This is a genomic window from Pantoea sp. alder81 (assembly GCF_020179835.1).
Taxonomy (GTDB): Bacteria; Pseudomonadota; Gammaproteobacteria; order Enterobacterales; family Enterobacteriaceae; genus Pantoea.
In genome coordinates, this window is record NZ_JAIUDA010000007.1 from 1 (window position 1) to 57671 (window position 57671).

The window sequence follows — 57671 nt, forward strand, 5'->3', positions numbered from 1 at the left end:
TCCTGCGAGTGCCCACACAGATTGTCTGATAAATTGTTAAAGAGCGGTGCAATCAGCGCCTTGGGCTGCTGTTGCGAGGGGCGTATATTACGCTTTCCTCCTTCAGAGTCAAACACTTTTTTCAGCGTTTTATCTGGCGGGATGAATCACTTCACTCCCTGCTGAGCCGCCTGCGTTGCCGCTTTGCCGTCTCAGTGGATGCGCATTATAGGGAGTTGATTCTGGCTGACAAGGGTTTATTGCAAAAAAATGATTGTTCGGCCTAAATTTAGCCACAACGCTCTATTTCACAACGATTTGCCTGGTAACTGCACAAAATCCTGGGCAAAAACGGCCACTTTATTCCAATCAGTGTATTCAACTTCTTTAGACGTATCGGTTTCGCCGCCGGTCATGCGCATAATGAGTTGAATCATGACACGGTCAAACCAGCGATAGCGGGGATAACGCAACGCGCCGGCAAACACCGCACAGCAATCGGGCTGCCAGGGTGACTGCTCCAGAAACTTGTGCGTATAGGCGTTGGTTGCTGGCGTGCATTTATCTGCTTTGCGCGCCGTGAGGTTAACACTGAAGAAGCCAGTAACGCGCTGTTGCAGCTCTACCTTATATTGAGTGACAAACTTCAACAGCACCGGATGGAAATGTCCGTAACGGATTGAAGCGCCAATCAGCACGCGATCATACTGTGACCACTCAACCTTCTGTACTTCCAGTAAATCAATCACGTCACACAGCTGCTGCGGCGCTAACGTCTGTGCAATGCGCGCCGCGATCTCACGGGTTTGCCCATCGCGGCTGGAATAAAGAATCAATGCTTTCATTAGATAATCCTGTTTCTCTTATTCACGCCAGAAGGTCGGGGTGAACAGTACCAGCAGGGTGAACACCTCAAGGCGCCCAAACAGCATGGTCAAAATCAAAATCCACTTAGCGACGTCATTCATAGACGTGAAGTTATCCGCTACGACACCTAAGCCTGGGCCGAGGTTATTCAGCGTCGCGGCAACCGCAGCGAAAGCCGAGAAGTCATCAACGCCCGTCGCGATAATCGCCAGCATGCTGAGTAGGAACACCAGCGCATAAGCAGAGAAGAATCCCCATACCGCTTCAAGGATACGCTCCGGCAGTGCGCGATTGCCCAACTTGATGGTGTAGACCGCATTGGGATGCACCAAACGCTTTAGCTCACGCGAGCCCTGCTTGAACAGCAATAAGATACGAATCACTTTCAGGCCACCGCCGGTCGAACCGGCCATGCCACCAATAAAAGCAGAACAGAGCAGCAGCACCGGCAAGAACAGCGGCCAACGTGCGATGCTATCGGTGGTAAAGCCTGCGGTGGTCGCCATCGACACCACCTGGAAAAAAGCCTGGTTCAATGTTTGCCAACCGCTGGCATAGACGTTGTGGAACCACAGTACTACCGTACAGATCAGCACTAACGTGAGCTGCACGCCAATAAACATGCGAAATTCGGGATCGCGCCAGTAAACTTTGAGGCTTCGACCGCTTAATAAAGAGAAATGCAGGCCATAATTACAGCCCGAAATCAGCAGGAATACCGCCACGATGGTATTGATGGTAGGACTGTTGAAGTAGCCGATACTCGCATCATGTGTAGAAAAGCCACCAATCGCGATGGTGGAGAAACTGTGGCCAATGGCATCAAACACCGGCATGCCCGCCAACCACAACGCCACCGCACACGCCACGGTGAGCAACACGTAGATCAACCACAGCGTTTTAGCCGTTTCGGCAATACGCGGGCGCATTTTGTTGTCCTTCAGCGGCCCCGGCATTTCAGCGCGATAAAGCTGCATGCCTCCGACGCCAAGGATAGGCAAGATCGCCACCGCTAATACGATGATCCCCATACCGCCCAGCCACTGCAGCATCTGGCGATAAAACAGAATCGCTTTCGGTAGCGTATCAAGGCCAACGAGTGTAGTCGCACCGGTGGTCGTCAACCCAGAAAAGGATTCAAAGAAGGCATCGGTAACCGAAAGGTGCGGCTGTTCGGCAAAAATGAAGGGCATCGCACCCACACTGCCCAGCACCGTCCAGAACAGCACCACAATCAAAAACCCTTCGCGCGGTTTAAGCTCGGTTTTCTTCTTGCGATTCGGCCACCACAACAGCGAGCCAATCACAATCGCCATCATAAATGTCTGGCTAAACGCACGTCCGGCGCCATCGCGATAAATTAAAGCCACCAGCCCTGGTAGGATCATGGTTACCGAGAATAAAATCACCAACAGGCCCACGATGCGGGTAATGGCGCGAAAATGCATTCAGCCGTTCCTTTAAACAGATGCTTTTAGTTGTCCAGCGGGATGAGCGTCAGCGCGCCCCGGCTGTAATCAGAAAGGTTTTGCCGAAAGCCATCGATCTGCGGATGCGGCAACGCCAGACGTAGCGCAATACGATCCTGATAATGGCTCTCTTCGATGATGCCGTCAAAACGTTGCAACAGGCGCTCGATATCACTTAACTGGGCATAATCACATTGCAGGGTAAAAGATTGCATCGGCACTTTACGCCCGCGCGTCAGTTGCTTCAGCCCCTGCTGCACGCCGCCGCCATACGCTTTCACTAACCCGCCGGTACCCAGCATGATGCCGCCATAGTAGCGCACCACCACAGCGGTAATTTCTCCCACGCCACTGCCCATCAGCTGTGCCAGCATCGGTTTGCCTGCCGTACCGGAAGGCTCGCCATCATCGGAAAACCCCAGCTGCTGCGAATCATCCGGCGCACCGGCAACCCACGCCCAACAATGATGACGAGCTGCTGGATGCTCCTGCTTGATCTGCTGCACAAAGGCGCGTGCAGCATCAACGCCATCGGTATGCGCCAGATAAGTAATAAAGCGACTTTTCTTGATGGTTTCCTCGCTGAGGCTAACGGCCTCAGCGGGAATATCATAAGCATCCATCAGGCCAGATGCAGATCGCGCGTCATGTTTTCAACGCGATTAGCGTGGATCACCACATTATCTTCGATACGAATACCACCGTACGGTTTCAATGCGTCGATCGCCTGCCAGTCAAAGTACTGGCTGTACTTACCACCGCGCAGTTTCGCCAGCAGTGAATCGATAATGTAGAAACCTGGCTCGATGGTCAGCACCATGCCCGGTTCCAGCACGCGAGTACAACGCAGGTAAGGATATTGCGACGGTGCCGCCAGGTGCGTGCCGTTATCATCCTGCATAAAGCCTGCGACGTCATGCACCTGCAAGCCCAGCGGATGTCCCAAACCGTGCGGCATAAACGGACCGGTCAGGTCTTCCGCCACCAGCGTCTCTTCGGTCAGGCCTTTAACCAGATCGAACTTCAACAATAGACGTGCAATACGCTGATGCATTTGCAGATGGTAATCGGTGTAGCGCACGCCCGCTTTCAGCGTAGCAATCAGAGACAGCTCTTCTTTATTCATCGCCTCAACCATCTCGGCATAGCGCGATTTGCTTTGAGCTGCATAGCTGCGCGTCAGGTCTGCGGCATAACCAAGGTATTCCGCACCCGCATCAATCAGGAAACTGTGGCGCTTTGCCGGTGGCTGATGGTCGAGTTTGGTGTAGTGCAGCACCGCAGCATGTTCGTTGAGCGCGATGATATTGCCGTAGGGCACATCTGTATCACGATGGCCAGTCGCAGTCAGATACGCCTGGTTGATATCGAACTCGCTCATTCCCGAGAAGAACGCCTCTTTCGCCGCACGATGCCCCGCTACCGCCAGCTTCTGCGCTTCACGCATACAAGTCAGCTCATAATCAGTTTTAATGCTGCGATGGTAATGAAGGAAGTCGATCACGCCTTTTGGATTCACACGGTCGCTATTAATACCCAACTGCGTAGCGCGGGATGGCACAGGTCCGATATACGCCACATTGTCGCGCTGAGCAGGCAACAGTTGCGCAATCTCATCGGCATCTTTCAGCCCCACCACCTCAACATCCTGAGTCCAGAAGCTGTTGGGCAATGGCTCGACGTTGTGCCAGTAATCCACTGGAGAGTAGAACCACAGTTTTGGCTTGTTAACGCCATCGATCCATAACCAGCAGTTTGGCACCTGCGTCACTGGCACCCAGGCCTTGAATTGCGGATTCACCTTAAACGGGTAGTCGTGATCGTCGAGGAAAACGGTCAACAGCTCGCCAGAGTGAATCAACATCGCATCAAGTTTAAAGCGTGCCAGCACCTGTTGCGCTCGCTGTTGCAGCGTATTGATATGCGCGTGATACAGGGTTTTCAGTGAATCCATGGACTTGTCTCCGATATCGCGAAATTGGCCGCAGTGTAGCACAGCCTCAAGTCTGTTGCCGTGCTGCACTCGCTGTGATCGGCGTATCAAATAAGCAAAGACTCGTTTGCAAAAAATTAACATGCCGCCCACACTCCAACTCATCTGGTATGACCAGATCACCTTTCGCGGTTTCAGGAGACGGACATGCTCTACCAAGGCGATACCCTTTCAGTTCACTGGCTTGACGCTGGCATTGCCGAGCTAATTTTCGATGCCCCCGGCTCAGTGAACAAACTCGATACCAAAACAGTTGCCTCTTTGGGCGAAGCGCTCAGCGTGCTGGAGCAACAGCCCGAATTGCGCGGCTTACTGCTCACCTCGGCTAAACCGGCATTTATTGTTGGTGCCGATATCACTGAATTCCTGTCGCTGTTTGATGCGCCAGAAGAGAAGCTGAGCCAGTGGCTGGCGTTTGCCAACAGCATCTTCAATCGCCTGGAAGATTTGCCAGTGCCGACCATCGCTGCCATTGACGGCTACGCGCTGGGCGGCGGCTGCGAATGTGTGCTGGCGACGGATTTCCGTGTTGCTACACCGGCCGCCCGCATTGGCTTGCCGGAAACCAAACTGGGCATCATGCCGGGCTTCGGCGGCAGCGTGCGCTTGCCGCGTTTACTCGGTGCCGATAGCGCACTGGAGATCATCGCCGCCGGCAAAGATGTTGATGGCACCAGCGCTCTGCAACTCGGTTTGGTCGATGCCGTGGTGAGCAGCGACAAACTGCGCGCGGCAGCGATCACCATGTTGCTGGATGCGATGGCACAAGGCAGTTGGCAGGCGCGCCGCGCACCTAAGCTAGCACCTCTTAAGCTCAGCCCGATTGAAGCAGCAATGAGCTTCACCATTGCCAAAAGTATGGTGATGCAAACGGCTGGCAAGCATTATCCTGCGCCTATCACTGCGGTGAAAACCATTGAGGCCGCAGCAAGCCTGGGTCGCGACGATGCCTTGAAACTGGAAACCGCTGCCTTCGTGCCGCTGGCGCAAAGCGATGTGGCGCGGGCGCTGGTCGGCATCTTCCTGAACGATCAGTATGTCAAAGGCCTGGCGAAGAAACACAGCAGCGCAGCCGGTGCACCGCAGCAAGCCGCCGTGTTGGGTGCTGGCATCATGGGTGGTGGCATTGCCTATCAGTCGGCATGGAAAGGTGTGCCGGTGAAAATGAAAGACATTAATCCGCAGGCACTGACGCTGGGCATGACAGAAGCCAGTAACTTACTCAATAAGCAGCTGGAACGCGGCAAGATTAACGGCGCCAAACTGGCGAGCGTACTCACGACGATTCAACCCACGCTGGATTACGCCGGTTTCGAACGCGCTGATGTCGTGGTCGAGGCGGTGGTTGAGAATCCGCACATCAAGGCCAAAGTGCTGGCAGAAACCGAGCAACATCTGCGCGACGATGCCGTGCTCGCTTCCAACACGTCGACCATCCCGATTAGCCAACTGGCGCAATCACTGCAGCGTCCAGAAAACTTCTGCGGCATGCACTTCTTTAATCCCGTGCCACGCATGCCGCTGGTTGAGGTAATCCGTGGCGAGCAGACCTCAGACGCCACCATCAGTAAAGTAGTGGCCTGGGCCAGCAAGATGGGCAAAACGCCGATCGTGGTGAATGACTGCCCCGGCTTCTTTGTGAACCGTGTGCTGTTCCCCTACTTCGCCGCTTTCAGTCTGCTGCTACGCGATGGCGCCGATTTCCGTCAGATTGATAAGGTGATGGAGAAACAGTTCGGCTGGCCAATGGGCCCGGCCTGGTTACTGGATGTGGTGGGTATCGATACCGCCCATCACGCGCAGCAGGTGATGGCGCAAGGCTTCCCTTCGCGCATGCAGAAGGATTACCGCGACGCCATTGATGTGCTGTTTGAAGCCAAACGCTACGGTCAGAAAAACGGTTTGGGCTTTTATCTTTGGGAGCAGGACAAAAAAGGCAAAGCCCAGAAAAAAGCCGATCCGGCTGTGGATGCGTTGCTGGAACCGATTTGCGAGCCCAAGCGCGTGTTCAGCGACGAGGACATTGCTAACCGCATGATGCTGCCAATGCTCAATGAAGTGGTGCGCTGCCTCGAAGAGAAGATTATCGCCTCACCGGCTGAAGCCGATATGGCGCTGGTGTACGGTCTCGGTTTCCCGCCGTTCCGTGGCGGTGCCTGCCGTTATATGGATACGCTCGGCAACAGCAATCTGGTTGATCAAGCCAAACGATATCTCGCCCTTGGCCCACTGTACGCGTTACCCGAACTGTTAGTGCACAAAGCGCATCAACATCAAAGCTGGTATCCCGCAGCTCAACCAATTGACGAAGCGACACTGCAAAGTGCCTGAGGTAAATAAAATGGAAAAGGTAGTCATCGTTGATGCAGTGCGCACACCAATGGGCCGCTCAAAAGGCGGCGCGTTTCGTCAGGTACGCGCGGAGGATCTCTCAGCACATCTGATGCGCGAGTTGCTGAGCCGCAACCCTGGCGTTGATCCGGCCTCTCTGGATGACATCATCTGGGGCTGTGTGCAGCAGACGCTGGAACAGGGTTTTAACATCGCACGTAACGCGGCACTGCTGGCAGAAATTCCTCATCGCGTCCCCGCCAGCACGGTGAATCGCCTGTGCGGATCATCAATGCAGGCACTGCACGATGCCGCGCGCGCCATTATGGTGGGCGATGCACACAGCTGTTTGATTGGCGGCGTCGAACATATGGGCCATGTGCCAATGAGCCACGGCGTTGATTTCCATCCAGGCCTTGGTCGCACCGTGGCCAAAGCGGCCGGTATGATGGGGTTAACCGCCGAGATGCTCGCCCGCATGCATCACATCACGCGTGAACAGCAGGATGCTTTTGCGCTGCGTTCACATCAGCGCGCCTGGGCCGCGACCCAACGTGGCGATTTCAAACGTGAAATCGTGCCGACCTATGGTCACGATGCCGACGGCGTGTTGAAACGCTATGAAACGGATGAAGTGATTCGCGAAGATACTACGCTGGAAGGGTTGGCTGCGCTGCGTCCCGCGTTTGATCCGGTGAATGGCACCGTCACCGCAGGCACATCTTCAGCGCTCTCCGACGGCGCAGCAGCCATGCTGATCATGAGTGAAAGCCGGGCACGCGAGCTCGGACTGACCCCGCGTGCACGCATCCGCAGCATGGCGGTGGTCGGCTGTGATCCTTCCATAATGGGTTACGGTCCGGTGCCGGCCAGCAAACTGGCGCTGAAACGCGCCGGATTAAGCGTACAGGATATCGATCTGTTCGAGCTTAACGAAGCCTTTGCTGCGCAGACGCTGCCGTGCATTAAGGATTTGGGATTGCTGGACCTGCTTGATGAGAAAGTGAATTTGAATGGCGGCGCAATTGCGCTGGGGCATCCGTTGGGATGTTCTGGAGCACGTATCAGTACGACGTTGCTCAATCTGATGGAACGTCGTGATGCGCAATTTGGTCTCGCGACCATGTGCATTGGCTTAGGCCAGGGCATTGCGACGGTGTTCGAACGCGTTTAATACGTTGATGCACGTGTTCCCGCCCTTTCGGGCGGGCTTTTTACTCAGATGAAGGCAAACGCATCGCCAAACATCTGCGCTTCAACCGCACCACGCTCCGCACAGAAACGCTCGCGCGCAATCTTCGCCATCTCGAAACGACCCGCAATGTAGATATCGTGTTCGCTGAGCGTTTCATAGTCCTGCATCACGGCGGTTAGTACGGTACCGCTGCGTCCTTCCCAACCCTCTGCGGGTTGTTCCACCACCGGAATCACCTTGAGATTAGGATGCTTCACAGCCAATGCATTCAGCTCATCCAGATCGTACAAATGCATCAGTTCACGACCGCCCCAGTAGATGGCGATATCGCGGTCGGGCTGCTGTGCCAGTGCCGTCAGCAGAATTGAGCGTGCATAGGAGAAACCGGTGCCGCCGGCGATCAGAATGATCGGACGATCGCTATCCTCACGCAGCCAGGCATCGCCATGTGGCATATCCACGGTGATTTGACGATCGTTTTTGATACGATCCATCACCGCCATGGCATAGAGGTTAAGATCCGATGCGCCGATGTGCAGTTCAATAATGTCCTTTTCCATCGGCGTTGAGGCCAGTGAAAACGGACGCTTATCGCGCTCATCCATCACCACCATCAGATATTGTCCCGCGCGGAAGTTAAAATCCGCTGCCGGAATCAAACGAACGCGGTAAACCGTGTCCGTGATTGCTTCAACCGAAGTGACTTTGCAGCTTAACGTCGTCATACGTGCCCTTTTTTATGATTCTGCCGCCGTTAACGCTGCGGCGGCTCGGCAAAGATAGCTAACTCATCCCAAATTGCGTCAATGCGCGCGGTCACAGCCGGATCTTTAACAATCGGCGTGCCCCACTCACGGGTGGTTTCACCTGGCCACTTGTTGGTGGCATCGAGTCCCATCTTCGATCCCAAACCGGAAACCGGTGAGGCAAAATCAAGATAGTCGATAGGCGTGTTCTCCACCATCACTGTGTCGCGCGCCGGATCCATGCGCGTGGTAATCGCCCAAATGACATCGTTCCAGTCGCGTGCATTGACATCGTCATCACACACAATCACAAACTTGGTGTACATAAACTGGCGCAGGAAAGACCAGACGCCAAACATCACGCGCTTGGCATGCCCGGCATACTGCTTCTTGATCGTCACTACCGCGAGGCGATACGAGCAACCTTCCGGCGGCAAATAGAAATCGACAATCTCCGGGAACTGCTTGATCAGAATCGGCACCAGCACTTCATTCAGCGCCACACCCAATACTGCAGGTTCATCCGGCGGACGACCGGTATAGGTTGAATGATAAATCGGGTTACGGCGTTGCGTTACGTGCGTCACGGTAAATACCGGGAAGCTATCTACTTCATTGTAGTAGCCGGTGTGATCGCCGTAAGGACCCTCTGGTGCCATATCGCCCGGTTCGATATAACCTTCCAGCACGATTTCCGCGCTGGCAGGCACTTCAAGTTCGTTCGACAGGCACTTCACCACTTCGGTTTTGTTGCCACGCAGCAAACCGGCAAACGCATACTCTGAAAGCGTATCCGGCACCGGCGTTACGGCACCGAGAATCGTGGCCGGATCGGCGCCCAGCGCCACGGATACCGGAAAGCGTTCGCCCGGATGGGCTTTGCACCACTCCTGGAAATCCAGTGCGCCGCCGCGATGCGACAACCAGCGCATGATGAGGCGGTTTTTGCCGATCACCTGCTGGCGATAGATGCCGAGATTCTGGCGCTCTTTGTGCGGCCCACGGGTAACGGTTAAACCCCAGGTAATCAATGGCGCGGCATCGCCAGGCCAGCACTTCATCACCGGAATGCGCGACAGATCGACATCATCACCGCTGAAAACTTCTTCCTGACACGGTGCATTGCGCAGGCGCTTGGTCGGCATATTCAGCACTTGTTTAAACTGCGGCATCTTATCGAACAGATCGCGGAAGCCTTTTGGCGGCTCAGGCTCTTTCAAAAAGGCCAATAGCTTGCCCACTTCGCGCAGGGCACTGACCTCTTCCTGCCCCATGCCCATTGCCACACGCTTGGGTGTGCCGAACAGGTTGCACAGCACGGGCATGTCGTACCCTTTCGGGTTCTCAAACAGCAGCGCCGGACCGCCGGCACGCAGGGTGCGATCGGCAATTTCGGTCATCTCCAGCTCAGGATCGATCTCCTGAGTGATGCGCTTTAACTCGCCGCGCTGCTCCAGCAACGCGAGGAAGTCTCGTAAATCCTGATATTTCATGCGGCGTTAGCTTCCGGCCAGAGTGAATCGGCCATTATAGGTCTGATTCACGCTGGCGTGTTGTGGTTTGTGTATCAAGCTGGCTGGCAGGAGAATGGCACCAGCGACTGGATAGCCAGCACGTCGTGATGTGCAGCAATGGGTTCACCGTGACGGAACACTTTAAAATCTTCGCCACGGGCGCTGTAGTAACGCAGACGATTTTCACTGACGTGCAGGAAACTCGCTTCACGCAGTGCAATGACTGACTCGTGCGGGTTGACCGCACAGAATTCGGCCAGGCGTTCATCACGGGTTTCTCCCATGTGACCACTCACGTGCGCATCCAGATAGTGAGGATTGATCTGTACAGGGAAAAGGCCGAGCGCAGGCAGAACGACACTGCTGCGTACCGGCATATCGTTGGTGGTACGGATTGATGGCGTAGCCACATTGCAACCCGCGCTCCAGCCCACGTATGGCACATCACGTTCGCGCACGGCACGCTGGATCGCCACAATCAGTCCGTGCTCATGCAGCATCTGATTGAGGAACCAGGTGTTGCCGCCACTCACCAGAATCATCTCTGCTTGTTCAATGGCGGCGACCGGCGAGGCGAACTCGTGCACGGTTTTCACTTCAATGCCAAGTGAGTCAGACAGATCCTGGGCACGCTGCGCATGATCGCCACGAATGATGGCATAGGGCACCAGCACGGCCGATGTGATGCCACGCTGCGCAATCATCGCGTGCAGTTGGGGGTGAGCGTAGCTCAGCAGTGGCGCATCATCGGCCACTTTGCCGTTGCTTAATAAGAACAGTTCCATCAGCCAGTCCTTTTTCGAATTCATGCGAAAGATGGGGAACGAGTCTGATACAGATAGTCATCAGCCGTCAATTTTCTTGCAAGAAAGCGTTAATAAGCCGCACCAATCGGAAAAATCGTAGTGATTTTTATTTCACAGCCGCGTTTCCGCTGGCCGATGCGCTATAACTCTGACAACAGGTTTGTTATTCTTAGCGTCCAATATTTGGGAGCAGTTATGGAATCCTGGTACTTACTCTATTGCAAACGTGGGCAGCTGTTGCGCGCGAAAGAGCATCTTGAGCGGCAAGAGGTGAATTGCCTCAGCCCAATGATCGCTCTGGAAAAGATTGTGCGTGGCAAACGCACCACGGTGAGTGAGCCATTGTTCCCCAACTATCTGTTTATCGAGTTCGATCCGGAAGCGATTCACACCACCACTATCAGTAGCACGCGCGGCGTCAGCCACTTCGTCCGCTTTGGCACTCAACCCGCCACCGTTTCCAGTGACGTGATTGAAGCGCTGCAAACCGATGTGCCGCAAATAATGCTGGATCCCGAGACGCCACAAAGCGGTGATGAAGTGATCATCACCGAAGGGACCTTTGAAGGGCTGCGTGCGATCTTTGCCGAGCCGGATGGCGAAACCCGCTCTGTGTTACTGCTCAACCTGCTCAACAAGCAAGTGATGCGCAGTGTCGACAACAAACAGTTCCGGAAGCTTTAGGCCAGTTTAAACAGCTGACGCGCATTATGATTGAGCTGCGCACCCAGCGTTTCCGCCTCTTCCCCACGCCATTTCGCCACCTGCTGCACGATATGCGGCAGGAAACACGGCTCGTTACGGCGTGAAGGCGGACGCGGATGCATGTCACGCGGCAGCAGATAAGGCGCGTCCGTTTCCAGCAACAGACGTTCGGTTGGGATCAGCGGCAGCATCTCGCGTAGTTCCAGACCACGGCGTTCATCGCACACCCAGCCCGTAATCCCCACCGATAAGCCCAGCGCCAGGCATGACTCCAGTTCGTCACGTGTGCCGGTAAAACAGTGCACCACCGCGCCCGTTAATTTCGGCAGCCAGGGCTCTAACACCGCAACAAAACGGTCATGCGCTTCACGGCAGTGAAGAAATACCGGCAACTGCAACTCTGCCGCAAGCGCCAGTTGCGCTTCAAAAGCGTACTCCTGCTGATCGTGCGCAGAGAGGTTGCGGTTAAAATCGAGTCCGCATTCGCCAATCGCCACCACTTGCTCATGCTCGGCCAAACGGCGCAGCGTATTGGCTGTGTCCGCTGACCATTCACTGGCATGATGCGGGTGCACCCCGGCCGTTGACCAGCAGTAGCCCACGTGTTGTGCCGCGAGCTGTCGCGCCTGCTGACTTTCCAACGCATTGGTGCCCGTAATGAGCAGGCCGGTGACGCCTGCTTCGCGCGCACGTTTCACAACCTGCTCGCGATCTTTTGCGAATTGCGTGCTGGTCAGGTTTACACCGATATCAAACATAGTTCTTCCCAAATAAAAACCGCCCAATTTCGGGCGGCTTAGATTCATCATCATCCCGCTCGCTTGCGGGATGCCCTGCTTAAAGGACATCAGGATTCGGTGTTCTGTTCCTCATCCTCTGATGCTTTGCGCCCTTTACCCACATAATAGCGAGAGAAGAATACGCCGACTTCAAACAGGCAGTACATCGGAATAGCGAGCAAAGTTTGCGAGAAAACGTCCGGCGGTGTGAGCAACATCCCAACAACGAATGCGCCAACCAGCATGTAAGGACGTTTCTTACGCAAATCATCTGGCGACGTAATCCCGGTCCAGCACAGCAGCACAATCGCAATCGGCACCTCAAACGCGACACCAAACGCCATGAAAATGGTCATGACGAAGTCGAGGTAGTTGGTGATATCGGTGGCGATGGTCACGCCCTGCGGGGCGGTTTTGGCGAAGAAGCCAAACGCCAGCGGGAATACGATGAAGTACGCGAAGGCCACGCCAACGTAGAACAGCAAGGTACTGGAGAACAGTAAAGGCATCACCAGCTTACGCTCATGGCGATACAGCGCCGGTGCCACAAACGCCCACACCTGGTACAAAATCACTGGCACGGCAAGAAACACCGAAACGATGATAGTGAGCTTAATTGGGGTGAAGAACGGTGAAGCAACATCGGTGGCAATCATGCTGGCGCCGGCCGGCATCTGGCTAATCAGTGGCGAGGCCACCAAGTGATAGATGTCGTTGGCGAAATAAACCAGGCACAAAAAGATAGCAAACACCGCAATAATGCAGTTCAGCAGACGCTTACGCAGCTCAATCAGGTGGCTGATGAGCGGTTGGGTATCTTCAACGGCCATGTTTATCTTTCATCTTTTACGGTGGGAGTGGGCGTCGCATTCTGCGCGGTATTAACAGGTGCCGCAGCCTCTGCTGTTACCGGTTGAGGAGCCTGAGCCGGTGCGCTAGCCTGATGCTGTGCCGCCACTGGCTGAGGTGCCTGAGCCGGTGCGCTAGCCTGATGCTGTGCCGCCGCTGGCTGAGATGCCTGAGCCTGTGAGCTTGACTGATGGTCTGCTGCCACTGGCTGAGGGGCCTGAGTCGGTGAGCTGGCCTGATGCTCTGCCGCCGCTGTCGTCACCGGAGGCTGGCTTACCGGCGCAGAAGGAGTCTCGGCAGGCTGCGATTGATGAATCGTGTTCGCTTCATCTTCCGCCTTCTCGATATCGATGCTCTGCTGCACAGAACGCTTCATCGAATCGGCGGTTTTACGCAACTCTTCCATCGACTCTTTCAGTTCCGGTGACAGTGAGCCACGGCCCGCTTCTTCGACTTTTTTCAGGCTGTCCTGCAACTCCTGCAGTTTCAGCTCCTGCGCCAGTTCGTTCTGCACATTCGCGGCCAGCGAGCGAATCGCCCGAATCCAGCCCACGACGGTTTTCACCGCAACCGGTAATCGTTGCGGGCCAAGAACAATCAGCCCGATAACGAACACCAATACCAGTTCACTAAAACCAATATCGAACACAGTTAACCCTTACTTGTCCCGGGCGTCGTCTTTGCTTGCCGAGGTTTGCTGTTTGTCTGCCAGAGTCTTGGCGTTGAAGTCAGCATCCTGCTCTTTCGGTTGATCCTTTTTGTCGTCTTCATCGCCCATGGCTTTTTTGAAGCCACGAATGGAAGAACCCAAATCCGAACCCAGGTTGCGAAGTTTATTGGTACCGAACAGAAGTACAACAATGACGGCAATGATTAACAATTGCCAAATACTGATACCGCCCATGAGATATGCCTCTAATATTCTGTGAAAAACTCTGAATTGAAACGCACAGAAAGCCCGTATGAATTCGGGCTTTAGCCTGCGACATTACGCGATTTGCACCAGGCAAACAATCAGTTTGTCTTGCGCCAGCCTATCAGCCAGGTGACGATGCCAGCGGCCATTAATAGCGCCGGGAAGAAATCCCAGTCGGGTCGACTTAACAGCACCGCGGTGCCACTTAATAACAGTGTAGCCCCTACGCCAAACAGATAACGAGCCTTGTGATGGCGCGTGCGTTGGGCATTCATATCGCTGACAAGTTTATCGACGCTGTGCTGCAATAATTTATGCTGTCGCATGCTGTCGTAGAACAGCTCCGGCAGTTCTGGCAGCTTCTCGGCCCAGAACGGCGCCTTCTCTTTCACTGCACGCAGAATCGCTGGAATACCGATTTGATCTTTGATCCACTCTTCCAGGAACGGCTTCGCGGTTTTCCACAGGTCGAGCTGCGGATAGAGCTGACGGCCAATGCCTTCGATGTAGAGCAGCGTTTTCTGTAACAGCACCAGCTGCGGCTGCACTTCCATATTGAAGCGGCGCGCGGTGTTGAACAGGTTTAGCAGCACGTGACCAAAAGAGATCTCAGCCAGCGGCTTTTCAAAAATCGGCTCGCAAACGGTACGAATGGCGAACTCAAAATCTTCTACATTGGTATCCGGTGGAACCCAGCCCGAATCCACGTGCAGTTCCGCCACTTTGCGGTAGTCACGGTTAAAGAAGGCGATGAAGTTTTCCGCCAGATAGCGCTTATCTTCTTTATTCAGCGAGCCGACAATACCGCAGTCAATCGCGATGTATTGCGGATCTTCTGGATGGTCATAACTGACGAAGATGTTGCCGGGATGCATGTCAGCATGGAAGAAGCTATCGCGGAACACCTGGGTGAAGAACACCTGCACGCCACGCTCTGCCAGCAGCTTCATGTTGACGCCATGCTTCTCCAGCGTCGCCACATCAGAAATCGGAATGCCGTAAATGCGCTCCATCACCATCATCGATTCGCTGCAGTAATCCGAGAACACTTCCGGCACATACAGCATCGGGCTCTGATCAAAGTTACGACGCAGCTGAATGGCATTCGCCGATTCGCGCAGCAGATTGAGTTCATCAATCAGGGTCTTTTCGTAATCGCGCACCACTTCAACCGGGCGCAGACGACGGCCATCCGGCATTAGGCGAGGAACCCAATGCGCCATACGGTAAATTAACTTCATGTCGGCTTTGATGACCGGCAGGATGTCCGGGCGAATCACTTTGATCACCACGTCACGGCCGTTAGACTTCAGCGTGGCAGTATGGACCTGCGCAATCGAAGCAGATGCCAGCGGCTTGATATCAAAATCGTCAAACCAGGTATCAACCGGGCCGCCAATCGCTTGTTCAATCTGCTGTTGAGCTTTCAGACCATCAAAAGGCGCGACACGGTCCTGCAATACCGCCAGTTCATCGGCAATGGCCGGCGGGAAGAGATCGCGGCGCGTCGACAGCATTTGGCCAAACTTGATCCAGACCGGGCCAAGCTGCTCCATCGCCAGACGAATACGCACGCCCGTCGATTCATTTTTATGCTTGTTGGGGATCCAGAAAATACAACGTCGCCAGATACGAAGCGGCAACGTGATGCGCATGTGGGGGATCAGTTCATCAAGTCCATAGGTGAGGAAGATCTTGATGATGAAGTATAAGCGCCGAATTTCTCCCAGCGTCATTTCGCCTCCAGCTGTGCTAAACGCGTTTCAAACGCATTGAGCGAACGTTCCATCGCTTCGACCTCTTCACAGAACCACGCCAGTTCCAGTGCACCGGGCGCAACCCGCCACTCTTCGGTCAGCACCTGTCCAACATAATCCTGCCGACGCGTGACCTGCTTCTGCACGAATTTCAGGGCATTTTGCGCGGCCTGACTGACGCCCTGCGCGGCAATGTCGCCAATCCACGGTGCCAGATACTCAGCCGGGTCGAGTTCGGCGAGATCCATCAGCGCGGAGAATTGCTGAACCACTTGCAGATCGCCTTCCACATCCAGCTCACCGCTCCGGATCAAGCTGGTCAGCTGCTGGCGATCGCGCAGTTTTGGCAGGGTGCTGAGGCGCAGGCTGACACTGCAATCGCTGCTGTCCTGCCAGTCACTCAGCACGTCCAGCTGTGATTCGCTAAACACCAGCACCAGCGGGAAGTCCAGCTCCTGCAGACGCAGCAGCAACACCTTACCCACCAGACGCTGACGCGCGGATTTCAGGCTGCGATCACGATAGAGAACACGATTAAGGGCGGTTTCAAGACCGCCCGTGATAAGCGGGGTAAAAGTCATGATCAATCAGAACTTAAAGCCGCGATGCAGCGCCACAATACCGCCAGTCATGTTGAAATAGGTGGTATTTTCGAAGCCGGCATCATTCATCATCGCTTTCAGGGTTTCCTGATCGGGATGCATACGAATCGATTCTGCCAGATAGCGATAGCTTTCCGCATCCTGCGCCACCAGTTGCCCAATACGCGGCAGGATATGGAAGGAGTAGGTATCGTAGGCTTTGCTCAGCGGTTCCAGCAGCGGTTTGGAAAACTCCAGCACCAGTAAACGCCCGCCTGGCTTCAGCACACGGAACATCGAGGCCAACGCCTTCTCTTTTTCGGTGACATTACGCAAACCGAAGGAGATGGTGATGCAATCGAAATAGTTATCCGGGAACGGCAGCGCTTCGGCGTTGGCCTGCACGTAGCTGACATTGCCAGACACGCCCAAATTGCGCAGCTTCTCACGGCCCATCTTCAGCATCGAACTGTTGATATCCGCCAGAACCACCTGACCCGTCTCGCCCACCAGGCGAGAGAATTTCGCCGTCAAATCGCCGGTGCCGCCGGCCAAATCCAGGACACGCTGACCACGACGTACGCCGCTGCTGTCGATGGTAAAACGCTTCCAGACACGATGGATGCCAAACGACATCAGATCGTTCATCAGGTCATATTTTGCCGCTACGGAGTGAAACACGTCCGCGACTTTATCGGCCTTTTCGCTTTTCGCGACGGTCTTAAAGCCAAAATGGGTAGTTTCCTGCTGTGATTCATCTGCCATCGGGTTTACCTGTTCCACAAACAATTCTTGCCGAAGTGTATCAGAGTCGCGTTACGCGAGCACGTGACCACCGTGCTATTCGTTGATGCGGCGCAGCGAAGCGGTGGAAGAATCTGCCGCATTTTCATCAGGCTTGGGATCGTCCGCCCAATCTTCATCCGCCTCTTCCGGCTGCGCTTGCTCCACCAGCTGAGGATTGATCGGTCGTTTGATCTCCACACCCAACGCGCGGAAGGATTCGCTTTGTGCAATCAGATTGCCGCGCCCTTCTGCCAGCTTTTTCATCGCCTGATGATAACTCTGCTGCGCTTTGTCGAGGCTATGACCGATACCGCTCATATCATCCACAAACAGTCGCATTTTATCGTACAGCCGCGTGGCACGGTCGGCGATGCGTTGCGCGTTGCGGCTCTGATGCTCATAACGCCACAGATTGTTGATGGTGCGCAGTGCCACCAGCAAGGTGGTTGGGCTAACCAGCATGATGTTCTGCTGTAATGCTTCGCTGATCAATTCTGGCTGGCGATCAATTGCCAATAAGAAGGCTGGCTCAACCGGAATAAACATCAACACATAATCCAGAGAGCGTAAACCGGGCAATTGTTGATAATCTTTTCGCCCCAGAAGACGAATATGGCCGCGCATGGCGTTAACGTGTTCCTGAATTGCCTGCTCGCGCGTGGCTTCATCTTCCGCGTTGAAATAGCGTTCGTAGGCCACCAGCGTCATTTTGGCGTCAATCACAACATCCTTGCCCTGCGGCAACCGCACGATCACATCCGGTTGCATCCTGCCCTGCTGTTCCAACTGCACGCTGACCTGCGTCTGATATTCATAGCCTTCACGCAGACCGGAGGCTTCCAGCACCCGCGCCAGCACCACTTCACCCCAGTTGCCCTGAATTTTGTTATCGCCCTTCAGCGCTTTGGTGAGATTGACCGCTTCCTGCGCCATTTGCGCGTTCAGCTGCTGCAGTTGGCGAATCTCATGGGCCAGCGTATGGCGTTCGCGTGCCTCCTGGCCAAAACTATCAGTTACCTGACGACGGAAGCCATCCAGCTGTTCACGCAGCGGGCCAATCAGGCCATTGAGGCTTTGACGATTCTGCTCATCTACGCGGCGCCCGCTGTTTTCAAAAATGCGATTGGCCAGATTTTCAAACTGCGCGCTGAGGCGCTGCTCGCTGTTGGTGAGCAGGCGCTGCTTCTCTTCTGCGCCAAAACGCGTCTCTTCTAAACGGATGGTGACTTCACGCAGTTCCGCTTCCTGCGCGCTGTTCACTTCCAGCTGATTGCGCAGTTCCCGGCTGAGCTGCTCGCTTTCGCCACGCCAGTAATCGAGCTGTTGCAGCCGTTCCTGTGCCCCGCTGAGCGTGCCATGCAACTGCCGCAGCTCTTGCTCGCGCTGCTGGATTTGCTGTTGTAACTGTTCGAGCTGCTGCTGCTGGCGCTGCTGCGCCTCTTCCAGCAGTCGGCGTTCGGTGGTGAAGCTGGCGTGCTGGTGGCCGGCACGCAACTGGGCCAAAATCCAACCGAGGCCCAGTCCGGCCAGCGCCAGCGCGCCGCTAATGATAAGTTGCTGATCCATAATCCCCCCGCGGATCGTTTCGCTGAGGGAAAAGGTAAGGCGCTACTGTATGAATGTCCAGACTGTTGTGAAGCTGGCGGGTGATTTACAGCGCTTTCACCGTCAAATCACCTGCCTTCCACGCATCAATCAGGAAAAACGGCATCGGCAATAGCCATTCGCTGCCTTTCACTTTGGCGGGATAACACCAGCTTTGCCCGTCGTGCGTGAGTTCAACCTGCTGCCAGCCGTTATCCACATTTTCCACTTTACCCGCCATGCTGGAGTAGCCGGCGTTACTGCCGACGTGAAAACGATCGGTTTGCCAGCGTATCGGCGGATGCACGGGCCACGGCTGGGCATGATGGAACTGGAAGATGTCGTCATGATTCAGCAGGCTTTCGCGCACCGTTGGCCACAGCGCCACCTTGAGGAAATATTGATCGGTGAAGCGCTCACTGCCGCTGTACTGGGCGATAAAGTCGCGCATCTGCTGCTCAACGTTATGGAACACGCCGTGACACCCGCCCCACATTCCTGCCAGCAGCAGTTCGGTATGGGTAAAGTAGTCGCGCATATGATGGAACCAGGATGGCGACTGCAGCCAGGCCTCCACCGCCGCCACTTCGCGTTCAGACAGCAAGGAGTCCGCATCCCGTACGATGTAACGTTTAACGCTGGCATCATCCATCACCAGAAAGCGCCACAGCGTCGGGAATATTGTCTTCTCATGCGACATATCCACCAACTGCGTATTCGGCTGCCTGAGGCGTTGCCAGACGTGTTGCGGCACACTGTCATCAAGATAGATTCGACAAATCCAGTCAGGATAAAGCTCGCGCGCGACGTCGATATTTTTGATCAGCGTTTCACAGTAGCGCGGTTGGCCGCCGTACAGGCTGAAAGAGATGATGTTTTCTGATGGATTGGCCGGATCAAAAGGCGGCGGCGCTTCTGCCGGATACGCCACTTTATGACCTTGCCGGAAAATCGTGTCTGACTTTTCCAGTGACTCGCGGCCATAGCGCGCCACTTCATCATGCTTTTCCAGCCAGCCACACACTTCCGTTAAGCCATCAAGCCAGGTGTCAGAGGCCTGCGCACGCTGTGCGGCTGGAGCCTGATAGATCTTTTGGTAGGTTTTGTAGGATTTTTTGTACTCGCCCACGCGCATCAGCGTTAACGCATAGTCGCTGAGCACTTGCATATTTTGCGGCATGACGCGCAAAACTTCTTCACAGCACTGACGTGCCACGGGGAAGTCAGAGGCCGCCATCGCCTGGCGAAAACGTGCTGCCACGCTCTCAATACGAGACTGCGCAGCAGCGGGAGTAGGATTAAAGGCAGGACGAGGAGCAGAAACCGTTTTGCGCATAGTTGTTTTCTCAGTATCAGCTGAAAAACGTGCGCAATGTGGCGGCAGCAGGGAATTCCTTATCCGTAATACCTGCTGCCTTGCGCACTAAATTAAGCGACGCGCGGCTTCTACAACAATTTTCACCGCATCGCTTTCGGTCTGTTTCATGGTCACCGCGTCCGGGATCTCTTTCTGCGTACGGTTAACGATAACACCCGCCACCATGCCCGCTCGCAGCCCCTGACTGGCGCACATGGTTAACAGTGTAGCGGATTCCATCTCATAGTTAAGCACGCCCATTTGCTGCCACTCTTGCATAGAGCCCTGGAAGCGATTCACCACGCGTCCTGAGAAGGTATCGTAACGTTCCTGGCCCGGATAGAAGGTGTCAGAAGAGGCGGTGATCCCGATATGCGTTTTGGCGCCACAGGCTTCTGCTGCGGCCACCAGCGCGGTGGTACAGGTAAAATCGGCCACTGCCGGGAATTCCATCGGCGCAAAGTGCAGGCTGGCACCATCAAGGCGTACAGACGCGGTGGTGACCAAAACATCGCCCACATTAATATTCGGTTGGATCGCACCGGTGGTGCCGACGCGCAGGAAAGTACGTACGCCGAGCTGCGCCAGTTCTTCCACCGCAATTGAAGTAGATGGGCCGCCAATACCGGTTGAACACACCACCACCGGCTTGCCATCGACTTCCGCGAGGTACGTGGTGAATTCACGATGTGAAGCGAGATGCTGTGGGTTATCCATCAGCGCAGCGATTTTTTTCACACGCTCCGGATCGCCGGGAACGATTGCCAATGTGGCACCTTTCAGATCGGCTTTAGTGATACCAAGGTGGAAAACGTCAGACTGGGCCATAACAGACTCCTGATAGATAAGGGATATGCGTGTCACTCTACGTGAGAGCGCCAGATAAATATGTGATTAGTTTCACCATCGACAATGAAACTTACATTATCAGAAAATTATTATGTGACTTGCATCACACAAATGCGCTCGGCAATTCTGAATTGCTACAAGCGGTGCTGTGTAAGTTCGGGTGGCAGTGTTAATAGAGAAGAAGAACATAAGTAAACATCCCTCTGAACCCTACGCCAGCCTTGCTCCTGAAGCAGGCTATAGTTACGTGATTGCGCATTTGCTAGCACGGAGAGAACCATGAAAACCGAAGACAATATGGCACAAAAATCAGCAGCCGGCGGCTTTGCCCCGGCCGTTCAGCCCATCGCCAGCAGCACTATCACCACATCCAGCGATCAGATTCATGCGGGTGAAACCTCGGTGCCGAGCCAGGGTGAAAATCTACCCGCTTATTATGCCCGACCAAAAACCTATGAAGGCAAGTTGCCGGTGGTGCTGGTGGTGCAGGAGATTTTTGGCGTACATGAGCATATTCGTGATGTGTGCCGTCGTCTGGCACTGGAAGGTTATCTGGCCGTGGCGCCAGAGCTGTACTTCCGCGAAGGGGATCCGAGTGAATACAGCGATGTCCCTACTCTGCTGAAAGAACTGGTGAGCAAGGTGCCGGATTCGCAGGTGCTGTCCGACCTTGATCATGTCGCTAACTGGGCGGCGCGCCACGATGGCGATATTCGACGTATGGCGATCACCGGATTTTGCTGGGGCGGGCGTATCAGCTGGCTGTTTGCCGCGCACAACCCGCAGGTCCGTGCCGCCGCCGCCTGGTATGGCCGCTTAGAGGGTGAGAAAACCCTGAAACAGCAGAAACACCCGATCGATGTCGCCGTGGATCTCACGGCCCCGGTACTCGGTTTGTACGGTGGTCAGGATGCAAGCATCCCGCTGGAAAGTATCGATAAAATGCGCCAGGCGTTGCATGCTGCCAATGCCAAAGCGGAGATTGTCGTGTATCCGGAAGCCGGTCACGCGTTCAATGCCGATTATCGTCCAAGCTATCACGCCGATTCTGCCGCCGATGGCTGGGCACGCATGCTGGCCTGGTTTTCACAGCATGGTGTCGCGCCAAACGCATAAGCATATTGGGGCGCTCATGCGCCCCAAGTCCCTGTGCGTTAAACCGTTTCCCCGCGCAGATTTTTTGCCGCTTTAACCATGTTCGCCAATGCCTGCCGGGTTTCGCTCCAGCCACGGGTTTTCAGACCGCAGTCCGGATTGACCCACAAACGCGCGGGCGGAATACTTTGCGCCGCTTTCCGCAGCAGATCTTCCATCCACTCAACGCTGGGCACATTCGGTGAGTGAATGTCATACACGCCAGGCCCAATTTCGTTCGGATATTCGAACGCTTTAAACGCATCCAGCAATTCCATATCAGAGCGTGAGGTTTCGATGGTGATTACATCCGCGTCCAGTGCCGCGATCGAGTCCATGATGTCGTTGAATTCGCAATAACACATATGGGTGTGGATTTGCGTCGCGTCCTGCGCAACCGCTGCGTTAAGGCGGAAGGCATCGACCGCCCAGGTCAGATACGCAGCCCAGTCAGACTGGTGCAACGGCAGACCTTCACGCAGCGCGGGTTCATCAATCTGAATGATACCGATGCCGGCTTTTTCTAAATCTTCCACTTCATCACGCAGTGCCAGCGCAATCTGTTTGGCGATGATTTCCCGCGTCACGTCCTCACGCGGGAAGGACCAGCACAGAATCGTGACCGGGCCGGTGAGCATGCCTTTTACCGGTTTGTCGGTCAGCGACTGCGCGTACTTCGCCCACTCAACGGTAATCGGCTGTGGGCGGCTGATATCACCGATGATCACCGGGGGCTTCACGCAGCGAGATCCATAGCTCTGCACCCAGCCATTTTGCGTAAACACAAAGCCATCGAGGTTTTCGCCGAAGTATTCCACCATGTCGTTACGCTCTGCTTCGCCGTGTACCAGCACATCCAGCCCAAGACGTTCCTGTTCAGTAATCGCCTGTTTGATATGTTCCGCGATGCCGGTGCGATAGTGGCCGCCATCGATATTGCCTTTTTTGAAGTCGAGTCGCAGGCCGCGAATTTCGGTGGTTTGCGGGAATGAACCGATGGTGGTGGTCGGCCAGGCAGGCAAATTAAAGCGATGGCGCTGCGCTTTGGCACGTTCGGGATAGAGGCTGGCGCGCTCAACGTCTTTGGCCTGAATGCTCGCCAGACGTGCGCCCACTGCTGCATTGTGCACGCGTGCAGAGTGCGCACGGGCTCGAATCGGTGCACTCCACTCTGTCAGCGATGCTGCATCGTTATTATTGAGCGCCTTGCTCAGCAGCGACAGTTCAGCACACTTCTGTAAAGCAAAGGCGAACCAGCTTTTTACTTCCGCATCGAGCCGGGTTTCAACGCTGAGATCGATCGGGCTGTGCAGCAGTGAACAGGAGGAGCCAATCCACAGATTTTTACGCTGGCCCACCAGCGGTTGCAGGCGCTCAAACCAGCGGCTGAGATCGGCACGCCAGACGTTACGGCCGTTGATCACGCCTAATGAGAGCAGCCAGTCGGTGGGGATCTGTTGGTGGATATGCTGGATGTCATCTTTGCCATGTACCAGGTCAACGTGCAGGCCTTGAACGGGTAGCGTCTTAATTACATCAAGGTTTTGACCGATGCCGTCAAAGTAAGTAGTCAGCAACAGTTTCACGCCACCTTGTAATGCATCGTAAGTGGGCTTGAACGCATCACGCCATTCCTGTGGCAGCTCCAGCACCAGCGCGGGTTCATCTATCTGCACCCATTCGATGCCGCGCTTTTTCAGCTCTGCCAGCACTTGCTGGTAGACCGGCAGAATGTCTTTCAGCAGTGATAGACGGTCAAACGGCTCACCTTTGACTTTCCCCAACCACAGGTAGGTCACTGGCCCCAGCAGCACCGGTTTGATCTGGTGACCCAGTGCCAGCGCCTCGTCCACTTCGTCGAGCAGTTGCGTCCAGCAGAGCGAGAACTGCTGGCCCTGCGTGAATTCCGGCACCATGTAGTGATAGTTGGTGTTGAACCATTTGGTCATCTCCGCGGCAGCAGCAGGTTCACCGCTGGGCGCACGGCCGCGTCCCAGACGGAACAGCGTATCGAGATCGACTGAGCCATCCTTGTTCTGATGGCGCGCCGGCACATTCCCGAGCATCAGGCTGGTGGTCAGCACATGATCGTACCAGGCGAAATCGCCCACTGGCAGCAGATCCACACCCGCCTCTTTCTGCTGTTGCCAGTGACGGGCACGCAGTTCGCGACCCACGGCCCGTAGCGCTTCCTGTGAGGAGTTACCTGCCCAGTAGCTTTCCTGTGCTTTTTTCAGTTCACGACGCAGACCAACACGAGGGAAACCGAGCGTATGGTTCAGAATGGTCATTTATTAATCTCCAGATATTCTTAACGGTACAAGCCCGTTTACGTTCATCCAGCGAGGGAATTGCCGTGCGCTGAACGCCTGAACTGGACGAAAGTAAAATGGCTGTGGTGCCTAATTGAGATGTTTAGCCGTCCAGATGTTTACACCGCCATAATCTGCGGGTACTGTATGTTCCTCAAGCGCAATTTGTTCAATCTCGATGTGAAGGACTCTCATGATCGAACTCAAACACCTGAGAACGCTGCAGGCGTTGCAGAATACCGGCTCGTTAGCCGCTGCCGCTGCTCAGCTTCATCAGACACAATCGGCGTTATCTCATCAGTTCAGCGATCTGGAACAGCGGCTGGGCTTTCGCCTGTTTGTGCGCAAGAGCCAGCCGTTGCGGTTTACGCCGCAGGGGGAAATCATGCTGCAGTTGGCCGAGCAGATTTTGCCGCAGATCCAGCAGGCATTACAGGCGTGCCACGAGCCGCATCAGACCACGCTGCGCATTGCGATTGAGTGTCACAGCTGCATTCAATGGCTGACACCGGCACTGAATAATTTCCGCCAGAGCTGGCCACAAGTGGTGGTCGATTTTAAATCGGGGGTGACTTTTGATCCTCAGCCCGCCTTGCAGCAGGGTGAACTGGATGTGGTGCTGACCTCCGATATTCTGCCTCGCAGCGGTTTGTTCTATACGCCGATGTTTGATTATGAGGTGCGACTGGTGTTGGCCCCGGATCATCCACTGGCGCAGATTGATCATATTTCGCCGGAGGATTTAGCCGATGAGGTGTTAATGATTTATCCGGTGCAGCGTCAGCGTCTGGATATCTGGCGTCATTTCCTGCAGCCGGCGGGAGTGAGCCCGGCATTAAAGAATGTAGATAATACGCTGTTATTGATTCAGATGGTGTCGGCACAAATGGGCATCGCCGCATTACCGCATTGGGTGGTGGAGAGTTTTGAAAAGCAGGGCCTGGTGGTGACCAAGACGTTGGGCTCTGGCTTGTGGAGCCGCCTGTATGCGGCGGTTCGCGATGGCGAGCAGCGTCAGCCGGTGCTGGAAGCTTTTGTGCGCTTCGCCCGTCAACACGCCTGTGACCATCTGCCGTTTGTGCGTGATGCGGCGCGTCCAGGTTCACTTCAGTCGGTTTCTTCATGATCTCACGGGCGGCTTATGTCGCCCGTGCTGTTATCCCTGCCCTGCCTGCTCTATAATGCGCCGCCTCAATCCGCGACCAAGAGAGTTTCACCATGACGAGTAACGATGTTCTGCGCAGCGTGCGCTATATGCTTGATTTGAGCGATAGCAAAGTGGTGGAGATTTTTGCCTTAGCGGGCAGTGAAGTGCCGCTGGAGGATGTTCAGGCGTGGATGAAGAAGGATGAGGATGCGGCGTTCCGTAAATTGCCGGACGTGCTGATGGGCTATTTCCTTAACGGTTTAATTTTCTTCCGTCGCGGTAAAAGTGAAGATGCCCCAGCGCCGTCAGTCGAACGTCGTATGAATAACAATATCTTCATTAAGAAGCTGCGTATCGCGTTTGCGTTGAAGACCACGGATATTCCGGTGGTGCTGGAGAAGGCAAACTTTAAAGTTTCACAGGCTGAGGTTGGTGCGATTTTCCGCAATCCTGATCATAAGAACTACCGCGAGTGCGGCGACCAAATTCTGCGTAACTTTTTGAAGGGATTGACGATGATTCATCGTCCTGCGGCGCCCGCGAAAAAGCCCTGATGGCTTCGTGTTAGTGCTCAATCGCGAAAGGGCTGATTACTACGTGTTAGTGCTCAGTCAGGAAAGGGCTGATTGCTATGTGTGAGTGCTCAGTCAGGAAAGGGCTGATTGCTATGTGTTAGTGCTCAGTCAGGGATAGCGTGGCAGATCGCAAAGGAAACCCACATCCCTGTGGGTCAGCCTCGCCCTCCATGGCTCGGATGCTTTGCTCCTCTGCCACGCTATCCCTTCCCTTAGGCTTTAGGTGTCGCTTTGATATCAGGTCAGATACCGGCCGCTCCGATCACGAAGGAATCTCACTTCCCTGTGGATTTGCCTGTCTCTTCCCTCTGGCTTAGGTGCTGCTTATTCGAAGCTAGAGCAAAGCAACGAGCTTGTTAGCAATTCAGCTCGGCCATTTAGGCATCGCTTTTAGCGACATGCCCTACTACCCAACGCTTGTGCACGTAAAGTGAAGCGAAAATGACAATCGCCCCGGCAATAAAGCTCGGCCAGTGCGGTTTTTCCTGCCAGATCGCCAGGTTCACCAGTAAGCCCGCCGGTACGTGCATGTTGTTCATGATGCCCAACGTACCCGCATCGACCTGCGTCGCACCGTAGTTCCACATAAAGTAGCCTAGACCGGATGCCGCTACGCCCAGCCACACCAGAATGCCCCATTGCAGGTTTGTAGTCGGCAGCTTGTTCGGATTACCCCACAGGCTCCAGGCAATGATGGCAATGATCACCGCGCCTAAATAGAACCACGAGAATGCCGTGTGTTGCGGCATCGGGCGGGTTTCCTGCAAACGCTTGTAACCGACCATACCAATGGCGAAGCAGATGTTAGCCGCCTGAACCAGCAGTAAACCGAACCAGAAGTGATCGCTGACTTTGTCGTAACGGATGATGGCCGCACCGGCTACCGCCAACAGCGCGCTGAAAGCATAGCCGATTCGCAGTCGACGTCTGCTGAGCAAATCGTAAATCAGCGTGACGTAGAGCGGCGTCATCACGGTAAACAATAGGAATTCTGTCACGCTGAGGTAGGTATAAGCCTCAAAACTCAGCAGGTACATTACGCCGAGTTGCAGCATCCCCACCAGCATATACAGCAGGATGGTTGAGGCGCGATAGCCCTTCCAGCGCAGGAACGGCAGGAAGACAATCGCGGCCAACCCAAGGCGCATCAGTACAGAGAACCAGGAGTCAACCTGGCCTGCAAGGTATTCCCCTATCAAACTAAAGGAAAAAGCCCACAAAATGGTGGTAACGATCAGTAACGGCACGGCATCGATCCCAAAATGAACAGTGGCGCTAGTGTAAACAAACTGTCGTGAGCGGGCTTAAATATCTGGTTGACGAGTGGTCAAAACAAAACCAAACAACTCCTGGCTTCATTAAGCCAACTCTTTATCGCTCGCTTGTAAAACCGGGCTGTTAATTGCTGATGCAGTAAATCTATTTCAGCAGCGCAATGGATTACCCTTTTAAACGTAAAAGCCCCAACGCTTAATGCGCGAATTCCAACATTTCCTGGTTTATATCGCTCTTAAATGTCATCAAACTGTAACAATTGTGTCACACATCACAGTAACGTAGCGTAACCATCACTATCCTTTGCGCGAAATGGAACTTTGCTGTCTGTTTTAGCGCCAGTTGGCGTTTGACCCATCCTGCTGGGAATTCATAACTATATTGCGCCCTGGAGGGCCACATCCATGTTGAGTATCTTCAAACCGGCACCGCATCAGCCGCAAGTCGCTGACGATCGTGTCGATCCACTTTATCGTCGGCTGCGCTGGCAAATCTTCATCGGCATTTTCTTTGGTTATGCCGCCTATTATCTGGTCCGTAAAAACTTTGCGCTGGCGATGCCCTATTTAGTCGAACAGGGCTTCTCGCGTGGCGATCTCGGTTTTGCGCTGTCCGGGATATCCATCGCTTACGGTTTCTCCAAGTTCATCATGGGTTCCGTCTCCGACCGCTCAAATCCACGCGTGTTTTTACCTGCCGGACTGATTCTGGCCGCCGCGGTGATGCTCTTTATGGGCTTTGTACCCTGGGCCACCTCCAGCATCATGGTGATGTTTGTGCTGCTATTCCTGTGTGGTTGGTTCCAGGGCATGGGCTGGCCACCGTGCGGTCGCACTATGGTGCACTGGTGGTCGCAGAAGGAGCGTGGCGGGATTGTCTCGGTATGGAACTGCGCGCATAACGTCGGCGGCGGTATTCCGCCCCTGCTGTTCCTGCTGGGCATGGCGTGGTTTAACGACTGGAAAGCTGCGCTGTATATGCCGGCGTTCGGTGCCATCTTCATCGCTATCATTGCGTTTGCGCTGATGCGCGACACCCCCCAATCCTGTGGCCTGCCGCCGATTGAAGCGTACAAAAACGACTACCCGCCGGATTACAGCGAGAATCATGAAGAGGAACTGACGGCAAAGCAGATCTTCATGCAGTACATCCTGCCTAATAAGCTGCTGTGGTATATCGCTCTGGCCAACGTGTTCGTTTACCTGCTGCGCTACGGCATTCTCGACTGGTCACCGACCTACCTGAAAGAGGTGAAGCATTTCACGCTGGATAAATCTTCGTGGGCTTACTTCTTCTATGAATATGCGGGCATTCCCGGCACCCTGCTGTGCGGCTGGATGTCGGACAAGGTGTTCAGAGGCAATCGTGGTGCCACCGGCGTGTTCTTTATGACACTGGTGACCATCGCTACGGTGGTGTACTGGCTTAACCCGCCAGGTAATCCAGGCATCGATATGCTGTGCATGATCGTCATCGGCTTCCTGATTTACGGCCCGGTGATGCTGATTGGTCTGCATGCGCTGGAACTGGCACCGAAAAAAGCCGCGGGCACTGCAGCGGGCTTTACCGGTTTGTTTGGCTATCTCGGCGGTTCCGTCGCCGCCAGTGCGATTGTCGGTTACACAGTGGACTACTTCGGCTGGGATGGCGGTTTCATGGTGATGATTGCGGGATCAGTGTTGGCGGTGATTTTGTTGCTGCTCACCATGGTCAGCGAGCATAAGCACAAGAAACAGATGGCATAACAAAAATGGGCCGGATTAACCGGCCCATTTTTTTAAGCAAGGAACAGCTTACGCAGCGTATGCGGCACCGCGTCTTCAGCGTTGCTGCCAATCACTTCGAGCGTCGGCAAGGTATCTTTCAGACGCTGCTGCCCATTACGCATGATGCAGCCTTTACCGGCCATGCTCAGCATTTCCACATCATTCATGCCATCCCCAAAAGCGATGCACTCTTTCAGTGAGAAGCCAAGCTGCTTCGATACCGCTTCCAGCGCGTGACCTTTTGATACGCCACCCGCCATCACTTCCAGACAGGTTGGCAGTGAGAAACTGACATTCACACGATCGCCCCAGCGCGCTTCGATCGCCAGCTCCAGCGGCGCCAGACGCTCAGGATCGTCGCAGGTAAAGAACACCTTGCTGATACCATCGGTTTCCAGCATGCCCGGCTGGTAGACCTGATAGTTGAACACCGACTCGCGGAAATAGTCCTGCTCCTCCGGGCGGTGGCGGCTCATAAACCACTCGTCGTCGCGATACACGTGCGTCAGGATATGCTCATCGTGGTACTGCAGACCGTAAAGCTCGCTGGCGATATCGGCGTCGAGGTTATGGCTGAACACCAGTTCACCTTCTGCATTGTGCACGCGGGCACCGTTGGAGGTGATCATGTACGCCGGAATGCCGAGGTTGTCGCGCATCTGGCCCACGTCGATATAGTGACGGCCGGTGGCGAAAACGAAGTGGACATCTTGCGCCACCAGTTCCTGCAGCGTGGTACGGGCAAAAGGTGTCAGTCGGTGTTCCGGTGAGAGCAGCGTGCCATCCAGGTCGGATGCGACGATGTGGTACATGTAAACCTCTGGTATTGATATCGGAAAATGAGTTAAACGTGGCGCTCGAAAAAATCGACCACCAGGTTGAGCGCTTCAGCGCGCATGGCGTCTGTTTCAAACAAAATCTCGTGACGCGCGCCTTGAATCACATACGGCACGGTGCCTTCGCAGGGATGCCCCGCGTCGGCCATCGCCGTACAAAAAATATCTTGCGAGCGGTTGTCTACCACATCGTCTTCACTGGCCTGCAATACCAGTGATGGCGTGGTGATTTTCGCCGCCTGGCTAATGATGCTGCGCCCGGCATACACGCCTTCACGCACCCAATGATAAGTCGGGCCACCGACGCGCAGCCCCGGATCGTCCGCGTAAAAACGCAGGTTGCGCCGATAGCGTTCCCGGCTGTGCGTCAGGCGATTAATACCAAACGGACTGGCACGCCAGCGGCCGGTGCCGAGCGCATAGCGTTCGCGTATCGCCGGCAGTTTTTCCGCCCAGTCCAAAATCGGGTGCGCCATCCAGTCAGGCAACGGCAGCACGATGCCGAACATCGGTGCCGAAAACACAGCGGCATGGAACGCCTGCGGCTGACGCGCCAGAAACAGCGCTAAAATCGCACCGCCCATCGAATGCGCCAGCACGTAGCGCTGCTGATAATGGTTACTGACGATCTCTTTCAGATACAGCGTTTCTAAATCGTCAACGTAGTGGCTGAACTCAACCACATGGCCGCGATGCGAATCGGCCAGCAAGCGATCGGAGCGGCCCTGCCCGCGATGGTCAATAATCACCACGTCATAACCGCAGTGGAACAGATCGTAAGCCAGTTCAGGGTATTTGATATAGCTTTCGATGCGGCCAGGAACAATCAGGATGACACGGCGATGTTGCGGTGAGGTGAAACGAACATAGCGAATCTTCAGGTTACCTACGCCGGTGAATTCGCACTCTTCACGACGACGCCAGAAGTCGAGCAGCGGACCGGTGGCAAAGGCTGAAAAGCCTCTCTCTCGCCCGAGCCAACGCTGTTTGTGATGCTGCATCTGTCCCCCTGAAAAAAAGCCCCATCGCGCATCTGTACGCCATAGCGCACCGCGATATTCTGGCGTATTGTGTCACACTTCGTTCACTTCAGGGAATGTCACGCATGACCATTGAATGGTGGTTAACCTACCTGTTGACCACAACTATCCTCAGCCTTTCACCCGGTTCCGGTGCCATCAACACCATGAGCACTGGCATTAGCCATGGCTATCGCGGTGCGGCAGCCTCTATCACTGGCTTACAACTTGGCCTGGCGATTCACATTGTGCTGGTGGGTGCCGGTCTTGGCGCACTGTTTTCACAATCGCTTCTGGCGTTTGAAGTGCTGAAGTGGGCAGGTGCCGCCTATCTGGTGTGGCTGGGCATTCAGCAGTGGCGTGCTGCGGGCGGTATTGATTTGGATGCCGTGGCGAAAGCGATGCCACGTCGTCGTTTGTTCAAGCGCGCCATACTGGTGAACCTCACCAACCCAAAAAGTATCGTATTCCTCGCCGCGCTGTTCCCGCAGTTTATTCAGCCACATCAGCCGCAGCTGATGCAGTATCTGGTGCTCGGTGTCACCACCATCGTGGTCGATATTATCGTGATGATTGGTTATGCCACGCTGGCAACACGTATTGCAGGCTGGATTAAAGGGCCAAAGCAGATGAAGCTGATGAACCGCACGTTTGGTGGACTGTTTATGGCAGTCGGTGCACTACTGGCGAGTGCGCGCAAAATGGCATGATTTGCGCCAGGTGCGCAGAAATGCGCACCTGCCGGCGTGGTAGGGTCGCCATTTATGGCGACCGGATTGTTAACGCGAGATAATCAGGTGGATGCCGAATCCAGCAAACAGTACGCCCGCCATCCCATCAACCCACTTCGCCATACGCTGATACTTATCACGCATCCACGGCAGTGCAAAAATCGCCGCGACCAGCGTGAACCAGGCAAAGGTCTCGCCGATAATCAGCAGAAACAGGCCCCAACGCTCCATCGCACCCACGTCATTACCCACAAACAGCGAGAACACGCTACCGAAGTAAATAATGGCTTTTGGATTCGACAGGTTGGTCAGAAAACCTTTCAGGAAGCTCATGCCTCTCTTTGGCAGTTCAACCACCGGTGCACCAACCTGTGGGGCTTTGTGCTGCTGACGCGCTGAGCGCAATAGCTGCCAGCCCATCCACAGCAGATACAGGCCGCCGCCGACCATGATGATCTCATGCAACCAGGCCATTTTTTGCAGGATCAGATGCAGGCCCATCAGCGCGACGCCCGCCCAAATCACGATCCCCAACGTGATGCCAAAGACACCCATCATCGCCTCTTTGCGCGAGCGGCTGGCCGCCGTTTGCGACACAAAGAAGAAGTCCGGGCCTGGACTCATCAGCGCAACCAAATGCACCAGCGCAACGGTGGCGAATAACATCAACATGGTTTCTTTCCTTTACTCTTCATCGACATGTTCTTTGATCATCACCAGGAACGGTTTACCAAAACGCTCCAGTTTGCGATGACCGACACCGTTCACGCTCAGCATTTCTGACGCGGTAATCGGCATTTGCTCCGCCATCTCAATCAACGTGGCATCGTTAAATACCACGTACGGCGGAATATTGGATTCGTCTGCAATCGCCTTACGCAATTTACGCAGCTTGCCAAACAGCGTGCGATCGTAATTGCCACTGTGTACCTTCGGCGAACTGCTGCGACTCTTCACTGTGACAATACGTGGTACCGCCAACATCAAAGGCACTTCGGCGCGCAGCACTGGACGTGCCGCTTCGGTCAGCTGTAAGGCGGAGTGCATGGCAATATTTTGCGTCACCATGCCGAGATGAATCAGCTGACGCAACACGCTGACCCAATGCTCCTGGCTCTGCTCACGACCAATGCCGTACACCGGCAATTTGTCGTGCCCGTTATCACGGATGCGATGGTTGGTGGAACCACGCAGCACGTCGACAATATAGCCCATGCCAAAGCGCTGGCCGGTACGATAGATGCTGGAAAGCGCCTTCTGCGCCTCCACCAATCCATCGTAACGACGCGGGGGATCGAGACAAATATCGCAGTTACCGCACTGCTGCTGGCGACCTTCACCAAAGTAGTTGAGCAGCACCAAACGACGGCAGGTTTGCGCTTCAGCAAACGCGCCCATGGCGTTGAGTTTATGGCGCTCAATATCCTGCAATGGGCCGGGCGCTTTTTCTTCCAGACACTTACGTAGCCATGCCATATCCGCCGGATCGTACAGCATCATTGCTTCTGCCGGCAGGCCATCACGTCCGGCGCGACCGGTTTCCTGATAGTAGGATTCGATATTGCGTGGAATGTCGAAGTGCACCACGAAACGCACGTTAGGTTTGTTAATACCCATACCAAACGCGACGGTGGCGACCACAATTTGCAAGTCATCGCGCTGGAAGGCTTCCTGCACATGCGCACGCTGACCGCTCTCAATACCGGCGTGATAGGCGCCAACACTCAGTCCACGGCTTTGCAGACGCGCGGCAGTGTCTTCCACTTTGGCACGGCTGTTGCAGTAAATGATGCCGCTTTTACCGCGCTGCTCCTGCACATAGCGCAACAGCTGATCGGTGGGTTTAAATTTCTCCACCAAGGTGTAACGAATGTTGGGGCGGTCAAAGCTGCTGATCTGAATCAGCGGATCGTCCATCTGCAACAGATGGGCGATGTCATTACGCGTGGTTTCATCAGCGGTAGCCGTTAGCGCCATCACCGGCAATTCCGGGAAGTGCTGACGAAGCTGACCAATCGAGCCATATTCCGGGCGGAAATCATGGCCCCATTGCGAGATGCAGTGCGCTTCATCCACCGCCAGCATCACCGGATTCCACTGGCGCAGGCTGTCGAGGAAATTATCCATCATCAGGCGTTCAGGCGCGATATACAGCAGCTTCAGCTTGCCGGTACGACAATCTGCAAACACCTGCTGCTGCTGCTCACGCGTCTGCGTCGAGTTGAGACACGCCGCCGCCACGCCGTTAGCCAGCAGTTGATCGACCTGATCTTTCATCAGTGATATCAGCGGTGAAACCACCAGCGTCAGCCCTTCGCGCACCAGCGCCGGGATTTGATAGCACAGCGATTTCCCGCCGCCGGTCGGCATCACCACCAGACAATCACGCCCTGCGAGCGCGGTTTCGATGATGGTTTGCTGACCGGGACGAAACTGCTGGTAGCCGAAGGTATCTTGTAATACCTGCTGCGCCAGCATTTCCTGATTAAGCACTGCCGATGTTGCCACGGTAATCCTGTTTTTCTGACTGGTTAGAACAGATCGTTAAGTGTTACGCCCACGCCAAAACGGGTCTGGCGGTGGTTATAGTCGATAAGCGATTCACCATACCCGCTGAACAGCTGGGTGTAAAAGCGCACATGCTCAGAGATAGGATAGCTCCAGGCAAATGTCGCGCCACCAAAGCCGCTGTTCCAGTTGTAGTTGCCTTCCACGCTGAAAATGCTCTCGCCCACTTCATAACCAAGCTTGGCGCGATAGTAGCCCATGTACTTGGTGATGTCGGGGTTATCATCATTATTTTCATTTTCTGGAATGCGATACCAGGGTTTGATTTCCGCGAGGAAGTTACCGTTCTGCGCCATCAGGCGTGCATAAACGCGGTTCCAGCTGCGTGAAGTCGGATCGCTGCGGCCATTTGACTCGTGGTTCAGACCGGTTTCAATGTCGCGCAGTGTCCAACCCGCAAAGGTGTAATCCGTTGCCCAGCCGAGGAAAATCTGCGGTTCATAGTTGGTTTCACGGAACGGCGATGAGGCTCCACGGTTAGAGAGCTGCCACCACGAGCGTTGCGTATAGGACGCGGCCAGTACCGAGTTATCACCCAGAATGCCACGCCACAGCGGGAACGCCAGGCTGAGCTGGAATTTTACTTCATCATTTTTTGCTTTGTCAGCCCAGTTGTACGAAGAGATCGCCTCTTTGTTCATGTCACTGGTGTAGGTGTAGAGCAAATAGTTGTTTTCGTAAGGATAAAGCACGAACGGGTTATCGTGTTTCTCCAACAGGTTAGCAATAATGCTGCCCTTGACTGCCGGGGCGTCATGCACCTCTTTTATGGTGGCTTCATCAGCCTGTGCCAGTGCAGGTATCATCAAAGCTGCAACCAGCAACGCGTATAGCTTACGCATAACATTCTCCAGGGAACTGCGTGTTGTCATTATTAGGCCCATGTTCAAAAAGCACGCCATTCTACACGCAAAGCCCGCGGTTGATCAGCGCCGATTACCGAAACTGGAAAGCAGCGCGAACGCGGCATAATATACACAACTCTTTAACATCTTAAGGCAGAAAACATGTCATCCCCGTTGCTGTCACAGCAGGAAGCTCGCCGTCTGATTGGCGAAATCTTTGTCTATCATATGCCGTTCAATCAGGCGCTGGGCTTGGAGCTGGATCGCCTCGAAGCCGATTACGCCGAGCTGGGCTTTGCCAACAAAACCATGCTGGTGGGTAATGCCGCCCAGCATATTTTGCACGGTGGCGTGATTGCCTCAGTGCTGGATGTCGCCGCCGGGCTGGTGTGCGTCAGTCATGCGCTTTCGCGTCAGGAGAGCATCAGCGAAGAGGAGTTGCGTCAGCGTCTGTCGCGCATGGGCACTATCGATATGCGCGTTGACTATCTGCGCCCCGGACGTGGCGAGCGCTTTGTCGCCACCAGCAGCCTGCTGCGGGCAGGCAACAAGGTCGCGGTGGCGCGGGTTGAGTTACACAATCAGCAGGGTGATTACATCGCCACCGCCACCGCTACTTATTTGATTGGTTAAATTACGTATCTGGAAACCATGATGGAAACGCAACAAACGCGTCAGGGTGTGGGCTTCGCGCTCGGCGCTTATTTTATCTGGGGCATTGCGCCAGCCTACTTCAAGCTGGTGAAAGAAGTGCCACCCACGGAAATCATGACGCATCGCGTGATTTGGTCGGCACTGTTTATGCTGGTGCTGATTACCCTGAGCCGCAGCTGGAAGCAGGTGCGCACAGTGCTGGCTCAACCGAAGAAAGTGCTGCTGCTGGCCGTCACCGCGGTCACCATTGGCGGCAACTGGCTGCTGTTTATCTGGGCGGTGAATAATCAGCATATGCTGGAAGCCAGCCTTGGTTACTTTATTAACCCGCTGATTAACGTGGTGTTTGGCATGCTGTTCCTGCGCGAGCGCTTCCGTCGCTTGCAGTGGGTGGCGGTGATGCTGGCGACTATTGGTGTGCTGGTGCAGCTATGGCAGTTTGGATCGCTACCGATCATTGGGCTGGGACTGGCGCTGAGTTTTGCCGTCTATGGTTTGCTGAGAAAGAAAATTCAGGTGGATGCGCAGAGCGGCATGCTGATCGAAACCGCGTGGTTATTCCCGCTGGCGGCCATCTACTTGTTTGGCTTTGCTGACAGCGCCACCAGCCACCTCAGCGCCAATCCAATGAGCCTCAATCTAAAGCTGATCGCGGCGGGCATCGTCACTACCATTCCGCTGATGCTGTTTGCTGCCGCCTGCACGCGTCTGCGCCTGTCGACCGTGGGTTTCTTCCAGTACATCGGCCCGACGTTGATGTTCCTGCTGGCGGTGGTGTTCTACGGCGAGAGCCTGACGCCAGACAAGATGGTCACCTTCGGCTTTATCTGGCTGGCACTCGCCGTATTTATCGTTGATGCCGTCGCGTTCTCAGCTCGCACCCGCGTGCGCGTAGCGTGAGATAAAGCGCGCGATAGCCGGGCCGGTCAGCAGGATGGTGAACAGGCGTAACGTCTGCAACGCCATCACAAATGCGATATCGACCCGGCTGCCCGCCGCAATAATCGCCACAGTATCAAGCCCGCCTGGGCTGGTTGCCAGATACGCCGTCATGAGATCGACATGCAGCACCTGCGTCAGCATCCACGCCAATCCACCACACAGCAGCATCAACCCAAAAATCGACACCAGCATTTGCGGCAGAGTACGCAATGCCAGCAGGAAGATGGGACGCGTGAAGCGCAAACCCACGCTCCAGCCAATCAACGCATACGCCAGCGCCAGCAGCCATTCCGGCACCTGCAAAGTGGCAACATCGGTGCCGTGCAGCGTGGCGCCAATCAGAGCAGGCAGCAGTAGCGCACCCGAAGGGATACGCAGTTTTTGACCCAGCCACGCACCGGCAAACATCACCACTAATGTCAGGATGAAGCTACTTTGTAAGGCAGGGAACCATACCAGCTCTACGGCACCACCGATGGTGCCAAGGCCAATACGTGCCACCACTGCCGCTGCGGTAGCCACAAACAGCACACGCAAATACTGCATAAACGCCACTAAGCGCACATCCGCCCCGAAGTCACCGGCCATTGCCACCATCGCAGACGCGCCGCCGGGTGAGGATCCCCATGCGCCCGTTGGCCCCGGCAGGTTACTGAAGCGTACCAGCAAAAACCCCGATAGGCCGCTGGCCGCCAGCGTCAGCACCAGCACGGCTAACACCACCGGCCAATCATTAAGCAGCGGCGAAAGGATGGCAGGGGAAAGCGTTTGGCCGATCATGCAGCCCAATACCGCCTGTGCCAGCACGAAAAAACGCTTATCGATGCGCACGGTGGCACCAGACAGGCCCATCACGGTACCGACAATCATCGGCCCTAATAACAGTGCAGCGGGAAGGTGAAACAGCTGGAGGATAATCCCCAGTACTAACGAAGCAATCAGCAGAACGGTCCACTGCTGTCGCAAGGAGAAACGCGCCATAGGGTGGAAATCAGAAAGTGAGAAGTGACAATAGCCTACGCAGAATTATGTAGCAGCGCCAGTTTAAAGGGCCGCAAACGCGGCCCCAAAATGGTTACAACCAGTTTTTACGTTTGAAGTAGAGGTACGGCGCTAAACCGGCGAGGATCATCAGGGAGATCGCGCCAGGATAACCGAAGCTCCACTTCAGCTCCGGCATAAACTCAAAGTTCATCCCGTAACTGGATGCCACCAGCGTGGGCGGCAGGAACACCACCGACACCACCGAGAAGATTTTGATGATGCGGTTCTGCTCGATGTTGATAAAGCCCATCGCCGCCTGCATTAGGAAGTTCACCTTCTGGAACAGCGATTCGTTATGCGGTAGCAGCGATTCGATATCGCGCAGGATTTCACGCGCCTGCTCCAGCTGATTGCCCGGCAAGCGCGCTTTACGCACCAGGAAGTTAAGCGCACGCTGGGTATCCATCAGACACAGGCGCACTTTCCAGCCGATATCTTCCAGCTCAGCCAGACGCGATAGCGCCTGATCGTACTCTTCGCCCTGCTGACCTTCCATGATCACGCGGCTGAGTTTTTCCAGCGCGCTATAGATGTTCTCGATCTCATCCGCCAGCTGTTCGATTTTAGTCTCAAACAGATCCAGCAACAGTTCGTAGGCGTTACCATCGGTCAGCGTCTGGTTACGCGCACGCATACGATACAGACGGAAAGCCGGCAGCTCACGTTCGCGCAGCGTATACAGGCGATCTTCGCGAATGGTGAACGCCACGGTGGAGTTGCCAGCGTGGTCTTCCGCATCTTCAAAGAAGAAGAAGGAGTGAATGTGCAGGCCATCTTCATCTTCGAAGAAACGTGCGGAGGCCTCGATATCTTCCAGCTCCGGACGCGTCGCCAGGCTTTGGCCCAGCTCAGTTTGCACACGATCACGCTCACTGTCGTCGGGCTCGATAAGATCGACCCATACCGAAGTGTTCAGTGTGTCGTTATTGTCTTCCAGCTCGATACGCGTCAAGCGATCACGTTCGAGTTTAAAGGCGCTCAGCATAGCAATACTCCCCATTGCAGACTTAATGGGACAAGGCGGTACACCGAGATGCCTAAGGCAAAACGGGCACGGCAAAGCCTGAACGCGGAAACTTTCGCTTCAAGGGTACATCAGTGCTGACTCGTGCGACGAGAGTGTAAAGGGAGGTCGCTGATAACCGCTAAGGCTACCCGCGTATTGAGGTAGCCTTAGATGTTATTCCTGTTAAACAGGCGGTTGAGCCAGCATCGACTGGGCGCGTCCAAGGCATTGTCCTCTCATGATAATAGTGCGCGCATGTTACGCTGAGACGAAAAAGTCGTCAAGGTAACGCAACGGCGCTACACCGTTTCCAGACGCGCGTACGCCGCCACCAGCCACTTGATGCCCTGGCCCTGAAACGCCACCTGCAAGCGGCTGTGTTCACCGCTGCCTTCGAGGTTGATAATGGTGCCTTCGCCGAATTTGGCATGGCGTACACGCTGGCCCAGCGCGAAACCACTGTCGTTTTCCGTGATCGGCGTGCCCATGCGTTGATGGCTCACCGGACGGCTGACGCTGGCGCGCAGACGCACTTCCTCGACGCACTCTTCCGGCAATTCGCCAATGAAACGCGATGGACGGTGATACACTTCTTTACCATAAAGGCGGCGAGTTTCGGCGTAGGTCAGCGTCAGCTTCTCCATCGCGCGCGTGACGCCAACGTAGGCAAGACGACGTTCTTCTTCCAGGCGGCCACCTTCATCCAGCGACATCTGGCTCGGGAACATGCCCTCTTCCATACCCACGATAAACACCTGGGTGAATTCAAGACCTTTCGCCGAGTGCATGGTCATCAGTTGCACCGCATCCTGCCATTTGTCGGCCTGGCCTTCACCCGCTTCCAGCGCCGCATGCGACAGAAACGCCTGCAGCGGCATCAGATCTTCATCTTCGTCCTGATAGCTGAACTGGCGCGTGGCCGTCACCAGCTCCTCTAAGTTTTCGATACGCGCCTGGCCTTTCTCGCCCTTTTCCTGCTCGTACATAATCCACAAGCCGGAATCTTTGATTACGCGATCGGTTTGTACGTGCAGAGGCATGTCGGAGGTTTCGGTTGCCAGTGAATCCACCAGCTCGCAGAAGCGCTGCAGCGCAGAAGCCGCACGTCCCGCCAGGGCTTTGTTTTGCAGCAGTTCCCGCGTGGCTTGCCACAGCGTCAATTGCTGATCGCGCGCGGTCTGACGTACCACATCCAATGTGCGATCGCCGACGCCGCGCACCGGTGTGTTCACCACGCGTTCGAATGCGGCATCATCATTGCGGTTCGCCATCAGGCGCAGATACGCCAGCGCATCTTTGATTTCCTGACGTTCGAAGAAGCGCATGCCACCGTAAATGCGGTACGGCATGCTGGCTTGTAACAACGCTTCTTCCAGCACGCGCGATTGGGCGTTGCTGCGGTAGAGAATCGCGCAATCCTGCAGCGCGTTGCCGTTCTCATGCCAGGTTTTGATGCGGTTCACCACGAAGCGCGATTCGTCTAATTCGTTAAACGCGCAGTAGAGGGAAATCTTTTCGCCGTCGCTGCCATCGGTCCACAGCTCTTTACCGAGGCGGCCATTATTATTAGCGATCAGCGTGTTGGCGGCTTTCAGGATGTTATTGGTCGAGCGGTAGTTCTGCTCCAGACGAATAGTTTCTGCGCCAGGGAAATCCTGCAGGAAGCGCTGGATGTTCTCCACCTGCGCACCGCGCCAGCCATAGATCGACTGATCGTCATCCCCGACGATAATCACGCGACCGGTATCACCCGCCAGCATGCGAATCCAGGCATACTGGATGTTGTTCGTATCCTGGAATTCGTCCACCAGCACGTTGCTGAAACGCTCGCGGTAGTGATTCAGGATATGCGGCTTATTCAGCCACAGCTCATGGGCGCGCAGCAGCAGTTCGGCAAAATCCACCAGCCCGGCACGATCGCACGCTTCCTGATAGGCCTGATAGATGCGCAGCCAGGTTTGCTCAATCGGGTTGCCGTAGCTTTCGATGTGTTTTGGCCGCAGCCCTTCATCTTTTTTGCCGTTGATGTACCACATGCCCTGACGAGCGGGCCACTGCTTCTCATCCAGGTTCATGGCTTTGATCAGGCGCTTAAGCAGGCGTAGCTGATCGTCGCTATCGAGAATCTGGAAATCCTGCGGCAGGTTGGCGTCAAGATGGTGCGCGCGCAGTAAACGGTGCGCCAGTCCGTGGAAGGTGCCGATCCACATACCACCCTGACTGGTGCCGATCAGCTGATCGATACGATGGCGCATTTCTGCCGCTGCTTTGTTGGTAAAGGTCACCGCCATGATCGAATAAGGCGAGCAATTTTCTACCGACAGCAGCCAGGCAATGCGATGCACCAGCACGCGCGTTTTGCCACTGCCTGCCCCGGCCAGCACCAGCAGATTGCTGCGCGGCGCGGCGACCGCCTCGCGCTGTTTGTCATTCAAGCCGTTAAGCAGATCAGAAACGTCCATAAGCACCGTTTTGCAAAATAAGGGGGGGTCAGAAATGTCGCTCTCCAGCATAACCTCAACGCATCATTTGTAGCGGCGTGATTTATCGCGCAAAGAATTGCGCCGCTACGATTGGTGCGTCAGGAGATGCCAGCCATCATCCAGCCATTAGCTGGATGAACATACAGCATTATAGCAGCGAGGTCAGCGATGCCAACTGATGAATTTCGACGTGCGGCAGTAAACGCGCATCATCAATCTTCATTAAATTGCCATCACGCAGGTTGATCCAGCAGGCTTGCATGCCCGCATTTACTGAACCGGCCACATCGGTGGTGAGATCATCGCCTACGTGGAGAATATGCTCAGGTGCGATGTTCAAACGCTCAGCCGCCAGCTGATACATATCCTGCCACGGCTTAGCACGGCCGTGCGGGCCAGCGCGCAGGGCGAACTGGAAGTAGTGGTGAATTCCCAGTTTTTCCGGACAGGCATTGCCATTGGTGATTGCCACCAGCGGCACGCGCTCGCCTAGCCACGTCAGCGTTTGGTGCGTCTCATCTGGCATCTCGACTTCGCTGCGCCACTGATGGAACACCCCCATCACTTCGCTGGCACCGGCGCTGGCTTCAGCAGCGGATAAGCCGATGTTGATCATTGCCAGCTCAACCGAGCGGCGGCGCCACTCAGACACGTCATGATAAATCTCCGGCTCACGCGCCAGCAATTCGTCACGCAGCGCCTGATAATCAGCCGGCGTGAATTCACGCAGTGCCGGATGGAAGGCCTGCAACGCAGCGTGGGATTCGGCGGTGGTTTTACGGATCACCGGATGATTGTCATACAGCGTATCGTCGAGATCGAAGGTGATCGCTTTGATCGGGCCCAGCGGGCGATAGAACTTCATTAAGACTTCCCTCGTTTAGCACGTGGATGTGCCGCATCGTAAACGGTCGCCAGATGCTGGAAATCGAGATGGGTATAGATTTGCGTGGTCGACAGATTGGCGTGGCCGAGCAGTTCCTGCACCGCACGCAGATCGCCACTCGATTCGAGCAAATGGGTCGCAAAAGAGTGACGCAGTTTATGCGGATGAATATGGTTGGCCACGCCCTGCTTAATGCCCCACTCGGCAAAGCGCTTTTGCACGTTACGCGTCGATATACGCGTGCCGCGGCTGGAGACGAACATCGCATTATCCTGCGGCGCGAAGCTTTCACGCAGTAGCAGCCAGTGTTGTAGCCAGGTCACCGCCGTGCCACCAATCGGCACACGTCGCTCTTTACTGCCTTTACCCACGACCCACACTTCACCGGCATCAAGATCGACATGACGACAATCCATGCCCACCAGCTCCGACAAACGCAAACCGCCGCCGTACATGGTTTCCAGCATCGCGCGGTCGCGCACCGCCAGCGGATCGTTGAGGTCGATCTCCAGCAGCTGGTTAACCTCGTCGACATCCATATTTTTTGGCAGATGGCGGGCATTGCGCGGCGTGGAAATCCCTTTGGCTGGATTGGCACTCAACATGCCCTGACTGACCTGCCAGTCAAGAAAACTGCGCAGCGCCGACATGCGTAACGCCAGGCTGCTGGGCCCTAATCCGGCACGGCGGCTGCGTGCCGCCAGCTGGCGAACCTGTGCAGGCTCGAGCTGCGTCCAGGCGACGATCTTCATCTCATCGGCCATGGCGGTCATCGCCTGCAACTGGCGGGTGTAATTCTTTTGCGTCAACGGGCTGAGCTGGCGTTCGACTTTCAAATAACGCAGAAAGCCCTCAACGGCAGGCTGCAGCGGGCTGACGCCACTCATGCGCGTTCAATCCAGCGAGACAACAGATCCGGCAGCATTTGCGCCAGATGCTGCAGCAGTAAGGTGCCCATGCCCGCTTGATAGTGCTGGTTGTCGCGGCTGCTGAAGATCAGCACGCCAAGCTCGCCGCGTTCGCCCATCAGCGACATCGCCACAGAACCGATGGCTTTCGCCTGTGGCAACAGCAGCAGTAACTCCGGGCCATTCAGGCTACCAAGGTAGTGATGCTCATCACCAAAGCGTTGAATGCGCAGCGGCTCAAAGGCCTGACGTGAAAGGCCCAGTTGGGTGAAATCAGAAGGCGCACCGATGTGCCAGTGATCGTTGAACACCCGCACATTAGCACCAGCAAGACCCAGCTCACGCGCCCAGCGGTGCAGACGCGTTAGCATTTCCTGCAAGCTGTCCGCTGCGGCCAGATGGCCTTGTAACCCCAGCAGACGATCGAACAATTGATGGTTGGCTGTGGCCTGCTCCATCAACAGCGTGATCTCCTCTTCCAGTTGATGGATATGGTTACGCTGACGCGCCATATGCCACTCCACCAGCGATACGCTGCCGCGCACCGGGTGCGGCACCATCATCTGTTCAACCTGGCGCGCATTACGAATAAAGAAATCGGGATTCTGGCGCAGAAAGGCGCTTACCGACTGATCGTCCAGCAAAACCGCACTGTCGGTTTGCTCTTCGACATTTTTCATAGATGAATAAACCCATCGTAGACGTGTGTGGCTGGGCCGGTCATGTGCAGCGGCTGACCTGCCCCTTTCCAGGCGATATGCAAGGTTCCACCGGGCAAATCAACGCGGACTTTCTCCGCCAGAATGCCCTGCTGAATGCCGCAGGCAACGGCTGCGCAAGCGCCGCTGCCACAAGCCTGAGTTTCACCTGCGCCGCGTTCGTACACGCGCAGACGAATGTGTTCAGGATTAACCACTTCCATAAAGCCAACGTTAACGCGCTCCGGGAAGCGCTCATGGCTTTCCAGAATCGGACCGAGGGTTTCCACGGCGGCCGTTTTGACACTTTCAACCTGAATCACGCAGTGCGGATTACCCATCGACACCGCACCAAACATCACGGTTTGCTCCGCAACACGTTGCAGATACAGGCTTTCCGCTTTATTGGCGCGCAGCGGCACCTGCTGCGGATCGAAGTTGGGTTCACCCATGTTGACACGCACCAGCTCATCGCTGGTTACGCTTAGCACCATGCGCCCGGTTTGCGTGCTCACGCGAATGTCGCTTTTGTTGGTCAGCCCTTTCAGGCGCACAAAGCGAGCGAAACAGCGCGCGCCGTTGCCGCACTGGGCCACTTCACTGCCATCGGCGTTGAAAATTCGGTAATGAAAATCGAGATCCGGATCGTAAGGCGGTTCGACGATCAGCAGCTGATCGAAACCGATCCCCAGATGCCGATCCGCCAGACGGCGAATCAGTTCCGGCGAAAAAAAGACGTTTTGCGTCACAGCATCCACAACCATGAAATCGTTGCCGAGACCGTGCATTTTCGAGAACTGCATTTTCTGCTCCGCCGGATTACTCATAGAGATTAGTTCGCCTGTGAACCAGGTTTGCTGGTCACTAAACCGTTAACGTCAGCATCCTGCGCCGCTTTTTGCTGCTGCTCGGTGACCTGCTGATTTTGTTTGGTCGGCTGATCTTTGGGCGGGAAATACAGCGGTCCTTTCAGGCCACAGCCTACCAGGCTGACCAGTGCCAGCGCGATACCCAGCTGACTTATCATGTGTCTCATTCTGTCTGCTCTTCCTGTCCTTAAGCCTTGGCTGCTTATCATCGCAGTTGACGTTGTAAAAGCAACAGGAAATACCCGCAAATCCGGGCGCATGTCAGAGGAAAAGCCAATCCCACCGCGCGAACGCGGGCGGGATCAGTGCATTTGGTAGCGCGGCTGGAAATCGCCGTTGTCGTTATCGGGTTGCGTCGCGCAGAGCTGCGTCAGCGTCTGGCTGCGGAACGGGATCACCTGGAAGCGATCGCCCGCGTGCACAATCTGGTAGAACTGCGGCAGGTTGAAGTTGATAAAGCTGGAGCCGTAGGTGAAACGGTCATGCGACGAGGAGTAAAAACGGCTCACGTCACGCACCAGCTCTTCTTTACTGCCTTCGCAATGGTGATAAACCTCAACGCGATTGGTTTCATCGAGGATATAAATGTTGAAGCCGCGATCGTCATTGGTGTCTTCGAAGAAGAACTGAATGATACCTTCGCTAGCATAGCCATTCACCACCGGCGGCAATGGCGTCTGATTCGATTCCACTTTGATCGACAAACCGTGCAGTTTGTTGTTGGAAATCGCGCCGTAGAACTCCACCGCATTTTCCAGCTTCTGCACCGATACGCTCATGCGCTCGAAGAACAAGCCCCACGTCTGGCCAGCCATGCGCAGCGCTTTAAAGCGGCCTGGCTCCTGACGAGTACTCGACAGTCGCAGCTCAATACACTCAGACACCAGCTGCTGCACGCGGGTACGAATCAAACCGCGCAGATGCTGGCTGTAGCAGAACACTTCCACCGTATCCGGTGGCGCGGCGTCCTGATGCATTTTGCCGAGAATGGTTTTCAGCGCTTCAATCATCGCCTGCTCACCGCTGAAGTGCAGCGTACGCACTTCATTCCATGAATTGCGATACAGCAGATCGATGCTGCCAATCAGGCACTGCTGCTGCTGACCGAAGCTGAACACATCAAGCTTGCGGAAATCAAAGTGCACCACCTGATTGCGGAAGGCTGAGGTCGGATCGTGTTCCAGATTGACGATAATCGCCAGATGACGAATTTCGCACGGGCTGTACAACGCTTTTGGCGTCGGCGCCGGTACACGCAACGGGAAGTGGCTCGACACATCGTTCACCAATTCCTGCAAACGCGGCAGATCGCAAAATTCGTTGCCTTTCATATGCAGGCGCGTTTTGCTGGTCAGTAAACCGTTGAACCACGCCCACGCCACTAACTTGTTCAGGTAGCGGTTATATTCCAGCGGCTGATGGCTGATGATCGAACTCATGTCCGGCGACTGGTTGTAAAGATACCAACCGGCGCGATTGGCGCGGCCTTCCGGCACATGAATGAAGGTCAGATTATCTTCCGACAGGTCGGGCGAAATCTGCGGGTTCACCAGCGTCACTTTACCCGGCAGCGCTTCAAACGCGGCATACAGTTTACGCGTCAGCACGCCGATATCCTGCGGGCTGGCACTGACGCTTAAATTGTTACGACGAGCAAAACGGATCAGGTTGCGATAGCTCTGCATCATCGCATCCAGCAGTTCGTTGTGCGCTTCACGCACACGTTCGATTTTCCACTGCGCGCGGTTATCCAGCACCGCAAGTTTCTCTTCATCCCAACCCCACTCTTTCACCAGCTGCGACAAAATCTCGCGACGCCAGCCTGAGCGGTGATGATGGTGATCTTCGCTCGAGAGCTTCTCACACACTTTTAAATAGAAACATCGACGCACTAAATCGAGGCGCGCCATGTCATCAACGCTGGTCAGATAGCGCGTCACGCGCTCCAGCATCATGCAATAGGGGTCGAGACCGAAGCAGACGATTTCGCCATCGTGCAGGCGCTGTTTGATATCCATCGCCAGCAACTGCGTGTTCGGGTATTCCCAGCTGTACGCTTCTAACAGCAGAGTTTTGAGCACCGCTTTATACGGTGAATCGATGCTTTTATACAGCTGCCACAGGCTGGCACCGAAGTACTCTTCGGCTGACAGCGTGCCGAGGCCGCCGAGATCCAGCCACTCATTCGGCGTTAACACACCTTGTGAATAGAGTGACATCACGTAATCGTCGTAATGGTGCTCTTCTTCGCCGGGCACCATGTTCCACAGGATGCGTTTGCCCGCCATGCGAACGGCGGTGCGGTAAAACTCATCCAGCAGCAAAATATGTTGGGTAGAACCGCAGTCTTCGCCACCGAGGCTGCCGCTCTCATTGTGACGGAAACGGTTCTCGTCGATCAGGAAGAAACTGACTTCCACACCCATCGACACACACCATTTCTGCAACAGCGTACACTTACGCTGCAGATTGAGGCGCTCTTCATTATCTAACCAGGATTGGTGACACACCCAGATGTCGAGATCGGACACGCTGTTCTGCCCGATGGAAGAGGTACTGCCCATCGAATAGATGCCGGTAATCGGACGTTCGCCTTTCACGGCAGTGCTGAGATCCAGAGACTGATCGCCTGCCAACTGTTGCAGCATATGCTGTTGGTTTTCATCAGACGTGAAGAAGCAGACGCCGTGGGGAACGCTACCTTCAAGGTAGCCCGGCATCAGCGGATGATGATAGTGCAGTAATGTTGGCAGCAGACTGTAGACTTGCTGGAAGGCAGGTCCCATGGCAGCCAGTGCGCGATCGACGCGCAGCTGGTTAATTGCATCCAGTCTCTGTTTCAGTGTCTCAATGTAGAGGTACAAGACGTTTCGCCTGATTGTCCCAGTGTTAAGCACCCTGTTTCCATAACCTGCCGCTTAATAATAAAGATATTGGGCAAATTATTGCTGGAAACGTGATCAATCTAACACCTGGAGGATTGACCGTAAAGAAAGTTGCGCTACATGACAGTTTAGCACGTTCCCCATGTAGCCCTGCTTTTTCGGACTTAGACGTCAGAAAATGACGCAATAATGCGTAACAACTGACATCGAGGCCTTTTCAATCCGTTGAAACTGACAGCATTCCCCTATCAATGATAGGATAATCGATGAACGATCAAAATGGTTAACAGCATGTTAAACAAAATTTTCAGAATTGCTACCAGACAAAGTCCCCTTGCTTTATGGCAGGCACAATATGTCCAACAGCGCCTGATGGCTGCACATCCGGGCGTAAAGGTTGAGCTGCTGCCGATGGTCACTAAAGGTGACATCATCCTCGATACACCGCTGGCTAAAGTCGGTGGAAAAGGCCTGTTTGTTAAAGAACTTGAACTGGCAATGCTGGAAAACCGTGCCGATCTTGCGGTGCACTCCATGAAGGATGTGCCGGTAGATTTCCCGGAAGGCTTGGGCCTCGTCACCATTTGCGAGCGTGAAGACCCGCGCGATGCCTTCGTCTCCAACCTTTATAACAGCATTGATGAACTGCCACAGGGCGCGATTGTGGGGACTTCCAGTCTGCGTCGTCAGTGTCAGATCAGTGCGCGTCGCCCTGATCTTATCATCCGCTCTTTGCGTGGCAACGTGGGCACCCGTTTGGGCAAGCTGGATGCCGGAGAATATGACGCCATTATTCTTGCCGCGGCAGGCCTGAAGCGCTTAAATTTCGACGATCGTATTCGCCAGGCGATGCCCGCTGAAATCTCGCTGCCCGCCGTGGGTCAGGGTGCCGTCGGCATTGAATGTCGTCTTGATGATCACGAACTGATTACCTTGTTGCAGGCACTGAATCACGCCGATACCGATGTTTGTGTGCGCGCTGAACGCGCGATGAACACACGCCTTGAAGGCGGTTGTCAGGTACCGATCGGCAGCTTTGCCGTGCTGGAAGGCAATCAGCTGTGGCTGCGTGGCTTAGTCGGTTCACCGGATGGCCATCAAATGGTGGTAGGTGAACGCCGTGGTCCGCGCGAAAACGCCGTACAGATGGGGATTTCCCTGGCGGAAGAGCTACTGGATGGCGGCGCCCGCGACATCCTGCGCGACGTTTATCAGGGGCAAACGCCTGCATGACCATTCTCGTGACCCGCCCGGAACCCGCTGCCAGTGAACTGGTTTCGCGTCTGCGAACCCTGGGAAAACTGGCGTGGACTCTGCCGCTGATAGAATTCACGCCGGGTCGCGATCTGCAACAATTGCCGCAAAAACTGGCGGCTTTACGACCGGGCGACCTGGTGTTTCTGCTGTCACAGCAGGTGGTGCTGTTTGCCCACCCGGCACTTCAGCACAGTGCCCTCACCTGGCCCGAAACACTCGACTACTATGCTATAGGGCGCAGCACCGCGCTGGCACTGCATACCGTCAGTCATCTAAAAGTAGACTATCCTCATGCGCGGGAGACCAGCGAAGAGTTAGTGCGACTCAATCGCCTGCAGCAGGTAAAAGGCAAGCGTGCGCTGATTTTGCGCGGCAGCCCAGGCCGTGAGTTACTGGCAGAAACCCTGCTGGAACGTGGCGCCGAGGTGGAATATTGCGAGTGCTACCAACGGTGTGAAAAGCTTTACGAGGGCGCGATTGAAGGCCGTCGCTGGCGCGATCGCGGGATTACGACGCTGGTCGTCACCAGTGGTGAGATGTTACAACAACTGTTTGCACTGTTTCCGCCAATCGATCGTCGGGAATGGTTATTGCACTGTCGACTGGTGGTCGTCAGTGAACGTTTGGCTACTCAGGCCGCCGAATTAGGCTGGCAGGATATTGAGATAGCCGATGGTGCTGATAACGATGCGCTGCTGCGTGCGTTACGCTGAACTTAACAATGGGATGAGCCATAATGACGGAACAAAAAGCCTCCTCCGCCATGGTTGAAGAAACCACCCCTGCGGACACTTCCCCCACACCAGCCGGTAAAAAGCCTCGCGATAAAAAAAGCGATGGCAAAGTACTGAGTGCGGTGGCGATTGTGATTGCGCTGGCGATTGGCGCGGGACTTTACCTCAATGGGAAACACCAGGCCGATTTACAGGCTCAGACAAACCAGAACCTGAGTGAACAGCTGAGCGCCCTGCAGCAGCAACTGGGTAGCGACAAACAGCAGCTGACGCAACAACTGGACACCGCGAACACGGCGTTGCAGGAAGCGCGTACCCAGCAGGACAACAGCGCCAAAGAGCTGGAAACCCTGCGCGATAAAGTCGCGACGATTTCCGGCAATGACACCCGCACCTGGCTGCTGGCGCAAGCGGATTACCTCGTAAAACTGGCGGGCCGCAAGCTGTGGAGCGATCAGGATGTCACCACGGCCGCCGCGCTGCTGAAAAGCGCCGATACCAGCCTGGCCGATATGAATGACCCGAGCGTGATGAATGTGCGCCGTGCACTGACGCAGGATATCAGTTCACTCTCAACGGTGAGCCAGGTCGATTACGACGGCATCATCCTCAAACTTAATCAGCTGTCGAACGGCGTCGATAATCTGCGTCTGGCTGACAATGACAGTGATGATTCACCGATGGATGCCGATGGCGGAGAGCTTTCCAGCTCGCTGCACGAATGGCGTCAAAACCTGGTGAAGAGCTGGCATAACTTTATGGATGATTTCATCACTATCCGCCGCCGTGATAATACCGCGCAGCCGCTGCTGGCGCCGAATCAGGATGTTTATCTGCGTGAAAATATCCGTTCGCGCCTGCTGATTGCCGCCCAGGCCGTTCCTCGTCATCAGGACGAAATCTATAAACAGTCTATTGATGCGGTCTCGACCTGGGTACGCGCCTGGTATGACACCAATGACGCTGCCACCAAAGCCTTCCTTGCACAGCTGGATGAACTGAGTCAGCAAAACATTTCGATGGATGTGCCGGATACGCTGGAAAGTCAGGCGCTGCTGGAAAAACTGATGCAGACGCGCGTGCGCAACCTGCTGGCGCAGCCATCGGTTCCGGCTGATCAACAGGGAGGCTAAGCATGCTGAAAGTATTGGTGCTTTTCCTGCTGCTGATCGCAGGCGTGGTCTTAGGGCCGATGATTGCCGGCCATCAGGGCTACGTGCTGATTCAGACCGACAACTGGAACGTGGAAACCAGCGTCACCGGTTTGGCTATCATCCTGATCCTCAGTCTGCTGGTAATTCTGCTTATTGAGTGGATTTTGCGCCGCGTATTCCGCACCGGTGCACGCACGCGTGGCTGGTTTGTTGGTCGTAAGCGTCGTAGCGCACAGCGTCACACGCAAAGTGCACTGATGAAACTGGCGGAAGGTGATTACAAGCAGGTTGAAAAGCTGCTGTCGAAGAATGCCGATCACGCCGATCAGCCAGTGGCTAACTATCTGCTGGCAGCCGAAGCGGCACAACAGCGTGGTGACGAAGTGCGTGCCAATCAACATCTCGAACGCGCTTCTGAGCTGTCTGAGAATGACACCATTCCGGTTGAGATCACTCGCGTGCGCCTGCAGCTGGCGCGCAATGAAGATCATGCAGCCCGCCATGGCATTGACCGTTTACTGGAAGTCGCGCCGCGTCATCCGGAAGTGCTGCGTCTGGCTGAACAGGCCTATATTCGCACCGGCGCATGGGGCGCATTGCTGGATATTCTGCCCTCTATGCAGAAATCTCAGGTCAATGACGAAGCCCATCGTGAGGCGCTACAACAGCAAGCCTGGCTAGGCATGATGAATCAGGCCATGGCCGATCAAGGCAGCGAAGGTCTGAAGAAGTGGTGGCAAAACCAGAGCCGTAAAACCCGTCAGGAGACAGCGCTGCAGGTGGCAATGGCAGAACATCTGATTGAGTGTGATGATCCGGATACCGCGCAAAGCATCGTGCTGGAAGGATTGAAGCGTCAGTATGATGATCGCCTGGTGCTGCTGATGCCGCGCATTAAAAGTGGCGATCCACAATCACTGGAAAAAGCGCTGCGTCAGCAAATCAAACAGCATGGCGCGACGCCGCTGCTGCATAGTACTTTAGGCCAGATGCTGATGCGTCACGGTGAGTGGCAACAGGCCGCAGAGGCTTTCCAGCAGGCTCTGGCCCAACGCCAGGATGCCTTTGATTACGCCTGGCTGGCCGATGTTTACGATCGTCTGCATCGGCCCGAAGACGCGGCCAAAATGCGCCGTGAAGGTCTGCTTCTCACCTTAAAGACCAATCCAAACGCTTGATTTAACGATTGTTACTTTTGTGCACGCCGGGCTTGTCCCGGCTTTTTTTTTGCCTGAAGAGCAGAGGAATGGATATAAATTGCAGATAAAAAAACACCTGCCATAAGCAGGTGTAAGATCAGGTCGTTCAGACAACTGATGGTATCCGACTCAACGTAATGTCCTTCTTACTGCAGTAAAGCGTGCGCAATGACTGCCAGGCTGGACAACGGATACCGTAAGGGGCTCTGCATCATTCCCAGGTTTATGTAGCATCAGCAAACATAAGAGGTGGAATGAGCATCTACAGGATTATTATTGCATAAGTCGTGCCAGAATTGCAGATTCAGAGATAAGTTATTTTAAATCAGTAAGATAGCCGCATGAGCTTACCTCAGGCTGAACAGCGCGTCGTGATTTCGCTACACGCCCCTCAATAACTGTCTCCTCTCAACGACATTCAATGCAAGGAACTGTCAGCTGATTTAAAATCAATAAGTTACAAGTCTCATTTTGACGACAGGAGCAGGGAGAGTGATCTAATAAGCGGCAAGCGGCTGAGAGATTGAGATGCTGAGATGCTGAGATGCTGAGATGCTGAGATGCTGAGATGCTGAGATGCTGAGATGCTGAGATGCTGAGATGCTGAGATGCTGAGATGCTGAGATGCTGAGAAGGATAGGATCAATCGAGGGAAAGACAAAACGAAAAAAGCCTGCTTTTTCAAGCAGGCTTTTCGAATATGGTCGGCGAGAGAGGATTCGAACCTCCGACCCACTGGTCCCAAACCAGTTGCGCTACCAAGCTGCGCTACTCGCCGATTTTTTCTGTATCTTATTTCTTCACGCTACCGCGTAATTTTGCCTGGTGCGAAGGGAGGGACTTGAACCCTCACGTCCGTAAGAACACTAACACCTGAAGCTAGCGCGTCTACCAATTCCGCCACCATCGCGTGCCCAGCAAAATTTGGGGTGGCTAATGGGACTCGAACCCACGACAACTGGAATCACAATCCAGGGCTCTACCAACTGAGCTATAGCCACCATAATTCTGGTGCGTAAGCATCTCTGCTTACTATTTTCTTTCACTGCATAACGCGGTTAAACCAACCACCGAAGCTCTTGCGCACAAACTAAATGGCGCGCCCGACAGGATTCGAACCTGAGACCTCTGCCTCCGGAGGGCAGCGCTCTATCCAGCTGAGCTACGGGCGCGTAGCGCCGTTGCGGATGGGCATACTACGGGCTTGACCTCATACTGTCCAGCGCTTTTTTATAAAAAAAACGCGTTTGATTACGCTTTGTGCATTCCGTCGATTATTAATGCAGTTTTGCTGCCTGCACTGATGATATTGCTGAAAAAATCGGCGATATCAGAGATCGCCACGCCAGTGATAGCGCAAATATTTCAGCAATTTTAATTGTCGGCGCCAGCGCGATGGCTGCCGAATCAGACGATAGAGCCATTCCAGCCCTAATTTCTGCCAGATTCGTGGTGCACGCGCGACGTGACCGGTGAAAACATCGTAGGTACCGCCCACGCCCATATACAGCGCATGCGGCCAGTGCGCACGACAATCACGCATCAGCAACTCCTGACGCGGCGAACCCTGTGCCACCGTGACAATCTGTGCACCGCTGGCCGCAATGCGCGCAAACAACGCCTCACGCTCGGCTGGGGCAAAATAGCCATCCTGACTGCCGACAATGTTCACGTTCCACTGGCGACGCAGTTTGTCACAGGTTTCATCCAGCACCGCCTGACGACCGCCAATCAGAAACACCGGAATGCCGCTGCGGCCTGCACGCTCCATCAAGGCTTCCCACAGATCGGCACCGGCAATGCGGTTCACCTGCAACTGCGGATATTTTTTGCGTAATGAGCGTACGATGCTGATGCCATCCGGATATTTGAATTCCGCTTCAGCAATCAGTGCACGCAGTTGCGCATCCTCTTCCAGCGTCAGCATCTTTTCTGCATTCATCGCCACCAGCGTGCCACAGCGCGGCTGGCCATCCGGCAGCAAGAAGTGCAGGAAGCTGTCCATGTCGTTAAAGGCGTGAAGATCGACACCGCGCAGGTTATAGCGCGGCTTATCGGTTTCCATGAATCATTTTCCCAAAGGTTAAGACAGGCTGTGAACCACCGGCTCGCGGCGCGGGCGAATTAAACCCGCGCGCGCTAACAGCCAGTACAGCAATTTAGCCACCGCCATGCAGGCAGCAAAAATAATGCAAAAGAACACCACGCGCGAACCGAAAGCATCCAGCCCTTCACGCGCCAGCACGATCATATTGAAGACCGCGCCGAAGCAGAAGCTCTGCAGAATCGCACCGCTATAGCGGTTGGAAGCATCACGGCCTTGCAGATAGAGGTTATCGAATCCTTTCATCAGCCAGCCGACGGCAATCGCGCCCAGTGGAATAAACCACACACCGCCCATTACCAGCAGCGAGCCCAGCAGCGTAGGCGAAATCGCCAGTCCTGAATGGTTGTTCAGCACTTCCCAGGTGAAGTAGTTGGCGCTGTTTAACACAATCGAAGGACGGCCAGGCCAGAGCCAGCTCGGGATAAAGACATAAAAGTCACGCCAGATCGGTGCTAAGCCCTGAAAATCAATTTTGTCGTAGTTCTGCAACAACAGCGCGAGGTTTTCCCAGGGTGAGAAAGTATCACGCGTTAAATACAAGAAAGTGTAAAACGCTTCGTCGCCCACCACATCAAGGTTATAGCGGCGCAGCGCCAGCCAGAACATGCCGGCAATCGCCATCAGGCCCGCGCCCACCAGCATCCACAAGGTGATCCATCCGCGCGTAATACCGATAAACAGGAACAGGGCGAAGGCGATGATGATATTGGCACGCGTCCCACCCACCAGCGCATAGGTCAGTAAACCAAAGGCCACCGAGACCAGCAAAAACCACAGCCATTGACGCTGCGTTGGGTTGAGGAAATAGCGGATCAGCATCGCCGGAATAAAGAAGTAGAAGAAGCGTTTGAGCGCCACGCCGGACACTTCACTGGAGAAGATCTGGTTGTAAGCAGAGAGTCGGAACAGCAGCAGCCCATTGTGCATGAAGAACACGGTCACCGTGCCAATCGCCACCAACGCCAGTAACAAGCAGGTAAGATGGGTTTCAACACGGTTCATCTGTAGCCAGGGTTTACGCGGCGCAGCGTTGATCGGCCTCAAGCGGACTTTATAGCTGACGTAATAGATGGCGTAGAAACTGGTGGCAGCCAGCAACGCCTGCAACAGGAACTCCGGCGGCACCACTTCCACGTTAAAGCGGAACACCAGCACGCTGGTGAGCGGGAACCCGAAATAAAAAGTCAGCAAATATAAAATGGTGAAGAACAGGTGGAAGTTAAAGCGCACCCGTTTAAATTCCCGCCAGGTCAGCGTCAAAATGAAGCCCAGCGAGAACAGATAAACCACCAGCAGACCACTAAACTGCATCAGGCTCATGTTCTCTCCCTTTCACTCAGGGTCAACGCGTTGCGCCAGCCAGCCAGATAACCCGGGGCAAAGAAGGCAATCGCGGATTTATCACACTGCACCAGCTGCCGCTGTGCTTCAGCCACACTCGACGCATCCAGCGCATCTTCGCTGAACAGCACCGGCAGTCCTTGTTCGCTGAGGTCGCGCCAGAACGGATTTTTTCGAGTCAGCACAAAGGGGATATTGGCCTGAATCAGCAGACATAACGTGCCAATACCCTGCTGGCGCTCGAACATAAAATAGCCGAGCTGACAGTCGCTGAGCAATTGCAGATAGGTGTCAAAATCTATCTTGTCGCGCAATAGCGTCACCTGACCTTGGAGGAACAGGCGCTGCGCGGCCGTGTTGATCTCTTCGATATACTCATGATTATTTTCCGGGTAGCCAAGTGGGACTAGTACTTTCACCCGATCGCCGAACTGCGCTCGAATCGCCTGCAAGCCTTCAATATGGTTGTTGCTGCGATCACCTGAATTACCCAACAGCACGGTGAAATCACCGCTCGCTTCACCGCCAGGCACTGCGGCATCGGGCATGCGTGTTGGGAAATAGAGCAGTGAAGTAGGCACACGCGGATGGCGTTGCTGAAAAGCGTGCAAATCCCCACGCGTTGCGAACACGTGAGCAATGCGACGCTGTGCCATACGGCGCAGCAGATAAAAAATTTGATACTTCAGCCCGCGCCCTTCTTCATACAGATCCGCGCCCCAGATATGCCAGAACGCCTGCTCACGCCGCAATTTACCACTGAGCAAAGCCAGCCAAATTTGCGGATTGAACTGACCGTGAAAGAAGAAGCGTTGCGCGCGGTCAGCCGCGCGGGCTATCACCGCCTGTGCCAGCGCACGTTTGCTGGGATAGGTTTCGATCTGCAGCGCGGTATAAGCCTGCAGCGCTTCAGGCGTTGAAGTCACCACCATAAACTGGCGCGGTCCAGCAGCCGGCAACTCAGTGCTCATCACCTCATTAAAGAAGCGCAACACCGTATGGTTATGATGTGGGATATCCGATCCCAGCACGTGAAATAAAGTCATTTTTTCCGGCAATAAATCATAAAGGCGCCACAGCAAAGGGCGAAGTAGAGCACGTAAGTCGCCATATAGGCTTGTGCGGCTCCGGCGGTTCCATGTAATGGAATCAGCCAATGTGAGAACGCGGTCAGCAGCACAAACTGGCTGATTTCCGTCAAAATATAAAAGCGCAGTGAAGCTTTGGCGATCACCAGGTATCCGAAAACATAAGCGCCGACTTTAAAGACGTCACCACACAACTGCCAGACAAACAGGTCACGCATCGCGGCAAACTGCGGAGAAAACAGCAGCCAGATGGCAACATCACGCAGTAACCACACGCAAAAGCTGGCCGCAGCCACAGCGGGCAGAACAAAACGCAGGGCACGCCCAATTTCACGCGCAATCTGCGGTTTACTTTCCAGTCGCGCCAGCGTCGGTAGCAACCAGACACTAAAAGTCGCCGTGATAAATTGCAGATAGGCATCGGAAATACTGGTCACGCCCTGCCACAGCCCCACCTGCGCCCAACCCTGCTGTTCGGCCAGCAGATTACGCATCATCACCCACGCCACTGGCAAGGTGACGGAGGTGATCAGCGCCATCAGGGTGAACTTTGCCAGATTTCGCGCCAGTTCGGGCTGCCAGCTCGGTTTTAACCAGCGCAGTGGCAACACCTGACGATGACGTCGCAGCATCAGCAATGCCGGGAACACCAACAGTGCAGGCACCAGTGCTAAGCCGACTAACGCTCCAGCATATCCACCCAGCCACCAACACAACACATAACCCAGCACGCCCACCAGGCTACCGATAATCAACGCCAGCGCATTGCCGCGCGCATCGCGAAAGCCTTTGAGCAAGGCCAGCGTCAGGTTGGCCCAGGCAATCCCTAACTGCAGAAATGCCACGATGCGTACCACGTTGGCATAGTCGTCATGACCAAACAGCGCATGGCTAATCGGCCCCGCCGCCAGCAAGAAAACCAGCGCCAACAGGGTGGAAAAGCCGATCACCATAGTTGACGCCGTACCCGTCACGGCACGCAGTTGCTCCGGCTGCTGCTGAAACTGCGCAATGTAGGTGGTGACACCGTTGAAGATCCCCGCCCCGGCCAGTACGCCCAACACGGTAATCAGCTGACGAAAATTACCGGCCTGGCCAACCCCTTCCGGCCCAAAACTGACCGCCAGCAGTTTCACCACCAGCAG

General features: G+C 55.0%; 51 protein-coding genes and 4 tRNA genes (1 of these 55 running past the window's edge). 14 read left to right on the forward strand and 41 right to left on the reverse strand.

The features are described from left to right. Positions 1–287: 287 nt before the first annotated feature. From hemG to pepQ, 4 genes are read right to left on the reverse strand one after another with little or no spacing between them, the layout of a single operon-like run. Positions 288–824, reverse strand: a complete 537-nt coding sequence (gene hemG, locus LBW88_RS18130) for a menaquinone-dependent protoporphyrinogen IX dehydrogenase (RefSeq protein ID WP_224933822.1) — start codon at positions 822–824, stop codon at positions 288–290. Positions 825–842: 18 nt separating this feature from the next. Next, positions 843–2294: a Trk system potassium transporter TrkH gene (gene trkH / locus LBW88_RS18135; RefSeq protein WP_034827948.1), complete on the reverse strand. Its 1452-nt coding sequence runs from the start codon at positions 2292–2294 to the stop codon at positions 843–845. A gap of 26 nt (positions 2295–2320) precedes the next feature. Beyond that, positions 2321–2938, reverse strand: a complete 618-nt coding sequence (locus tag LBW88_RS18140; RefSeq protein WP_224933821.1) for an IMPACT family protein — start codon at positions 2936–2938, stop codon at positions 2321–2323. Further along, on the reverse strand, positions 2938–4269 hold the full coding sequence (gene pepQ / locus LBW88_RS18145) for a Xaa-Pro dipeptidase (RefSeq protein ID WP_224933820.1): 1332 nt from the start codon (positions 4267–4269) through the stop codon (positions 2938–2940). Before pepQ ends, LBW88_RS18140 begins: the two co-directional genes overlap by 1 nt. A gap of 186 nt (positions 4270–4455) precedes the next feature. Here pepQ and fadB point away from each other — a divergent pair, with 186 nt between their 5' ends. Together fadB and fadA are read left to right on the forward strand one after the other, a co-directional pair. Then, positions 4456–6639, forward strand: coding sequence for a fatty acid oxidation complex subunit alpha FadB (gene fadB / locus LBW88_RS18150; protein WP_224933819.1), 2184 nt, complete (start codon positions 4456–4458; stop codon positions 6637–6639). 10 nt (positions 6640–6649) lie between these two features. Further along, positions 6650–7813, forward strand: a complete 1164-nt coding sequence (gene fadA, locus LBW88_RS18155) for an acetyl-CoA C-acyltransferase FadA (RefSeq protein WP_224933818.1) — start codon at positions 6650–6652, stop codon at positions 7811–7813. 44 nt (positions 7814–7857) lie between these two features. Here fadA and fre read toward each other — a convergent pair whose 3' ends face one another. The 3 genes from fre to pepE all read right to left on the reverse strand — a co-directional run bounded on the left by fre (position 7858) and on the right by pepE (position 10879). Continuing rightward, positions 7858–8559, reverse strand: a complete 702-nt coding sequence (gene fre, locus LBW88_RS18160) for an NAD(P)H-flavin reductase (protein ID WP_224933817.1) — start codon at positions 8557–8559, stop codon at positions 7858–7860. A gap of 29 nt (positions 8560–8588) precedes the next feature. Beyond that, complete coding sequence (gene ubiD / locus LBW88_RS18165; RefSeq protein ID WP_224933816.1) at positions 8589–10073, reverse strand: 4-hydroxy-3-polyprenylbenzoate decarboxylase; 1485 nt, start codon at positions 10071–10073, stop codon at positions 8589–8591. A 74-nt stretch (positions 10074–10147) separates the two neighbouring features. Next, complete coding sequence (gene pepE / locus LBW88_RS18170) at positions 10148–10879, reverse strand: dipeptidase PepE (RefSeq protein ID WP_224933815.1); 732 nt, start codon at positions 10877–10879, stop codon at positions 10148–10150. Between the two features lie 216 nt (positions 10880–11095). Here pepE and rfaH point away from each other — a divergent pair, with 216 nt between their 5' ends. Next, complete coding sequence (rfaH, locus tag LBW88_RS18175) at positions 11096–11584, forward strand: transcription/translation regulatory transformer protein RfaH (protein WP_034827930.1); 489 nt, start codon at positions 11096–11098, stop codon at positions 11582–11584. Here rfaH and tatD read toward each other — a convergent pair. The 10 genes from tatD to udp all read right to left on the reverse strand — a co-directional run bounded on the left by tatD (position 11581) and on the right by udp (position 21042). Then, on the reverse strand, positions 11581–12363 hold the full coding sequence (gene tatD / locus LBW88_RS18180; RefSeq protein ID WP_224933814.1) for a 3'-5' ssDNA/RNA exonuclease TatD: 783 nt from the start codon (positions 12361–12363) through the stop codon (positions 11581–11583). The two genes, rfaH and tatD, sit on opposite strands and share 4 nt — an antisense overlap. Positions 12364–12452: 89 nt before the next feature. After that, positions 12453–13214, reverse strand: coding sequence for a Sec-independent protein translocase subunit TatC (tatC, locus tag LBW88_RS18185; RefSeq protein ID WP_224933813.1), 762 nt, complete (start codon positions 13212–13214; stop codon positions 12453–12455). Positions 13215–13216: 2 nt separating this feature from the next. Beyond that, positions 13217–13882, reverse strand: coding sequence for a Sec-independent protein translocase protein TatB (gene tatB, locus LBW88_RS18190; RefSeq protein ID WP_224933812.1), 666 nt, complete (start codon positions 13880–13882; stop codon positions 13217–13219). A gap of 9 nt (positions 13883–13891) precedes the next feature. Next, positions 13892–14137 (reverse strand): Sec-independent protein translocase subunit TatA, encoded by a 246-nt coding sequence (gene tatA, locus LBW88_RS18195; protein ID WP_038643775.1) that lies wholly within the window; start codon positions 14135–14137, stop codon positions 13892–13894. Between the two features lie 110 nt (positions 14138–14247). After that, on the reverse strand, positions 14248–15885 hold the full coding sequence (ubiB, locus tag LBW88_RS18200) for a ubiquinone biosynthesis regulatory protein kinase UbiB (protein ID WP_224933811.1): 1638 nt from the start codon (positions 15883–15885) through the stop codon (positions 14248–14250). Continuing rightward, a complete protein-coding gene (gene ubiJ / locus LBW88_RS18205; RefSeq protein ID WP_224933810.1) occupies positions 15882–16487 on the reverse strand; it encodes a ubiquinone biosynthesis protein UbiJ in 606 nt (201 codons plus the stop codon). Before ubiJ ends, ubiB begins: the two co-directional genes overlap by 4 nt. A gap of 6 nt (positions 16488–16493) precedes the next feature. Next, positions 16494–17252, reverse strand: a complete 759-nt coding sequence (gene ubiE, locus LBW88_RS18210; protein ID WP_224933809.1) for a bifunctional demethylmenaquinone methyltransferase/2-methoxy-6-polyprenyl-1,4-benzoquinol methylase UbiE — start codon at positions 17250–17252, stop codon at positions 16494–16496. Positions 17253–17327: 75 nt separating this feature from the next. After that, complete coding sequence (gene rmuC / locus LBW88_RS18215; RefSeq protein ID WP_224933808.1) at positions 17328–18839, reverse strand: DNA recombination protein RmuC; 1512 nt, start codon at positions 18837–18839, stop codon at positions 17328–17330. Positions 18840–18924: 85 nt separating this feature from the next. Next, positions 18925–20193, reverse strand: a complete 1269-nt coding sequence (locus LBW88_RS18220) for a tetratricopeptide repeat protein (protein ID WP_224933807.1) — start codon at positions 20191–20193, stop codon at positions 18925–18927. An 87-nt stretch (positions 20194–20280) separates the two neighbouring features. After that, positions 20281–21042, reverse strand: coding sequence for a uridine phosphorylase (gene udp / locus LBW88_RS18225; RefSeq protein ID WP_084933275.1), 762 nt, complete (start codon positions 21040–21042; stop codon positions 20281–20283). A 300-nt stretch (positions 21043–21342) separates the two neighbouring features. Here udp and LBW88_RS18230 point away from each other — a divergent pair, with 300 nt between their 5' ends. Then, complete coding sequence (locus tag LBW88_RS18230) at positions 21343–22179, forward strand: dienelactone hydrolase family protein (protein ID WP_224933806.1); 837 nt, start codon at positions 21343–21345, stop codon at positions 22177–22179. A gap of 38 nt (positions 22180–22217) precedes the next feature. On the opposite strand, the gene metE is transcribed toward LBW88_RS18230, so the two are convergent. Continuing rightward, complete coding sequence (metE, locus tag LBW88_RS18235; RefSeq protein WP_224933805.1) at positions 22218–24488, reverse strand: 5-methyltetrahydropteroyltriglutamate--homocysteine S-methyltransferase; 2271 nt, start codon at positions 24486–24488, stop codon at positions 22218–22220. Positions 24489–24702: 214 nt separating this feature from the next. Here metE and metR point away from each other — a divergent pair, with 214 nt between their 5' ends. Together metR and LBW88_RS18245 are read left to right on the forward strand one after the other, a co-directional pair. Further along, a complete protein-coding gene (gene metR / locus LBW88_RS18240; RefSeq protein WP_224933804.1) occupies positions 24703–25635 on the forward strand; it encodes an HTH-type transcriptional regulator MetR in 933 nt (310 codons plus the stop codon). A 92-nt stretch (positions 25636–25727) separates the two neighbouring features. Next, complete coding sequence (locus tag LBW88_RS18245; RefSeq protein WP_224933803.1) at positions 25728–26210, forward strand: DUF1456 family protein; 483 nt, start codon at positions 25728–25730, stop codon at positions 26208–26210. 398 nt (positions 26211–26608) lie between these two features. Here LBW88_RS18245 and LBW88_RS18250 read toward each other — a convergent pair whose 3' ends face one another. Next, entirely contained in the window at positions 26609–27478 is an 870-nt protein-coding gene (locus LBW88_RS18250) for a carboxylate/amino acid/amine transporter (protein WP_224933802.1), read from the reverse strand. Between the two features lie 432 nt (positions 27479–27910). On the opposite strand from LBW88_RS18250, the gene glpT reads away from it, so the two are divergent. Beyond that, positions 27911–29251 carry a glycerol-3-phosphate transporter gene (gene glpT / locus LBW88_RS18255; protein WP_224933801.1) on the forward strand — a complete coding sequence of 447 codons (1341 nt, stop codon included), beginning with the start codon at positions 27911–27913 and terminating at the stop codon, positions 29249–29251. A gap of 32 nt (positions 29252–29283) precedes the next feature. Here glpT and yigL read toward each other — a convergent pair whose 3' ends face one another. Continuing rightward, a complete protein-coding gene (gene yigL, locus LBW88_RS18260; protein WP_224933800.1) occupies positions 29284–30084 on the reverse strand; it encodes a sugar/pyridoxal phosphate phosphatase YigL in 801 nt (266 codons plus the stop codon). A gap of 32 nt (positions 30085–30116) precedes the next feature. Then, positions 30117–31109 carry a lysophospholipase L2 gene (gene pldB, locus LBW88_RS18265; protein ID WP_224933799.1) on the reverse strand — a complete coding sequence of 331 codons (993 nt, stop codon included), beginning with the start codon at positions 31107–31109 and terminating at the stop codon, positions 30117–30119. A gap of 104 nt (positions 31110–31213) precedes the next feature. Here pldB and rhtB point away from each other — a divergent pair, with 104 nt between their 5' ends. Beyond that, positions 31214–31837 carry a homoserine/homoserine lactone efflux protein gene (gene rhtB, locus LBW88_RS18270; RefSeq protein WP_224933798.1) on the forward strand — a complete coding sequence of 208 codons (624 nt, stop codon included), beginning with the start codon at positions 31214–31216 and terminating at the stop codon, positions 31835–31837. Between the two features lie 69 nt (positions 31838–31906). On the opposite strand, the gene rhtC is transcribed toward rhtB, so the two are convergent. From rhtC to pldA, 3 genes are read right to left on the reverse strand one after another with little or no spacing between them, the layout of a single operon-like run. Beyond that, positions 31907–32530 carry a threonine export protein RhtC gene (gene rhtC / locus LBW88_RS18275; protein ID WP_224933797.1) on the reverse strand — a complete coding sequence of 208 codons (624 nt, stop codon included), beginning with the start codon at positions 32528–32530 and terminating at the stop codon, positions 31907–31909. 12 nt (positions 32531–32542) lie between these two features. Continuing rightward, positions 32543–34366 (reverse strand): ATP-dependent DNA helicase RecQ, encoded by a 1824-nt coding sequence (gene recQ, locus LBW88_RS18280; RefSeq protein WP_100701458.1) that lies wholly within the window; start codon positions 34364–34366, stop codon positions 32543–32545. A gap of 23 nt (positions 34367–34389) precedes the next feature. Then, entirely contained in the window at positions 34390–35268 is an 879-nt protein-coding gene (pldA, locus tag LBW88_RS18285) for a phospholipase A (RefSeq protein WP_224933796.1), read from the reverse strand. Positions 35269–35433: 165 nt separating this feature from the next. Here pldA and LBW88_RS18290 point away from each other — a divergent pair, with 165 nt between their 5' ends. Together LBW88_RS18290 and rarD are read left to right on the forward strand one after the other, a co-directional pair. Then, a complete protein-coding gene (locus LBW88_RS18290; RefSeq protein WP_224933795.1) occupies positions 35434–35904 on the forward strand; it encodes a thioesterase family protein in 471 nt (156 codons plus the stop codon). Positions 35905–35925: 21 nt separating this feature from the next. Further along, complete coding sequence (gene rarD, locus LBW88_RS18295; RefSeq protein WP_224933794.1) at positions 35926–36825, forward strand: EamA family transporter RarD; 900 nt, start codon at positions 35926–35928, stop codon at positions 36823–36825. Here rarD and LBW88_RS18300 read toward each other — a convergent pair. From LBW88_RS18300 to LBW88_RS18340, 9 genes are all read right to left on the reverse strand, one after another. Then, the gene (locus LBW88_RS18300; RefSeq protein ID WP_224933793.1) at positions 36796–37848 is read right to left on the reverse strand and encodes an AbrB family transcriptional regulator; all 1053 of its coding nucleotides are present in this window, start codon (positions 37846–37848) and stop codon (positions 36796–36798) included. The genes rarD and LBW88_RS18300 overlap by 30 nt on opposite strands. A 94-nt stretch (positions 37849–37942) precedes the next feature. After that, positions 37943–38896 (reverse strand): magnesium/cobalt transporter CorA, encoded by a 954-nt coding sequence (gene corA, locus LBW88_RS18305; protein WP_100701463.1) that lies wholly within the window; start codon positions 38894–38896, stop codon positions 37943–37945. Positions 38897–39216: 320 nt separating this feature from the next. Next, positions 39217–41379 (reverse strand): DNA helicase II, encoded by a 2163-nt coding sequence (gene uvrD, locus LBW88_RS18310; RefSeq protein ID WP_224933792.1) that lies wholly within the window; start codon positions 41377–41379, stop codon positions 39217–39219. Positions 41380–41548: 169 nt separating this feature from the next. Then, positions 41549–42265 carry a 5-amino-6-(5-phospho-D-ribitylamino)uracil phosphatase YigB gene (gene yigB / locus LBW88_RS18315; protein WP_224933791.1) on the reverse strand — a complete coding sequence of 239 codons (717 nt, stop codon included), beginning with the start codon at positions 42263–42265 and terminating at the stop codon, positions 41549–41551. Continuing rightward, positions 42265–43173 (reverse strand): tyrosine recombinase XerC, encoded by a 909-nt coding sequence (gene xerC, locus LBW88_RS18320; protein WP_224933790.1) that lies wholly within the window; start codon positions 43171–43173, stop codon positions 42265–42267. Before xerC ends, yigB begins: the two co-directional genes overlap by 1 nt. Beyond that, a complete protein-coding gene (locus LBW88_RS18325; RefSeq protein ID WP_224933789.1) occupies positions 43170–43874 on the reverse strand; it encodes a DUF484 domain-containing protein in 705 nt (234 codons plus the stop codon). Before LBW88_RS18325 ends, xerC begins: the two co-directional genes overlap by 4 nt. Then, complete coding sequence (dapF, locus tag LBW88_RS18330; protein ID WP_224933826.1) at positions 43871–44695, reverse strand: diaminopimelate epimerase; 825 nt, start codon at positions 44693–44695, stop codon at positions 43871–43873. The genes LBW88_RS18325 and dapF overlap by 4 nt, the downstream gene beginning before the upstream one ends. Before the next feature lie 29 nt (positions 44696–44724). Continuing rightward, positions 44725–44928 carry an LPS translocon maturation chaperone LptM gene (lptM, locus tag LBW88_RS18335; RefSeq protein WP_224933788.1) on the reverse strand — a complete coding sequence of 68 codons (204 nt, stop codon included), beginning with the start codon at positions 44926–44928 and terminating at the stop codon, positions 44725–44727. A gap of 135 nt (positions 44929–45063) precedes the next feature. Then, positions 45064–47625, reverse strand: a complete 2562-nt coding sequence (locus LBW88_RS18340) for a class I adenylate cyclase (protein WP_224933787.1) — start codon at positions 47623–47625, stop codon at positions 45064–45066. Between the two features lie 312 nt (positions 47626–47937). On the opposite strand from LBW88_RS18340, the gene hemC reads away from it, so the two are divergent. The 4 genes from hemC to hemY are packed head-to-tail and all read left to right on the forward strand — an operon-like array spanning position 47938 to position 51969. Further along, positions 47938–48879 carry a hydroxymethylbilane synthase gene (gene hemC, locus LBW88_RS18345; protein WP_224933786.1) on the forward strand — a complete coding sequence of 314 codons (942 nt, stop codon included), beginning with the start codon at positions 47938–47940 and terminating at the stop codon, positions 48877–48879. Further along, positions 48876–49616, forward strand: coding sequence for a uroporphyrinogen-III synthase (gene hemD, locus LBW88_RS18350; RefSeq protein ID WP_224933785.1), 741 nt, complete (start codon positions 48876–48878; stop codon positions 49614–49616). Before hemC ends, hemD begins: the two co-directional genes overlap by 4 nt. Positions 49617–49639: 23 nt before the next feature. Then, positions 49640–50770, forward strand: coding sequence for a uroporphyrinogen-III C-methyltransferase (gene hemX, locus LBW88_RS18355; protein WP_224933784.1), 1131 nt, complete (start codon positions 49640–49642; stop codon positions 50768–50770). Between the two features lie 2 nt (positions 50771–50772). Continuing rightward, positions 50773–51969 (forward strand): protoheme IX biogenesis protein HemY, encoded by a 1197-nt coding sequence (hemY, locus tag LBW88_RS18360; protein WP_224933783.1) that lies wholly within the window; start codon positions 50773–50775, stop codon positions 51967–51969. A gap of 722 nt (positions 51970–52691) precedes the next feature. Here hemY and LBW88_RS18365 read toward each other — a convergent pair. The 8 genes from LBW88_RS18365 to wzxE form a co-directional block, all read right to left on the reverse strand. After that, positions 52692–52768: transfer RNA gene (locus LBW88_RS18365), tRNA-Pro, on the reverse strand. A 45-nt stretch (positions 52769–52813) separates the two neighbouring features. Beyond that, a tRNA-Leu gene (locus LBW88_RS18370) sits at positions 52814–52900 on the reverse strand. A gap of 15 nt (positions 52901–52915) precedes the next feature. After that, positions 52916–52991 (reverse strand) — tRNA-His (locus tag LBW88_RS18375). A 94-nt stretch (positions 52992–53085) separates the two neighbouring features. Continuing rightward, positions 53086–53162, reverse strand: a tRNA-Arg gene (locus LBW88_RS18380). A 158-nt stretch (positions 53163–53320) separates the two neighbouring features. Next, positions 53321–54055: a lipopolysaccharide N-acetylmannosaminouronosyltransferase gene (wecG, locus tag LBW88_RS18385; protein ID WP_224933782.1), complete on the reverse strand. Its 735-nt coding sequence runs from the start codon at positions 54053–54055 to the stop codon at positions 53321–53323. An 18-nt stretch (positions 54056–54073) separates the two neighbouring features. After that, a complete protein-coding gene (gene wzyE, locus LBW88_RS18390) occupies positions 54074–55417 on the reverse strand; it encodes an ECA oligosaccharide polymerase (RefSeq protein WP_224933781.1) in 1344 nt (447 codons plus the stop codon). Continuing rightward, positions 55414–56484 (reverse strand): TDP-N-acetylfucosamine:lipid II N-acetylfucosaminyltransferase, encoded by a 1071-nt coding sequence (locus tag LBW88_RS18395; protein WP_224933780.1) that lies wholly within the window; start codon positions 56482–56484, stop codon positions 55414–55416. Before LBW88_RS18395 ends, wzyE begins: the two co-directional genes overlap by 4 nt. Further along, positions 56481–57671 carry the 3' portion of a lipid III flippase WzxE gene (wzxE, locus tag LBW88_RS18400; protein ID WP_224933779.1) on the reverse strand. The gene runs 63 nt beyond the window's last position, so only the last 1191 of its 1254 coding nucleotides appear in the window; its start codon lies beyond the right edge, outside the window — the gene reads right to left on this strand; it ends in the stop codon at positions 56481–56483. Before wzxE ends, LBW88_RS18395 begins: the two co-directional genes overlap by 4 nt.

What these genes read in the sequence shown, in the direction of transcription:
- hemG (WP_224933822.1), bottom strand. Translation starts at nt 824, where the DNA reads ATGAAAGCATTGATTCTTTATTCCAGCCGCGATGGGCAAACCCGTGAG.
- trkH (WP_034827948.1), bottom strand. Translation starts at nt 2,294, where the DNA reads ATGCATTTTCGCGCCATTACCCGCATCGTGGGCCTGTTGGTGATTTTA.
- LBW88_RS18140 (WP_224933821.1), bottom strand. Translation starts at nt 2,938, where the DNA reads ATGGATGCTTATGATATTCCCGCTGAGGCCGTTAGCCTCAGCGAGGAA.
- pepQ (WP_224933820.1), bottom strand. Translation starts at nt 4,269, where the DNA reads ATGGATTCACTGAAAACCCTGTATCACGCGCATATCAATACGCTGCAA.
- fadB (WP_224933819.1), top strand. Translation starts at nt 4,456, where the DNA reads ATGCTCTACCAAGGCGATACCCTTTCAGTTCACTGGCTTGACGCTGGC.
- fadA (WP_224933818.1), top strand. Translation starts at nt 6,650, where the DNA reads ATGGAAAAGGTAGTCATCGTTGATGCAGTGCGCACACCAATGGGCCGC.
- fre (WP_224933817.1), bottom strand. Translation starts at nt 8,559, where the DNA reads ATGACGACGTTAAGCTGCAAAGTCACTTCGGTTGAAGCAATCACGGAC.
- ubiD (WP_224933816.1), bottom strand. Translation starts at nt 10,073, where the DNA reads ATGAAATATCAGGATTTACGAGACTTCCTCGCGTTGCTGGAGCAGCGC.
- pepE (WP_224933815.1), bottom strand. Translation starts at nt 10,879, where the DNA reads ATGGAACTGTTCTTATTAAGCAACGGCAAAGTGGCCGATGATGCGCCA.
- rfaH (WP_034827930.1), top strand. Translation starts at nt 11,096, where the DNA reads ATGGAATCCTGGTACTTACTCTATTGCAAACGTGGGCAGCTGTTGCGC.
- tatD (WP_224933814.1), bottom strand. Translation starts at nt 12,363, where the DNA reads ATGTTTGATATCGGTGTAAACCTGACCAGCACGCAATTCGCAAAAGAT.
- tatC (WP_224933813.1), bottom strand. Translation starts at nt 13,214, where the DNA reads ATGGCCGTTGAAGATACCCAACCGCTCATCAGCCACCTGATTGAGCTG.
- tatA (WP_038643775.1), bottom strand. Translation starts at nt 14,137, where the DNA reads ATGGGCGGTATCAGTATTTGGCAATTGTTAATCATTGCCGTCATTGTT.
- ubiB (WP_224933811.1), bottom strand. Translation starts at nt 15,885, where the DNA reads ATGACGCTGGGAGAAATTCGGCGCTTATACTTCATCATCAAGATCTTC.
- ubiJ (WP_224933810.1), bottom strand. Translation starts at nt 16,487, where the DNA reads ATGACTTTTACCCCGCTTATCACGGGCGGTCTTGAAACCGCCCTTAAT.
- ubiE (WP_224933809.1), bottom strand. Translation starts at nt 17,252, where the DNA reads ATGGCAGATGAATCACAGCAGGAAACTACCCATTTTGGCTTTAAGACC.
- rmuC (WP_224933808.1), bottom strand. Translation starts at nt 18,839, where the DNA reads ATGGATCAGCAACTTATCATTAGCGGCGCGCTGGCGCTGGCCGGACTG.
- LBW88_RS18220 (WP_224933807.1), bottom strand. Translation starts at nt 20,193, where the DNA reads ATGCGCAAAACGGTTTCTGCTCCTCGTCCTGCCTTTAATCCTACTCCC.
- udp (WP_084933275.1), bottom strand. Translation starts at nt 21,042, where the DNA reads ATGGCCCAGTCTGACGTTTTCCACCTTGGTATCACTAAAGCCGATCTG.
- LBW88_RS18230 (WP_224933806.1), top strand. Translation starts at nt 21,343, where the DNA reads ATGAAAACCGAAGACAATATGGCACAAAAATCAGCAGCCGGCGGCTTT.
- metE (WP_224933805.1), bottom strand. Translation starts at nt 24,488, where the DNA reads ATGACCATTCTGAACCATACGCTCGGTTTCCCTCGTGTTGGTCTGCGT.
- metR (WP_224933804.1), top strand. Translation starts at nt 24,703, where the DNA reads ATGATCGAACTCAAACACCTGAGAACGCTGCAGGCGTTGCAGAATACC.
- LBW88_RS18245 (WP_224933803.1), top strand. Translation starts at nt 25,728, where the DNA reads ATGACGAGTAACGATGTTCTGCGCAGCGTGCGCTATATGCTTGATTTG.
- glpT (WP_224933801.1), top strand. Translation starts at nt 27,911, where the DNA reads ATGTTGAGTATCTTCAAACCGGCACCGCATCAGCCGCAAGTCGCTGAC.
- yigL (WP_224933800.1), bottom strand. Translation starts at nt 30,084, where the DNA reads ATGTACCACATCGTCGCATCCGACCTGGATGGCACGCTGCTCTCACCG.
- pldB (WP_224933799.1), bottom strand. Translation starts at nt 31,109, where the DNA reads ATGCAGCATCACAAACAGCGTTGGCTCGGGCGAGAGAGAGGCTTTTCA.
- rhtB (WP_224933798.1), top strand. Translation starts at nt 31,214, where the DNA reads ATGACCATTGAATGGTGGTTAACCTACCTGTTGACCACAACTATCCTC.
- rhtC (WP_224933797.1), bottom strand. Translation starts at nt 32,530, where the DNA reads ATGTTGATGTTATTCGCCACCGTTGCGCTGGTGCATTTGGTTGCGCTG.
- pldA (WP_224933796.1), bottom strand. Translation starts at nt 35,268, where the DNA reads ATGCGTAAGCTATACGCGTTGCTGGTTGCAGCTTTGATGATACCTGCA.
- LBW88_RS18290 (WP_224933795.1), top strand. Translation starts at nt 35,434, where the DNA reads ATGTCATCCCCGTTGCTGTCACAGCAGGAAGCTCGCCGTCTGATTGGC.
- rarD (WP_224933794.1), top strand. Translation starts at nt 35,926, where the DNA reads ATGGAAACGCAACAAACGCGTCAGGGTGTGGGCTTCGCGCTCGGCGCT.
- LBW88_RS18300 (WP_224933793.1), bottom strand. Translation starts at nt 37,848, where the DNA reads ATGGCGCGTTTCTCCTTGCGACAGCAGTGGACCGTTCTGCTGATTGCT.
- corA (WP_100701463.1), bottom strand. Translation starts at nt 38,896, where the DNA reads ATGCTGAGCGCCTTTAAACTCGAACGTGATCGCTTGACGCGTATCGAG.
- uvrD (WP_224933792.1), bottom strand. Translation starts at nt 41,379, where the DNA reads ATGGACGTTTCTGATCTGCTTAACGGCTTGAATGACAAACAGCGCGAG.
- yigB (WP_224933791.1), bottom strand. Translation starts at nt 42,265, where the DNA reads ATGAAGTTCTATCGCCCGCTGGGCCCGATCAAAGCGATCACCTTCGAT.
- xerC (WP_224933790.1), bottom strand. Translation starts at nt 43,173, where the DNA reads ATGAGTGGCGTCAGCCCGCTGCAGCCTGCCGTTGAGGGCTTTCTGCGT.
- LBW88_RS18325 (WP_224933789.1), bottom strand. Translation starts at nt 43,874, where the DNA reads ATGAAAAATGTCGAAGAGCAAACCGACAGTGCGGTTTTGCTGGACGAT.
- dapF (WP_224933826.1), bottom strand. Translation starts at nt 44,695, where the DNA reads ATGCAGTTCTCGAAAATGCACGGTCTCGGCAACGATTTCATGGTTGTG.
- lptM (WP_224933788.1), bottom strand. Translation starts at nt 44,928, where the DNA reads ATGAGACACATGATAAGTCAGCTGGGTATCGCGCTGGCACTGGTCAGC.
- hemC (WP_224933786.1), top strand. Translation starts at nt 47,938, where the DNA reads ATGTTAAACAAAATTTTCAGAATTGCTACCAGACAAAGTCCCCTTGCT.
- hemD (WP_224933785.1), top strand. Translation starts at nt 48,876, where the DNA reads ATGACCATTCTCGTGACCCGCCCGGAACCCGCTGCCAGTGAACTGGTT.
- hemX (WP_224933784.1), top strand. Translation starts at nt 49,640, where the DNA reads ATGACGGAACAAAAAGCCTCCTCCGCCATGGTTGAAGAAACCACCCCT.
- hemY (WP_224933783.1), top strand. Translation starts at nt 50,773, where the DNA reads ATGCTGAAAGTATTGGTGCTTTTCCTGCTGCTGATCGCAGGCGTGGTC.
- wecG (WP_224933782.1), bottom strand. Translation starts at nt 54,055, where the DNA reads ATGGAAACCGATAAGCCGCGCTATAACCTGCGCGGTGTCGATCTTCAC.
- wzyE (WP_224933781.1), bottom strand. Translation starts at nt 55,417, where the DNA reads ATGAGCCTGATGCAGTTTAGTGGTCTGCTGGTGGTTTATCTGTTCTCG.
- LBW88_RS18395 (WP_224933780.1), bottom strand. Translation starts at nt 56,484, where the DNA reads ATGACTTTATTTCACGTGCTGGGATCGGATATCCCACATCATAACCAT.